This window comes from Enterococcus avium (assembly GCF_002891025.1).
Taxonomy (GTDB): Bacteria; Bacillota; Bacilli; order Lactobacillales; family Enterococcaceae; genus Enterococcus_A; species Enterococcus_A avium.
The window spans coordinates 288358-346028 of record NZ_NBSL01000002.1 but is presented as its reverse complement, the minus strand read 5'-3'; the positions used below and the strand labels follow the sequence as shown (position 1 = coordinate 346028).

The 57671-nt window shown below is 39.2% G+C and carries 56 protein-coding genes, 2 tRNA genes and 1 other annotated feature (2 of these 59 only partly in view); of the genes, 13 read left to right on the top strand and 45 right to left on the bottom strand.

Going from position 1 to position 57671, the window contains the following annotated elements:
• The 4 genes from walK to AUF14_RS01770 all read right to left on the bottom strand — a co-directional run.
• Nucleotides 1-578 carry the start of a cell wall metabolism sensor histidine kinase WalK gene (gene walK, locus AUF14_RS01785; RefSeq protein ID WP_016180436.1) on the bottom strand. It extends 1252 nt beyond the left edge of the window, so the window shows 578 of its 1830 coding nt (coding positions 1-578); its start codon is at nt 576-578; its stop codon lies off the left edge, out of view.
• A gap of 2 nt (nt 579-580) precedes the next feature.
• Nucleotides 581-1285 (bottom strand): response regulator YycF, encoded by a 705-nt coding sequence (gene yycF / locus AUF14_RS01780; protein WP_010740621.1) that lies wholly within the window; start codon nt 1283-1285, stop codon nt 581-583.
• Nucleotides 1286-1503: 218 nt separating this feature from the next.
• The gene (locus tag AUF14_RS01775; RefSeq protein WP_016180435.1) at nt 1504-2361 is read right to left on the bottom strand and encodes a DegV family protein; all 858 of its coding nucleotides are present in this window, start codon (nt 2359-2361) and stop codon (nt 1504-1506) included.
• Complete coding sequence (locus AUF14_RS01770; protein ID WP_016180434.1) at nt 2351-2899, bottom strand: DUF1836 domain-containing protein; 549 nt, start codon at nt 2897-2899, stop codon at nt 2351-2353. Before AUF14_RS01770 ends, AUF14_RS01775 begins: the two co-directional genes overlap by 11 nt.
• Before the next feature lie 155 nt (nt 2900-3054).
• Between AUF14_RS01770 and AUF14_RS01765 the strand changes: the two genes are divergently transcribed.
• Nucleotides 3055-3127 (top strand) — tRNA-Lys (locus tag AUF14_RS01765).
• A 423-nt stretch (nt 3128-3550) separates the two neighbouring features.
• On the opposite strand, the gene AUF14_RS01760 is transcribed toward AUF14_RS01765, so the two are convergent.
• From AUF14_RS01760 to opp3b, 4 genes are read right to left on the bottom strand one after another with little or no spacing between them, the layout of a single operon-like run.
• Entirely contained in the window at nt 3551-4504 is a 954-nt protein-coding gene (locus AUF14_RS01760; RefSeq protein ID WP_016180433.1) for an ABC transporter ATP-binding protein, read from the bottom strand.
• Between the two features lie 27 nt (nt 4505-4531).
• A complete protein-coding gene (locus tag AUF14_RS01755; protein ID WP_016180432.1) occupies nt 4532-5578 on the bottom strand; it encodes an ABC transporter ATP-binding protein in 1047 nt (348 codons plus the stop codon).
• A gap of 7 nt (nt 5579-5585) precedes the next feature.
• The gene (opp3C, locus tag AUF14_RS01750) at nt 5586-6620 is read right to left on the bottom strand and encodes an oligopeptide ABC transporter permease (protein ID WP_016180431.1); all 1035 of its coding nucleotides are present in this window, start codon (nt 6618-6620) and stop codon (nt 5586-5588) included.
• On the bottom strand, nt 6620-7561 hold the full coding sequence (gene opp3b, locus AUF14_RS01745; RefSeq protein WP_016180430.1) for an oligopeptide ABC transporter permease: 942 nt from the start codon (nt 7559-7561) through the stop codon (nt 6620-6622). The genes opp3C and opp3b overlap by 1 nt, the downstream gene beginning before the upstream one ends.
• Nucleotides 7562-7696: 135 nt before the next feature.
• On the opposite strand from opp3b, the gene AUF14_RS01740 reads away from it, so the two are divergent.
• Nucleotides 7697-8041, top strand: coding sequence for a DUF3899 domain-containing protein (locus tag AUF14_RS01740; protein WP_016180429.1), 345 nt, complete (start codon nt 7697-7699; stop codon nt 8039-8041).
• Nucleotides 8042-8142: 101 nt separating this feature from the next.
• Here AUF14_RS01740 and AUF14_RS01735 read toward each other — a convergent pair whose 3' ends face one another.
• Nucleotides 8143-9804, bottom strand: coding sequence for a peptide ABC transporter substrate-binding protein (locus AUF14_RS01735; RefSeq protein WP_016180428.1), 1662 nt, complete (start codon nt 9802-9804; stop codon nt 8143-8145).
• Nucleotides 9805-10415: 611 nt separating this feature from the next.
• Here AUF14_RS01735 and AUF14_RS01730 point away from each other — a divergent pair.
• The 4 genes from AUF14_RS01730 to leuD all read left to right on the top strand — a co-directional run bounded on the left by AUF14_RS01730 (nt 10416) and on the right by leuD (nt 15025).
• Nucleotides 10416-11930, top strand: coding sequence for a 2-isopropylmalate synthase (locus AUF14_RS01730; protein ID WP_016180427.1), 1515 nt, complete (start codon nt 10416-10418; stop codon nt 11928-11930).
• Nucleotides 11931-12015: 85 nt separating this feature from the next.
• Nucleotides 12016-13065 carry a 3-isopropylmalate dehydrogenase gene (gene leuB, locus AUF14_RS01725; protein WP_016180426.1) on the top strand — a complete coding sequence of 350 codons (1050 nt, stop codon included), beginning with the start codon at nt 12016-12018 and terminating at the stop codon, nt 13063-13065.
• Between the two features lie 2 nt (nt 13066-13067).
• Nucleotides 13068-14441: a 3-isopropylmalate dehydratase large subunit gene (gene leuC / locus AUF14_RS01720; RefSeq protein WP_016180425.1), complete on the top strand. Its 1374-nt coding sequence runs from the start codon at nt 13068-13070 to the stop codon at nt 14439-14441.
• Nucleotides 14441-15025, top strand: a complete 585-nt coding sequence (gene leuD / locus AUF14_RS01715; protein ID WP_016180424.1) for a 3-isopropylmalate dehydratase small subunit — start codon at nt 14441-14443, stop codon at nt 15023-15025. Before leuC ends, leuD begins: the two co-directional genes overlap by 1 nt.
• Nucleotides 15026-15076: 51 nt before the next feature.
• Here leuD and AUF14_RS01710 read toward each other — a convergent pair whose 3' ends face one another.
• The 5 genes from AUF14_RS01710 to AUF14_RS01690 all read right to left on the bottom strand — a co-directional run bounded on the left by AUF14_RS01710 (nt 15077) and on the right by AUF14_RS01690 (nt 20788).
• Nucleotides 15077-16852, bottom strand: coding sequence for an ABC transporter ATP-binding protein (locus tag AUF14_RS01710; RefSeq protein ID WP_016180423.1), 1776 nt, complete (start codon nt 16850-16852; stop codon nt 15077-15079).
• Nucleotides 16853-17051: 199 nt separating this feature from the next.
• Nucleotides 17052-17753 carry a MarR family winged helix-turn-helix transcriptional regulator gene (locus AUF14_RS01705; protein WP_016180422.1) on the bottom strand — a complete coding sequence of 234 codons (702 nt, stop codon included), beginning with the start codon at nt 17751-17753 and terminating at the stop codon, nt 17052-17054.
• Nucleotides 17754-18032: 279 nt separating this feature from the next.
• Nucleotides 18033-18167, bottom strand: coding sequence for a FeoB-associated Cys-rich membrane protein (locus tag AUF14_RS01700; protein WP_016180421.1), 135 nt, complete (start codon nt 18165-18167; stop codon nt 18033-18035).
• Complete coding sequence (gene feoB / locus AUF14_RS01695) at nt 18155-20317, bottom strand: ferrous iron transport protein B (RefSeq protein ID WP_016180420.1); 2163 nt, start codon at nt 20315-20317, stop codon at nt 18155-18157. Before feoB ends, AUF14_RS01700 begins: the two co-directional genes overlap by 13 nt.
• Nucleotides 20318-20788, bottom strand: coding sequence for a FeoA family protein (locus AUF14_RS01690; protein ID WP_016180419.1), 471 nt, complete (start codon nt 20786-20788; stop codon nt 20318-20320).
• 393 nt (nt 20789-21181) lie between these two features.
• On the opposite strand from AUF14_RS01690, the gene nrdH reads away from it, so the two are divergent.
• The 3 genes from nrdH (at nt 21182) to nrdF (ending at nt 25075) form a co-directional block, all read left to right on the top strand.
• Nucleotides 21182-21400, top strand: a complete 219-nt coding sequence (gene nrdH, locus AUF14_RS01685; RefSeq protein ID WP_016180418.1) for a glutaredoxin-like protein NrdH — start codon at nt 21182-21184, stop codon at nt 21398-21400.
• A gap of 322 nt (nt 21401-21722) precedes the next feature.
• The gene (gene nrdE / locus AUF14_RS01680) at nt 21723-23882 is read left to right on the top strand and encodes a class 1b ribonucleoside-diphosphate reductase subunit alpha (RefSeq protein WP_016180417.1); all 2160 of its coding nucleotides are present in this window, start codon (nt 21723-21725) and stop codon (nt 23880-23882) included.
• A gap of 227 nt (nt 23883-24109) precedes the next feature.
• The gene (gene nrdF, locus AUF14_RS01675; protein WP_016180416.1) at nt 24110-25075 is read left to right on the top strand and encodes a class 1b ribonucleoside-diphosphate reductase subunit beta; all 966 of its coding nucleotides are present in this window, start codon (nt 24110-24112) and stop codon (nt 25073-25075) included.
• 40 nt (nt 25076-25115) lie between these two features.
• Here nrdF and AUF14_RS22735 read toward each other — a convergent pair whose 3' ends face one another.
• The 28 genes from AUF14_RS22735 to rplU form a co-directional block, all read right to left on the bottom strand.
• Nucleotides 25116-26138 (bottom strand): ABC transporter permease, encoded by a 1023-nt coding sequence (locus AUF14_RS22735; protein ID WP_227656320.1) that lies wholly within the window; start codon nt 26136-26138, stop codon nt 25116-25118.
• Nucleotides 26111-27580 (bottom strand): ABC transporter permease, encoded by a 1470-nt coding sequence (locus tag AUF14_RS22730; RefSeq protein WP_227656319.1) that lies wholly within the window; start codon nt 27578-27580, stop codon nt 26111-26113. The genes AUF14_RS22735 and AUF14_RS22730 overlap by 28 nt, the downstream gene beginning before the upstream one ends.
• The gene (locus AUF14_RS01665) at nt 27581-28240 is read right to left on the bottom strand and encodes an ABC transporter ATP-binding protein (RefSeq protein WP_016180414.1); all 660 of its coding nucleotides are present in this window, start codon (nt 28238-28240) and stop codon (nt 27581-27583) included.
• A gap of 102 nt (nt 28241-28342) precedes the next feature.
• Entirely contained in the window at nt 28343-29470 is a 1128-nt protein-coding gene (locus AUF14_RS01660) for a sensor histidine kinase (protein WP_016180413.1), read from the bottom strand.
• Nucleotides 29443-30117 carry a response regulator transcription factor gene (locus AUF14_RS01655; RefSeq protein WP_016180412.1) on the bottom strand — a complete coding sequence of 225 codons (675 nt, stop codon included), beginning with the start codon at nt 30115-30117 and terminating at the stop codon, nt 29443-29445. Before AUF14_RS01655 ends, AUF14_RS01660 begins: the two co-directional genes overlap by 28 nt.
• Nucleotides 30118-30255: 138 nt before the next feature.
• A complete protein-coding gene (locus AUF14_RS01650; protein WP_016180411.1) occupies nt 30256-30960 on the bottom strand; it encodes an MgtC/SapB family protein in 705 nt (234 codons plus the stop codon).
• Between the two features lie 83 nt (nt 30961-31043).
• Nucleotides 31044-31751: a pseudouridine synthase gene (locus tag AUF14_RS01645; protein ID WP_049218430.1), complete on the bottom strand. Its 708-nt coding sequence runs from the start codon at nt 31749-31751 to the stop codon at nt 31044-31046.
• Between the two features lie 98 nt (nt 31752-31849).
• Nucleotides 31850-32476, bottom strand: coding sequence for a CatB-related O-acetyltransferase (locus AUF14_RS01640; protein WP_034876180.1), 627 nt, complete (start codon nt 32474-32476; stop codon nt 31850-31852).
• A 276-nt stretch (nt 32477-32752) separates the two neighbouring features.
• Entirely contained in the window at nt 32753-33454 is a 702-nt protein-coding gene (gene nagB, locus AUF14_RS01635) for a glucosamine-6-phosphate deaminase (RefSeq protein ID WP_016180408.1), read from the bottom strand.
• Between the two features lie 198 nt (nt 33455-33652).
• Nucleotides 33653-34141 (bottom strand): hypothetical protein, encoded by a 489-nt coding sequence (locus tag AUF14_RS01630; protein ID WP_016180407.1) that lies wholly within the window; start codon nt 34139-34141, stop codon nt 33653-33655.
• A complete protein-coding gene (locus AUF14_RS01625; RefSeq protein ID WP_016180406.1) occupies nt 34122-34928 on the bottom strand; it encodes a DUF3100 domain-containing protein in 807 nt (268 codons plus the stop codon). The genes AUF14_RS01630 and AUF14_RS01625 overlap by 20 nt, the downstream gene beginning before the upstream one ends.
• Nucleotides 34925-36193: a M20/M25/M40 family metallo-hydrolase gene (locus AUF14_RS01620; protein ID WP_016180405.1), complete on the bottom strand. Its 1269-nt coding sequence runs from the start codon at nt 36191-36193 to the stop codon at nt 34925-34927. The genes AUF14_RS01625 and AUF14_RS01620 overlap by 4 nt, the downstream gene beginning before the upstream one ends.
• A gap of 379 nt (nt 36194-36572) precedes the next feature.
• A complete protein-coding gene (locus tag AUF14_RS01615; RefSeq protein ID WP_016180404.1) occupies nt 36573-37712 on the bottom strand; it encodes a mannitol-1-phosphate 5-dehydrogenase in 1140 nt (379 codons plus the stop codon).
• A 1-nt stretch (nt 37713) separates the two neighbouring features.
• Complete coding sequence (locus AUF14_RS01610) at nt 37714-38151, bottom strand: PTS sugar transporter subunit IIA (protein WP_016180403.1); 438 nt, start codon at nt 38149-38151, stop codon at nt 37714-37716.
• Between the two features lie 33 nt (nt 38152-38184).
• Nucleotides 38185-40236, bottom strand: coding sequence for a BglG family transcription antiterminator (locus tag AUF14_RS01605; protein ID WP_016180402.1), 2052 nt, complete (start codon nt 40234-40236; stop codon nt 38185-38187).
• 87 nt (nt 40237-40323) lie between these two features.
• Nucleotides 40324-42090: a PTS mannitol transporter subunit IICBA gene (locus AUF14_RS01600; protein WP_016180401.1), complete on the bottom strand. Its 1767-nt coding sequence runs from the start codon at nt 42088-42090 to the stop codon at nt 40324-40326.
• A 158-nt stretch (nt 42091-42248) separates the two neighbouring features.
• Nucleotides 42249-42620: a DUF956 family protein gene (locus tag AUF14_RS01595; protein WP_016180400.1), complete on the bottom strand. Its 372-nt coding sequence runs from the start codon at nt 42618-42620 to the stop codon at nt 42249-42251.
• 115 nt (nt 42621-42735) lie between these two features.
• Entirely contained in the window at nt 42736-43647 is a 912-nt protein-coding gene (locus tag AUF14_RS01590) for a PTS system mannose/fructose/sorbose family transporter subunit IID (protein WP_016180399.1), read from the bottom strand.
• Nucleotides 43648-43668: 21 nt separating this feature from the next.
• Nucleotides 43669-44472 carry a PTS mannose/fructose/sorbose transporter subunit IIC gene (locus AUF14_RS01585; RefSeq protein ID WP_016180398.1) on the bottom strand — a complete coding sequence of 268 codons (804 nt, stop codon included), beginning with the start codon at nt 44470-44472 and terminating at the stop codon, nt 43669-43671.
• 33 nt (nt 44473-44505) lie between these two features.
• A complete protein-coding gene (locus AUF14_RS01580) occupies nt 44506-45495 on the bottom strand; it encodes a mannose/fructose/sorbose PTS transporter subunit IIA (RefSeq protein ID WP_016180397.1) in 990 nt (329 codons plus the stop codon).
• Nucleotides 45496-45570: 75 nt separating this feature from the next.
• A complete protein-coding gene (locus AUF14_RS01575; protein WP_016180396.1) occupies nt 45571-46071 on the bottom strand; it encodes a PTS system mannose/fructose/N-acetylgalactosamine-transporter subunit IIB in 501 nt (166 codons plus the stop codon).
• 201 nt (nt 46072-46272) lie between these two features.
• Nucleotides 46273-49047, bottom strand: coding sequence for a sigma-54-dependent transcriptional regulator (locus tag AUF14_RS01570; RefSeq protein ID WP_016180395.1), 2775 nt, complete (start codon nt 49045-49047; stop codon nt 46273-46275).
• Nucleotides 49048-49484: 437 nt separating this feature from the next.
• Nucleotides 49485-50924 carry a TrkH family potassium uptake protein gene (locus tag AUF14_RS01565; protein ID WP_016180394.1) on the bottom strand — a complete coding sequence of 480 codons (1440 nt, stop codon included), beginning with the start codon at nt 50922-50924 and terminating at the stop codon, nt 49485-49487.
• A 12-nt stretch (nt 50925-50936) separates the two neighbouring features.
• Nucleotides 50937-52304: a Trk system potassium transporter TrkA gene (gene trkA, locus AUF14_RS01560; protein ID WP_016180393.1), complete on the bottom strand. Its 1368-nt coding sequence runs from the start codon at nt 52302-52304 to the stop codon at nt 50937-50939.
• A 298-nt stretch (nt 52305-52602) separates the two neighbouring features.
• Nucleotides 52603-52869: a SemiSWEET family transporter gene (locus tag AUF14_RS01555; RefSeq protein WP_016180392.1), complete on the bottom strand. Its 267-nt coding sequence runs from the start codon at nt 52867-52869 to the stop codon at nt 52603-52605.
• A gap of 108 nt (nt 52870-52977) precedes the next feature.
• Complete coding sequence (gene rpmA / locus AUF14_RS01550) at nt 52978-53271, bottom strand: 50S ribosomal protein L27 (protein ID WP_010745708.1); 294 nt, start codon at nt 53269-53271, stop codon at nt 52978-52980.
• Between the two features lie 12 nt (nt 53272-53283).
• A complete protein-coding gene (locus AUF14_RS01545; protein ID WP_016180391.1) occupies nt 53284-53634 on the bottom strand; it encodes a ribosomal-processing cysteine protease Prp in 351 nt (116 codons plus the stop codon).
• Nucleotides 53635-53651: 17 nt separating this feature from the next.
• A complete protein-coding gene (rplU, locus tag AUF14_RS01540) occupies nt 53652-53960 on the bottom strand; it encodes a 50S ribosomal protein L21 (RefSeq protein ID WP_010740661.1) in 309 nt (102 codons plus the stop codon).
• 20 nt (nt 53961-53980) lie between these two features.
• Nucleotides 53981-54052, bottom strand: a sequence feature (ribosomal protein L21 leader region).
• A 119-nt stretch (nt 54053-54171) separates the two neighbouring features.
• On the opposite strand from rplU, the gene AUF14_RS01535 reads away from it, so the two are divergent.
• The 4 genes from AUF14_RS01535 to AUF14_RS01520 all read left to right on the top strand — a co-directional run bounded on the left by AUF14_RS01535 (nt 54172) and on the right by AUF14_RS01520 (nt 56561).
• A complete protein-coding gene (locus AUF14_RS01535; RefSeq protein WP_016180390.1) occupies nt 54172-54819 on the top strand; it encodes a uracil-DNA glycosylase in 648 nt (215 codons plus the stop codon).
• On the top strand, nt 54819-55487 hold the full coding sequence (locus AUF14_RS01530; RefSeq protein WP_016180389.1) for an O-methyltransferase: 669 nt from the start codon (nt 54819-54821) through the stop codon (nt 55485-55487). The genes AUF14_RS01535 and AUF14_RS01530 overlap by 1 nt, the downstream gene beginning before the upstream one ends.
• Nucleotides 55488-55588: 101 nt before the next feature.
• Entirely contained in the window at nt 55589-56428 is an 840-nt protein-coding gene (locus AUF14_RS01525; protein WP_048719123.1) for an alpha/beta hydrolase, read from the top strand.
• Nucleotides 56429-56487: 59 nt separating this feature from the next.
• A tRNA-Arg gene (locus AUF14_RS01520) sits at nt 56488-56561 on the top strand.
• A 45-nt stretch (nt 56562-56606) separates the two neighbouring features.
• Here AUF14_RS01520 and AUF14_RS01515 read toward each other — a convergent pair.
• The 3 genes from AUF14_RS01515 to AUF14_RS01505 all read right to left on the bottom strand — a co-directional run.
• On the bottom strand, nt 56607-56882 hold the full coding sequence (locus AUF14_RS01515; protein ID WP_016180862.1) for a hypothetical protein: 276 nt from the start codon (nt 56880-56882) through the stop codon (nt 56607-56609).
• Between the two features lie 84 nt (nt 56883-56966).
• The gene (locus AUF14_RS01510; protein WP_016180863.1) at nt 56967-57596 is read right to left on the bottom strand and encodes a GyrI-like domain-containing protein; all 630 of its coding nucleotides are present in this window, start codon (nt 57594-57596) and stop codon (nt 56967-56969) included.
• Between the two features lie 65 nt (nt 57597-57661).
• On the bottom strand, nt 57662-57671 hold the 3' portion of the coding sequence (locus tag AUF14_RS01505) for a helix-turn-helix transcriptional regulator (protein WP_016180864.1). Its footprint extends 878 nt past the window's final position; 10 of the gene's 888 nt are visible here — the last part of the coding sequence; its start codon lies off the right edge, out of view; it ends in the stop codon at nt 57662-57664.

The following is a 57671-nucleotide window of genomic DNA, read 5'->3' as shown; positions in this document are numbered from 1 at the left end:
ACGATTGAAATTAACCCTGCAATCAAAGAAGCAGTGAAGAAAATCAATGCAGTATTACCGATTTCCGAGTATTTCTGTTCGATATCGCTCTTAACATAAAGAGCCCCGATCACAGCCGAATCGCCGGTCGGGGACTGAATTGGTTGAACATTGATATATACCCGTTTATTATTGTCATCCAAAGTGACGTATTGTTTCATTGAAAAGTCATCAATATCACTATATTCGTTTCGTTTCCCAACGATAGAATCTTTTTGGCCTACGTCATTGGTTGCTAGAACGATTCCTTTATCATCTACAACCCACATTTCCTTAATATCAGCAGCGGAGTTGTTTTCTAAGAGACGTTGCAGCTGATCAGCTTCGTTCTCGCTATCCTCTGCCATCGTTGAACCAAGTGTTGTACTCAACAATGCTACTCGTTGATTCATTTCTTTGGTAAAATTCTCAATCGTTGATTTTTCAAGCCCTCGAATAAAGTACGCTCCGATAATCTCGATGGATATCAGTAAGATTAAAATAAATGAAAAGGCGATCTTAAAGTTGACTGATCGATAAAAACGGACTTTCTTTTCCATACTTACTCCTGTTCAGGGTTGCGTAAATAATAACCTACGCCACGTCTTGTTACTAAATAGGTTGGATGGCTTGGATTATCCTCGATTTTTTCTCGCAAACGACGCACAGTCACATCCACGGTACGTACATCCCCGAAGTAATCGTAACCCCAAACAGTTTGCAATAAATGCTCCCGAGTCATCACTTGACCAATATGTTTTGCTAAGTAATGCAGCAATTCAAACTCACGATGAGTTAATTCAATCGTATCTCCGTGCTTAGTTACCATGTAAGCATCTGGATGAATCGTTAAATCACCTATAGTCAAATCACTTTGTGTTGTTTGCTCTTCTTCTTTTGGCGCTTGTCCGCCCCGACGTAAATTTGCTTTTACACGAGCCACTAATTCACGATTAGAAAACGGTTTAGTTACATAATCGTCTGCTCCTAATTCTAACCCTAAAACCTTGTCGATTTCAGAATCCTTTGCCGTAACCATAATGATCGGCATTTCATGGGTCTTGCGCACTTCACGAGCCACTTCCAAACCGTCCTTTTTAGGTAACATCAAATCTAATAAAATCAAATCTGGATTGACCTCTTCGACTTTTTCCAAGGCTTCTTCACCATCGTAAGCGGTAAAGACTTCATAGCCTTCTTTGGTTAAATTGAATTTCACGATGTCCGAAATCGGCTTTTCATCGTCAACTACTAGAATTTTTTTCACTAAGAGTCACCTCATACCTTTGTAAGATTGTATGTACGCCATACCATTATACAATAATTTCAGAGCTGTTTCATCTTTTCAAACAGACGACGAATCTTTTACAACTATTACTTAAGAAAAACTAGATAAAATATTCATTTATTGAAGCCATAATAAAAAAGATGAGCACACGCCCATCTTTTATTCCAGAATCTCCAATAGAGACTTACGCCTTTATATTAGTCCAATACTTGGCATACCACACCCAGCGAACCAGGACCTGTATGGACTGACAATGCTGGTGAGACTTTACCGAAATAAATATTCTCAGCTGTAGGAAATAGTTCTTGTAATCGTTGCTTAATTTTTTCTGCTGTTTCCAATGCATCAGCTTGTGTGACTGCTAAATTGAACCGTTTATGATTTCCAATGTGCTCTTTCACCAATTGAAGTGTTTTGTCGATACTCTTATTCAACCCTCTTACTTTTGCAACAGTATAGTAAATGCCATCTGAATTACATGAAATGATCGGCTTCAATTTCAAGGCACTGCCCAATAAAGAAGAAACTAAGCCAATTCTTCCGCCTTTTTGCAAGTATTCCAATGTATCAACATTGAAAAAAATTTTCGTTTTCGGAATTTTGCTCTCAACTTCTGTGATAATCTCTGTAAAAGATTTTCCTTCCTTAACCAAGTCACCAGCATAGATTGCTAAAATCCCCGCACCAATCCCAACATTTTTCGTATCAATTGATTGAAAGACTAAGCCTTCATAATGTTCGCCCAGCACACGCAAAGCATTGTACGTTCCACTCAAGCCACTGGAAATCGTTACGATGATTACATGTGTGAACCCTTGTGCTTTGATATCATCAAATACTTGATGAATCAATTCACCATCGGGCAAAGAAGTCGTCGGTAGTTCTTTTTTGATCAATGGAAAAATAGTATCAGAACTGATATCAATCCCATCGCGGTATTCTCGATCACTAAAAATGATCCGTAATGGTACCATAAAAAAAGGACCATTATCTATAACTTTTCTTGGAACATCCGTCCCAGAGTCAACTAGGATCGCAATTTTTTCATTCATCATTTTCGCCTTCTTTCTGCTGATCCAATTGAATGATTTTTTCAGCTAACATTTTTTGTGTGAATGAAGCAACAGCGCTTTCCATCGCTAAATAATAAAAGTCATCGCTCCTGCGAGTCAAATGAACGTCCTCACCTAAAACGATTTTAGAAACTTGCCTCAATGCTTCTTCTTGTACCTCACAAAAACTATTGTAAGCATCCATCGGTTCGTTAATTGCCAGTTGCATACGAATCAACTCGTTAATATCTGGGATTGCAAAAACTTGTTTTAATAAGGTAATCGCGATCAGATATGCCAAATGATTCCGATTGTATCTCTTTTTTACTGGTGGTGGTACTAATTTATGCTTAACGTAATTGTTGACCATCGCACTAGATAAAAGTTGATGTTTTTCATCTTCAATCAGCGGCGATAAATACCGATCAACTAGAGTAATCACTTGATCCATATATAATTCTAATTCGGGTAGCTCTTCCCAACGAGGCAATCGTAATTCCTTTAGTCCTTCTGCCCAGGATCTGAGCTTAGTCTCTTCCATTTTTACACCCCTTTCAGTGTCATTTTATCAAAATTATGGAAATTATACAATATAGTTTCTAAAACTAGGTAATTGAAGAGATTTTTAATGAAATTTTTTTAGTTTATCCTTGCATTCTTTTTTTCTCAGTGCTAATATATGAAAGTACTTTGTTTGGGCCGTTAGCTCAGTTGGTAGAGCAGCTGACTCTTAATCAGCGGGTCGCGGGTTCGAGCCCCTCACGGCCCATTGGGTGCCAAACCCACGTCATCGGTACATTCTTGGCGTCTTCGGACGTTTCGAAAAGAATGTGCGCGGTGGCATTTTTTGTTTTTTTGGATAAATTTTTAGATAGTAATTTATTTTTCATTAAGATAAACGTCAAAAGAGTGTTTCATCACTCTAAGCTTAAACCGTCTTTAAAAGTTAGGCAAAAGCTAACTTTTTAGAGATGGTTATTTCATGTTTTAAAAACTCCCACTATCATAATCTCAGGCTTGATACTTTTAAAAAAACACATTGCTTCTTAAAGGATTTCATACATTAAAAAGAGCTGTAACGAACTTTTGGTTATTTCTCAAATTTGGATATGAGTAGAAAAAAATGGAGCACATTTAATCTTGTTTTTAGCAAGAATCCAATGTGTCTCCATTTTTTTACTTTCTATTTTATTTAAACTGCTATGGCTTTTTCATTTTTTAAATGCTGCAATTTCTTCTTATAATAGGCGACTTCATCTTCAGAAGAATAGATAAAGTGACCCGGTGCGATTTCTCGCAATGAACGTGCTTTTCCATCATTTGGCTCTGTCTGATACTTGATTCGGCGACGCTGGCGCTCGTGGTCGGGATCAGGCATTGGAATCGCCGACAGTAAGCTTTCTGTATACGGATGCACACCGTAATGGTAAATTTCATTGCTAGTTCCGACTTCTAACAGATGGCCATTATTCATGACACCGATACGATCACTGATATGCTTTACCATTGACAAATCATGAGCGATAAATAAGTAGGTCAGATTATGTTCTTTCTGCAAATCTTGTAATAAATTTACTACTTGTGCTTGAATTGAAACGTCCAACGCCGAGATTGGTTCGTCACAAATAATAAAACGAGGACGAACTGCTAATGCACGGGCAATCCCAATCCGTTGCCGTTGACCACCGGAAAACTCATGTGGATATCGAGTGCCATGACTTGGGTTCAATCCGACTGTTTCCAGCAAATCATTCACAAGTTTGTCCCGTTCTTTTGGTGTTTTAGCTATTCCATTAACATCAATGCCTTCAGCAATAATATCTTTGACTTTCATTCGCGGATTTAAAGAGGCATAAGGATCTTGAAAAATCATTTGCACATCACGACGAAACTCCGTCAATGCAGATTTTCCGTGAATTTTAGTCACATCTTTGCCATCGAAAAGTATTTCTCCATCTGTTTTTTGGTTTAAACGGATAATTGTTCGGCCGGTAGTGGACTTTCCGCTACCGGATTCTCCTACTAAACCAAATGTTTCTCCTTCGTTAATATGGAAGCTAACATCGTTAACGGCACGGACTTCGTTTTTACTGCCAGTATTGAAATATTGTTTTAAATTTTTTACTTCTAATAATCGTTTTTCCATCATAGTCCTCCGTTTTCTATACGCGATTTAAGCAGAATACTGATTTTGTTTTTTACGAAAAATATCCCAACGTCGTTGAATTTCGGCTGGTGGTGCAATTACTGTTGCCTGTGGTGCTAACAACCAAGTCGCAGCCTTGTGGGTGTCAGATAATTCAAAAAATGGCGGTTCCAGCTCTGCATCGATTTTCAAAGCAAACTCATTTCGCGGATAAAAGGCATCGCCCTTTGGCGGATCTAATAGGTCTGGAGGCGAGCCGGGAATTGCGTACAGACGATCGTTCTCGCTTTCTAGCGTCGGCATAGATCCAAGCAATCCCCAGGTATATGGATGTTGCGGATTATAAAAGATTTCTTCGGCGGTTCCAACTTCTACAATTTTCCCCGCATACATTACAGCTACGCGATCTGCAACATTCGCCACGACACCAAGATCATGGGTAATAAAAATAATCGACGTTTCAATTTTTTCTTGAATTTCTTTTAATAATTCTAAAATTTGCGCTTGAATCGTTACATCTAAAGCAGTCGTTGGCTCGTCAGCAATCAAAATTTCTGGATTACAGATTAACGCAATCGCAATTACAATCCGTTGACGTTGCCCACCTGAAAATTGATGAGGATAGTTTTTCAAGCGTTTTTCCGCATCTGGTATCCCTACTAGATTCAACAAATCTAACGCCGCTTTTAAGCTTTCCTTCTTCGATACATTTTTGTGTTTTCGCAACGATTCTGCTACTTGCTTGCCAATTGTCATCGTAGGATCAAGGGAGGTCATGGGGTCTTGAAAGATCATTGCAATCTCACGGCCACGGATCTTTTGCATTTCCTTTTCTGATTTATTAACGATGTCTTGACCTTTGAAAAGAATCTGTCCTTCATCAATATTGGCATTGCTGGAAAGCAGGCGCATGATCGTACGAGTTGTAACAGATTTCCCGCTGCCTGATTCCCCTACAATTGCCAGAGTTTCTCCTTTGTTCAAATCAAAATCCACACCGCGAATCGCTCGAACCTTTCCGGCATAGGTGTCGAACGAAATGTTCAAATTATTTACTTCTAAAATTTTCTCCATAATATCGTCACTCTTTCATTTTCGGATCGAATGCGTCACGTAGACCATCGGCTAATAAATTGAAACAAATCATGATCAGCGAGATAGTTACCGCTGGAATCCATAGTAAGTATGGCAAGTACAAGAATGTTTTGTATCCATCGTTCAATAGAGTACCTAATGAAGCTGCTGGCGGTGTCAATCCTAACCCAATAAAACTTAGAAAGGCTTCGAAGAAAATCGCAGTCGGAATACTGAACATCATTTGAATAATAATCACACTGGAGATGTTCGGAATAATATGCTTGAAGGCGATCTTCCATTTTGATTCACCTAAAGTCATTCCCGCTAAAACATATTCCTGATCTTTCAGCTTAAGGGTTTGGGCTCGGACAATCCGTGCCATCGGTATCCAGTTGGTGATCGCCATTGCAGCCACGATCGAGAATATTCCTGGTTCAAAAACAACCAGCATCAAGATCATAACCACCAAGTTTGGGATTCCCGAAAGAATCTCTAAAAAACGTTGCATCGCGTTATCGACTTTGCCGCCTAGCATTCCGGAAATTAATCCGTAAGCGACGCCGATTGTTATATCAAAAAGGGCTGCGATAAAGGCGATCAACAATGAAATCCGTGTCCCCATGAACAAACGGCTTAGCACATCACGACCCAACCCGTCTGTTCCTAATAGATAATTTACGTTATCTGGAATATCTGCTTGCGCGTATTTATCGACTAATTCACCAGCAACCATGGTTTTCCCATTTAGACCATTGATATTTATTCCAGGTACTCGTGGCGGCAAATTAATAAAATCCACATTCTGCTTGCTTGGATTGTGAGGCGAGACAAAAATTGTTAGGATCGAAATCGCGATGATTACGATCAAAAGCACCATTGAAATGACTGCCGCTTTATTTTTCTTCAAACGACGCCAAGAATCTTGTAAGAAATTCAACGAAGGGGCCGCAATCTCCTCGCGCTCCTCTTCCGTATTTTTTTGTAAGGGTTGAAATTCATCAGCAGGAATATCAACGATTGAAGGATATTTCATTTCCATTAGCTTTTGCTCCCTTCTGATAGACGAATTCGAGGATCAACCAACCCATAAAGTAGATCAACGACTAAAATGACGAAGACCAGCATGAATGAGTAAAGGATTGTTACGGCCATGATCGTTGGATAATCATTGGTCATGATTGATTTTACGAATTGCTCTCCTATTCCTGGAATGGCGAAAATGTTTTCAACCACGAGTGATCCAGTCATCAATGCGACCGCTAAGGGGCCTAATAAGGTCATTAAGGGAATCAGGCTATTTCGTAATCCATGCCTGAAAGCAATTTCCCATCGGCTCAATCCTTTCGCCCGTGCCAGTTCAACGTAATCGCTGTGAAGCACCTCCACCATCTCGGTTCGGATGAAACGAGCCGAATCGGCCAGTGGCGACATAGCTAACGCCAGAGTTGGCAAGATCGTATAAGCAAATCCTTCCCATTTGGCAATCGGTAAAACTTGCAATTTCATAGCGAAAATATATTGAAGTAAAACAGCGAATACAAAGTTAGGGATCGAACGTCCTAAGATCGCCACTAAAGTTGAAGCAGTATCGGCCCATGAATTTTGCTTCATTGCTGAGATTGTGCCTAAGATAATTCCAACAAAGGTACCAAATACGATTGCCTGCAAACCTAATTGCAATGATGGACCGATTCGACCAGCTAACAATGCAGCAACGGCTTGATTTTTAAATTGGAAGGAAATTCCAAAGTTTCCTTGTACAAGGTTTGATAGGTAAATCCCGTATTGAACGATCACTGGTTTATCTAAACCAACTTGCTTATTCAGCATTGCAATCGTTTCAGGACTTAAGCGTTCTTGATTGGTATAAGGTGTCCCTGGTAATAATTGCATCAAGAAGAATGTGATGGTAGCAATCAACCATAGAGTAATCAACATAAAAAAGACACGCTTTAAAAAATATTTCAAATAACTGCCCATGAGGTGCCTCCTAAAATAAGTCTGATGTTCCGTTCTTATATTTTGACTTCTACTTTTATTATGGTTTAGAGTAGAAAGACATTGTGAATAACTGTTTTCTGATTCACATTTGCTATTAACTATTGGAGTGTATGTATGAAAAATAAATTATTTCCCATTGGAATCGGCGGAGGTCTGTTGGTGATCATCACGATCTACTCGATCTTGAAAGGATCACTTACTTTTTTAACCTTATCTAACCGATTTTTCTTAATTGGACTACCATTTCTAATTATTGGTACCTTGTTTTGGATTTTTTCTTCAGGCTTCTTTGACCACTTTCAGCATTCGATGCATCAAGCCTTCAGTAGAAAACAAAAGAAAAAATCAGAATTCCAAGCCCTTTCGCAAGTTGGACAGGGGCGTTATTCTTTTTGGTTGATCATTGCAGCTATTTTAATTTTAGCTTCGATCATCTGCGCATTATTGACATTGACTTAAAAGGAAGTTGGAACGTTGCTCGTTCCAACTTCTCTTTATTTATCATCAACGCTTCAGAATTATTATTAAAACAAGCTTGAAACGCCTCTTTTACGCTAAGACTATTCTTCAACATACGTCCATTTATAGTCCCATGAAGCACCGGCAGGATGATGAACGATCCCTTTGACTTTCTCGTTAACTAAATGAGCTTCAGATAGTTGGTACAGTGGTGCGACACCTGATTCTTTCGAAATGATCTCATTGGCTTTTTGCAGATCTTCCCATCGAGCTTCTTCGTCACTAGCATCCTTATTGCCAGAAGCATCAACTAATTTGTCATACTCTTCATTGCTCCAACGTCCGCGGTTATATGAGTTTCCTGTTACAAACAAATCAGTGAAACTTGATGGATCAGCATAGTCAGCTCCCCAACCACCAAGTAGGACATCAAAGTCTCCAGCATTTGATCGATCTAATCGAACAGAAAATGGCACTGGGGTTGGTTTCACGGTCATTCCTGGCAACGTGTCTTCCAGAACACCTTGAATATACTCAATAACTTTTTTAGATGAATCTGTATCAGAAGCCATCAGCTCGAAGGACAATTCATCGATGCCTAACTCTTTTTTCGCTTTATCCCAATATTCTTTGGCTTTTTCTTTATCATAAGGTGCTAATTTCCCGGCTTCCTTAGCAAAATCTTCGTCAGTCTTAGGATTTTTTGACATACCTGATGGCACTAACCCAGTCGATACGACTGAGCCGTCACCTAATACTTGATTCACTAAAGATTTACGATTGATGGCATACGAAACAGCTTTACGTAAGTTTTCGTTTTTCCATGGTGAATCTGCTTTTCGTTGATTGTATTCAAGATAGCTTGTTCGTGCTTCTTTAAACGATTTATAGGCGGAGTCATTGGCATTTTGTTGTGCCAATTCGCCAGATAAGATGACATCATCCGCCTCGCCATCTTTAAATAGATTCAATGAAGTAGAGGATTCTTTTACAACATTAACTTTTACACTAGATAATTTGACTTCGTCTTTATCCCAGTAAGTATCATTTTTCTTGTATTCCCATTCTGTATCAGTACCAGGTCCGTCAAATCCTTCTAACGTGAATGGACCATTGTAAACAGATTTGTCACTCTTAGTCGCGTATTCTTTCCCATTTTCTTCCACGACCTTCTGGTTTTGTGGGAAGAATGATGGAAAGGCTAACAAGTAATCAAAATATGGTGTTGGTTTTGCTAATTTGATTTCTAATTCATAATCACCAACTGCTTTAATCCCTAATTCCTCTGGAGCTTTTTTACCAGCAGAGATATCGGCTGCATTTTCAACAGGTTCAAAAAGATACGCATATTCTGAAGCGGTTTCTGGCTTAACGGTACGCTGCCAGCCAAAAACATAATCTTTAGCTGTAACTGGGTCGCCATTAGACCATTGGGCATCTTCTCTTAATTTGACAGTATAGGTCTTGCCGTCATCACTGACTTTCACTTTCTCACTTGCGCCAGCTGGTTGTGGCTTGTTGTCTTTATCTAAACGGTAGATTCCTTCATAAACATTATTTAGTGCAGCAAAACTGATTGTATCTGTTGCGACTGACAGATCGGCTGTCGGCATTTCCTGTTGGACCACTAAGTTAAATGTTCCGTTTCCCTTAGCTTTCGCACTCGAACTGCTCTCATCAGTCGTTGCGCTATTGCCTCCATAACAACCCGCCAATGCGAGCCCGCAAATCGCGATAATACCATATGCAAATTTGTTCCTCATATCTTTTTCCCCTTTTGATTCAATTTTCAGAATAATTATGAAGTTCTGAATATGAAGAGTAGTTTAATCATTTGTTTTTAATAAATCAAACCATATGCTCCGAATGTTCTAATATTTTTTGCTTTTTCGCAAATTATTCCTAATAAATCTTGTAAAATCGGCAATTCTCCTAAAGATTTTTTTTCAAACTAAAATTATTTTGCTATTTTCTGTTCTACTCTTGCATAGTGACATAAGCATGATAGATAATTAAATATTCATTTACAGAAAAAATTCTTTCTAATTATCCAAGGAATTTATTTTCATCCAACAACGTTTCATCAGCGTATAATTTTATTAGAAAGTATTCTAATCTTTTTTTCATAATCGTATTGACAATTCTTTTCTTTTTTTATACGATGAATACAACAATTTTTAAAAAATTCTGACAATAACGGGTGGTTGCCATGATAAAATCAATTAAGTCTTTCAACGCAACTTTATTATTATAGCTGGGACTTTCTGAAAATCATTTCATAAAGTCCCTATTCGCATTGCATCGGAAAAGAAAGTGGTTCTTTTCCGATGGAGTGCTTTTTTTATACCCGTTTTTGATTTAAGGAGGAGTAAAAATGAGAAAAATTCAATTTTTTGACACCACATTAAGAGATGGTGAACAGACACCGGGAGTAAATTTTAATACGAAAGAAAAAGTTCAGATCGCCCTTCAATTAGAAAAATGGGGCGTTGATGTTATTGAGGCTGGGTTCCCGATCGCTTCGCCTGGTGATTTTGAAGCAGTGCAAAGTATTGCGCGTCAGGTAAAGAATATGACGGTAACAGGATTAGCGCGTTGTCAGAAAAAAGACATTGATCGTGCCTACGAAGCCTTAAAGGACGCCGTTGATCCGCAGATTCACGTGTTCTTGGCAACAAGCGATGTCCATATGCAGTACAAATTAAAAATGACTCGAGAGGAAGTTCTTGCTTCTATTAAAAAGCATGTCAGTTATGCACGTAGTTTATTTGAAAAAGTTCAGTTTTCGCCTGAAGATGCCTCTCGAACAGAAAAAGATTTCCTATTAGAAGCAGTACAAACGGCCATTGATGCTGGAGCTACTATTATTAATGTCCCTGACACAGTCGGATATTCAAACCCGACGGAATATGGTGCGATTTTTAAATCACTGATCGAAAATATTCAAAGTGAACAAGAAATCTCCTTTTCTTCCCATTGTCACGACGATCTAGGAATGGCTACCGCAAACGCACTAGCTGCCATCGAAAATGGCGCGAACCGCGTTGAAGGTGCGATTAACGGAATCGGCGAACGTGCGGGCAACACCGCGTTGGAAGAAGTTGCCTTGGCACTATCAATTCGCAAAGACTTTTATCAATGCGAATCAAATATTGTATTAAATGAAACAAAAAGAACCAGTGAACTGGTTTCACGCCTTTCTGGTATTCCGGTTCCCAAAAATAAAGCGATCGTCGGCGATAATGCCTATGCGCATGAATCTGGCATTCACCAAGATGGTGTATTGAAGAATCCAGAGACTTACGAGATCATTACCCCGACTTTAGTAGGCGTCAATCAAAATTCTCTTCCACTTGGAAAATTATCGGGGCGTCATGCTTTTAACGCTAAATTGGAAGAGCTGGGCTATCAATTAAACGACACTGATAGCAAAGAAGCTTTCAAACGCTTTAAAGCATTAGCAGATAAAAAGAAACAAATTACTGATAAGGATTTAATCGCCCTGCTCGCAGATCAATATCGAGAAGAAACCGAAAAATACAAGCTAACGGATGTTCAAGTTCAATACAGCTCAAATGGCTATCAAGGAGCGATTGTCTCTATTATTAATGAAGAAAACGAAACGCAAGTAGCTTCTCAGATTGGTTCCGGAAGTATTCAAGCGATCTACAATACTATCGATGAATTACTCCAGCAAGATCCTGAACTAACTGAATATGAAATTCAAGCATTGACTGGCGGAGAAGACGCTCAAGCTGAAGTCCGTGTGACTCTGCGAGATAAGAAAAGCAACGATGAATTTCGCGGAATCGGCGTCGATTTCGATGTCCTTCATGCATCAGCCAAAGCTTACGTTCAAGCCAGTAATCACTTAAAACAAAATGGGTAGTTAAATAAACTGAAACCTAAGAATGGATTACTTAGATACACATTTTCGAAAAATGAATACTTTTATATGAGATAGGAGCAGATACATGAATAGTAAAATTGTTGTTTTAGCCGGAGACGGTATTGGACCAGAAATTATGGACAGTGGGCTGCAGGTACTAGCAGCTGTCGAAAAGAAATGCGCGCATACATTTGAACTTGAAGAACTTCCTTTTGGGGGTGCAGGAATTGATGAAGCTGGTGCTTCTCTTCCAGAAAAAACACTCACTACTTGTCAGGCGGCTGACGCGATTCTTTTGGGAGCAATCGGCGGTCCGAAATGGGAAAAAATGCAGGATACTCCAGAAAAAGGTTTACTCGCATTGAGAAAGTCTTTGAACTTATTCGCGAACATTCGGCCAGTTTCAGTTTCCTCAGCCCTGCTCCATCTGTCGCCTTTAAAACCAGAGATTCTTGAAGGCACTGATTTGATTATTGTACGAGAATTGAGTAGCGGTATTTATTTTGGTGAACCTCGAGAATTGACCGATACGATGGCTTACGATACAGCTCGTTACCACAAAGTGGAAATCGAACGTATTCTTCATTCAGCCTTTAAAATTGCTCAAGGACGAGATAAAAAAGTGACCTCAGTCGATAAAGCAAATGTTCTCGCTTCTAGCAAATTATGGCGATCGACTGCGGAAGAAGTCGCAAAAGAATATCCAGATTGTCAACTAGAGCATCAATATGTTGATTCGGCAACAATGAAACTGATTCAAAATCCTAAAGCATTTGATGTAATCGTAACGGAAAATCTTTTCGGCGACATTTTGAGCGATGAAGCTTCTGTACTACCAGGCTCATTGGGTGTGCTGCCAAGTGCAAGTCACAGCGATAGCGGACCTTCTCTGTACGAACCGATCCACGGTTCGGCTCCAGATATCGCGGGAAAAGGAATCGCAAATCCAATCTCAATGATTTTGTCAGTGGCGATGATGCTACGACAATCATTCCAAGAAGAACAAGCGGCCAAAGCAATTGAAAAGTCCTGTGATACAGTTCTATCTAAAGGGCTCTTTACTCATGACTTGGGTGGACAAGCAACGACAGCCGAATTTACCGACGCGGTGATTCAAGAATTGGAGGAAGCATAATTATGGGAAAAACACTATTTGATAAACTGTGGGATCGTCACGTCGTTCATGGCGAAGAAGGCTCCCCGCAATTGCTTTACATTGATTTGCATTTGATTCATGAAGTCACCTCCCCTCAAGCTTTTGCGGGAATTCGTGAAGCAGGTCGAACATTGCGTCATCCTGAGCGGACGTTTGCGACGATGGATCATAATACACCGACTGTCGATATTTTTAATTTCACTGACCTAGTGGCAAAAAAACAAATTGATACCTTGAGAGAAAATTGCCAAGAATTTGGTGTCCAGCTTTGTGACAACGGTAGTGATCGCCAGGGGATCGTTCACATGGTCGGACCGGAAACCGGTCTGACGCAACCGGGTAAAACAATTGTTTGTGGGGATTCACACACCGCAACTCACGGTGCTTTCGGTGCACTTGCCTTCGGGATCGGCACCAGCGAGGTGGAACATGTTTTTGCAACTCAGAGTCTTTGGCAAAACAAACCGAAGAATATGGGAATTAAAATTACTGGGAAATTACCAAAAGGTGTCTATGCAAAAGATATCATCTTGGCGCTAATCGCTAAATATGGAACGGATTTCGGCGTAGGATACGGTGCGGAATTTTGTGGCGAAACGATTGAAAACCTTTCGATGGAAGAACGCATGACAATTTGCAACATGGCAATCGAAGGCGGCGCGAAAATCGGTTTGATCGCTCCAGATGAAAAGACTTTTGAGTATGTGGCTGGCCGCGAATACGCTCCGAAGAATATGGAAGCCGCGATCAATGATTGGAAAGAACTTTATACAGACGAAGATGCTCATTATGATAAAGTTCTAACGCTTGATGTCAACGAATTAGTTCCTTTCGTGACTTGGGGTACGAATCCTGAGATGGGCGTGCCGTTTGATGGCACGTTTCCGGCAGCCACATCACCGGATCTGCAAAAAGCTTATGATTACATGGATCTAAAACCTGGTCAAACACCGACTGATATTCCAATCGGCTATGTCTTTATTGGTTCTTGTACGAATGGTCGACTGTCTGACTTGCAGGAAGCGGCAAAAATCGTGGAAGGTAAGAAAGTTCATGACAATGTTACCGCCATCGTCGTTCCCGGTTCAAGACCCGTCCGTAAAGCAGCTGAAAAAATTGGATTGGACAAAGTTTTTATCGAGGCTGGTTTTGAATGGCGCGAACCTGGCTGCTCCATGTGTCTAGGGATGAACCCTGACCGAGTACCAGCTGGTGTTCATTGTGCTTCAACATCTAATCGAAATTTCCAAGGACGCCAAGGTAAAGATGCTCGCACACACCTTTGTAGTCCAGCGATGGCCGCATTGGCAGCCATTCATGGAAACTTTGTCGATAGCCGCAAGGAGGTCATCTAATGGAAAAATTTACGACTTATACAGGAAAAACTGTTCCACTAATGAATGATAACATCGATACTGACCAAATCATCCCTAAAGGCTTTTTGAAACAAGTCGATAAAGCTGGTTTTGGTAAACATCTTTTTGATGAATGGCGCTTCTTAGAAGATGGATCACCAAATCCTGCATTTATCTTAAACGCTCCTGAACGAAAAGACGCAACTATCTTAATCTCTGGAGAAAACTTTGGTTCTGGCTCTTCTCGGGAACACGCAGCTTGGGCCATTCAAGACTACGGCTTCAAAGCAGTCATTGCCGGCAGCTATAGCGATATCTTCTATATGAATGCTTTGAAAAATGGCCTGCTGCCAATTCGTATGGATCAAAGTGTCCGTGAAATTCTTAGTCAAATCCCGGCAGATCAGACAATCACGATTGATCTGCCTAAACAAGAGATTCAGACTGCTGAAGCCACCTACGCCTTTCAAATTGATCCGACCTGGAAAGAGAAATTGGCAAATGGGTTAGATGATATTAGCATTACCCTGCAGTATGAAGATGAAATCACTGCATACGAAGAAAAAATACCTACTTACGAATAAACGAAAAGAGCGTATCAAAACTTTATAATAAAAAGTTTTGATACGCTCTTTTTAATTTACCACTTGTTCCTGCACATATTGCGCATAAAGCGGATGACTGGCGATTAACTCACTATGAGTTCCATGACCGGTCACTTCGCCTTTTTCAATAAAGTAAATATGATCAGCATCCACAATCGTTGATAAACGATGAGCGATTACCAATGTTGTCCGCCCTTCCATCAATTGATCCAACGCTCGCTGAACCTTTTCCTCAGATTGTGAATCCAAGCTAGCAGTTGCTTCATCCAGCATTAGAATTTTTGGATCACGTAAAAATGCACGAGCAATAGCAATCCGTTGCTTTTGTCCTCCAGATAATTTCACTCCGCGTTCCCCTAGCTCCGTTTCTAATTGATCGGGAAATTCACGGACAAATTGATCGGCATAGGCTAATTCTAATCCATGCCACAATTCTTTCTCTGTTAATGTTCGATCTAACCCATACTGCAAATTCTCACGAATGCTCCCAGCAAAAACAGCACTATCTTGTGATACATAGCCAATTTGTGAACGCCAATTCGTTAGACTAAGATCATCGATTCTTTCATCACCAATTTTAACTGTACCGCCTGTTGGTTGATAAAAGCGTTCCAATAAAGCAAAAATAGTAGATTTTCCGCCTCCACTTGGACCTGCGAAAGCAATCACGGTATTTGGTTTCGCTTCAAAGGAAACATTTTTCAGAATCGGACGATGCGCTACATAATGGAAGGAAAGATTTTCTGCTTTGATCGTCTTACCTGCTACATCAACTGCTTTTCCTATTTCAATGGGTTCTAATTCTGTTTTCAGAATTTGTTCGATTCGTTCAGTCGCGCCCATGGTCTTTTGTACTTGTGAGAAAAACATCGCAAAACTAGCTGCTGGCATCATGATATTAAATAGATACAACAAGAAAGCTACTAATTGCCCACTCGTCAATGTACCCGCTTGGACCCGGACTGCGCCATAACCTAAAATGCCGACAAACAATCCTAACATAACCGTCGTGATGATTGGCTGCAACATCGCTTCAACTTTTGCATCTTTAATTCCTAAGTTAAAAATCTTATTGATAAATGAACCGCCGCTGTTCTTTTCAAATTCTTCACCATTGCTTGATTTAATCAGACGAATCTCAGATAACTTTTCACTGGCTTCCGCATTGAAGTCAGCGGTTGCCGCCTGCAATTGCCGACCCAAGCGTGACATAATTCGTCCAATCGGCATCATAATCAATGCCATGATCGGCACTGCTAAGAACATCATCGCCGCCATTTTCCAATCCATTACAAATAGAATAATCATAGATCCAACTAATTGGATCGCACCAGTAATAAAATTAGGAAACTGCGTTGCGACTAAATCTTTAATAACTGTCGTGTCATTCACCAGCCGTGAGCTGCTCTCACCTGATTTATGATCATCATAGTAACCCACGGGCATTTGTAATAAATGGCTCCATAATTTTTCTCGTAACGTTTTAACAGCACTTTCACCAACATATCGCAATAAAAAGCTGCCAATCGCACCAAATGCTAGTTGTGCTACGAAAGCCAAAACTAAAACAATCAGCATCCTTTTGTCGATTTGTGCCAATTTACTTGTATCAATTAATCCTTTCGTCAATTGCGGAACGATCAAGCTTGCCCCACTTGTTAATAGACTCAAAAACAAACCGATAGCAAACAGTGATTTCTTAGGATTGACACTCATAATCAAACGTAAAAAATCTTTTAATTTATAGTTACTCTTCTTTTCTTCTTTAATTGTTTCTTCAGGCGCTATACTCATATCCCGATCCATAATTGGTACCTCCTTATTCGCGTAAATCTACTAATTTTTTTTAGAAAAAATTAGTTTGATTCGAATGCCGTATACCATTCAACTAATGCGCTCAATCAATTAATTCACTTTTTTACTGAGTACCTTTTCGCCTATACTTTCTGCGAAAAGTTGAACTGACATCCTCATTTATTTATACGAAACCAATTTCCCTTCTATGTTAAAAATCGTCCCATTCTGTATTTTCTGGACCTTTCGTTTTGTCTGGTCCGTTATAGCAGTCAGGATTGCCGCAAAAGTTTCGACGAAAATCATGATTGAAATTCCGAGAAAACTCTCGTGACGCATTGCGCATCTCCCGTTGCATTTGATGCCGTATAAGATGCTGCTCTTCTCGCGAAAGATTTTGCCAATCCTCTTGCCAATTTTCAGCGAAATGTTCACGCATTGCTTGCATCTGACGCAAACGATCCATTGGATCAACAAATCGTCCTGCTTGTTTTTGAAACTCTTCCTGCCAGCCAGCGGAAATCTTTTGCAGATACTCGCTGAAATTTTCCTGTTCTTCTTCCGTCAATCCGGCAAAGAAGGCTTCACTCATATCCTCACCGACATGACTTATTTTTTTCGCCTTTTGTCTTCCTTTTTCAGTTAGGAAAACACGTTTGATTCGTTTGTCATGCTTTTCTTCTTTTCGCAGAACATCGTTACTTTTCTCCATTTTCTTCATTAACTCTGCTAAGGAACTTGGGCGAATATCAAGAATTTCAGCTAATTGGCTTTGGATTAGTCCGTCTTCTTTTACCAAAATTGCTAAAACTCGTTGCTGACCAGTTAACTTCTGTCTTGTACTCATAAATGCATTACTAGCTGAACTAATAAAACGCAGCTGACGCATCAAATCTTTTGTAAACTCACTCATAAAAAGGATCTCCTTACTATTATTGATATTCGTACCGTAACTTCTTCTTCGTTTGTTGGAAACGAGCTCATCGTTATTGGCTAATCTTTTCTAATACTGTCAAAATTTAGAGAAATAACGATAAAGTTCGGTACCTAACTTTATTACGTTTGCCATTATAGTTCGGTACCGAACAGTTGTCAACAACTTTGTAATATTTTTTTATTTATTCAATTAAATGGTTAAGAGCATGAATGACAAAAAAGAACCTAGTGAGATTCACTAGGCTCTTACTTCAGATTAATGTTTATGCTGTTCCTCTTTTACTGGACAACCACTGTCACAGTCTTCGCATGAGCTGCCATTTTTGATTCTTCGATAAACAACCACTCCAGCACCACCAAAGATTAAGATACTCAATATTATAGTTGCCATTCTTTCACCTCTTTGATTTCTTCGATTGTAATCGTCGGTGCTTGTTTAACAGGGCGTCTTACGATGAAGTAAATCATCGCAGCAAGTACGAAAGCCGCTAAGATTAAACCAATACCGAACTTCCCGTTTTCAAACATCACATGACCGAATTGATAGACAACAAAACTTACAGCATAAGCCAAACTACATTGGTAACCGATCGCACGCCACGTCCACTTGATATCACCCATTTCACGATGGATTGCACCAATTGCGGCAAAACAAGGTGCACATAGCAAGTTAAAGACTAAGAACGAATAACCAGCAATCGGTGTATAGGCTGCCTGTAACGACTTCCAGATTTCTACGCCATTTTCAGCAACTTCGGCATGACGATACAAAATTCCGAAGGTCCCAATCACATTCTCTTTTGCTACCAGACCAGTAATCGCTGCAACCGCTCCACGCCAGTCGCCCCAACCCAATGGAGCAAATAATGGTGCAATCAAGCCACCCAAAGCAGCTAAAATGCTGTCATTTTCATTTACCGCTTGTAACGAGAAGTTGTAGCTGGAAATAAACCAGATCACGATACTAGATACAAAAATGATTGTTCCAGCACGTTTAACGAAAGCTTTACTATGATCATAGGTATACCGTACTGTATTGCCGATTCGAGGCATATGGTATAAGGGAAGCTCCATAATAAATGGTGTTGGGTCACCAGCAAACAGTTTGGTTTTCTTTAAAGCGATTCCCGATAAAACGATGGCACCCATTCCAACAAAGTATGCTGATGGTGCTACCCAGCTACTATTGGGGAAGAATGCTCCAGCAATTAGAGCAATGATCGGCAGTTTTGCCGAACAAGGCATAAATGTCGTCAACATTGCCGTCATTCGTCGATCTTTTTCATTTTCAATCGTACGACTGGCCATTACTCCAGGTACACCACAGCCTGTCGCAATCAACATAGGAATGAATGACTTCCCGGATAAACCGAACTTACGGAAGATTCGATCCATAACAAATGCAATTCGAGACATATAGCCGCAATCTTCCAAAAGCGCCAAACATAAGAAAAGCACCATTAATTGTGGAAGGAAGCCTAAAACAGCTCCCACTCCAGCAATGATTCCATCTAATATCAAGCTTTGCATCCATTCAGCAACATTCCACGACTGCAAAGTCGAGCTGACAAAATTTGGCACGATATCGCCAAATAAATTATCATTCACCCAATCCGTTCCCATCGCCCCAACTGTTTGGATTGCAATATAATAGATTAACCACATGACTAACGCAAAAATCGGCAATGCTAAAAAACGATTGGTTACAATTCGATCTATTTTGTCTGAGATCGATAGCTTAAACTGATCCTCATCAATGACACATAACGTTTTCAAATCGGTTATGAAATTATAACGCTCATTAATAACTAAGCTTTCCGCATCCTCACCGAAGATTTTCTCTGTGATCTTTATAATCTCTTGCAACTCTTTTTCCTGAATCGGACTCAGATTTAAGCCCTTTTGTGCGCGTTCATCCCGTTCAAATAATTTCAAACTGTACCAGCGGCTATACTTAGCAACAACCGTACTGCCTAAAACATCTTCGATTTCACTTAAGGCCGCCTCTAAACGTTTATCATAGTGAGGAAAATTGACTTCCTCTACTCCTTTTTTAACTAGATGAAGGGCTTCGCTGACTGCTTTATCCAGTCCCCAATTCCTTAATGCACTGATTCCTACTACTGGAACACCTAAAGCATAAGCAAGCTTCTCTAGATTAATCTGCTTACCACTTTTTTTGATGATGTCCATCATATTCACAGCAACGACTACTGGAATTCCTGTTTCGATCAGTTGTGTCGTTAAGTAAAGATTACGCTCGAGGTTCGTCCCATCAATAATATTAATGATGGCATCCGGCGTGCCTGAGAGTAAATAATCCCGAGCCACTACTTCTTCTGGAGAGTAAGGCGATAGTGAATAAATTCCTGGCAGGTCATCAATACTTACTTCAGAATCCTTCTTATAGATCCCCTCTTTACGTTCAACCGTTACGCCTGGCCAATTTCCCACAAATTGGTTGGTTCCGGTTAAAACATTAAAAGTGCTCGTTTTTCCGCTGTTGGGATTTCCTGCTAAAGCAATATGTATCTTAGCCATTTATTCTACCTCCTTCGATACAACCACCATCTCTGATTCGCTTTTTCGTAAACTCAGCTCATATCCACGAACACGAAGTTCAATTGGATCACCTAAAGGAGCCAGTTTGACAACTTTTACTGCTGTGCCTTTTGTTAAACCCATATCCATTAAGCGACGTTTGATCGACCCGCTGCCGTGAACATTCACTACAACGCCTTCTTCGCCTGCATTTAATTGGTCAAGCGAAACCCAAGTTTCTTGATCTTCCGTTAGTTCCTTCACAAGTATCTGCTTAAGTAAAGACTGGGATAAAGCCAGTCGTGTATTATGTAGTAGAATAATGCCATTATCGCCAGAATGATTTACGACGGCAACTTTTGAACCGACAATCATTCCCAAGTCCTGTAACCGGTGCTTTAAATCATTTTCTAAAGGCATTTCGCTAATCTGAACGACATAGTTCAATGAAATATCTGCCAAAGTTGTCATATTTTCCTCCACCTTACTGTTCGACTTTTGCATCTAATTAATAATGAGAATCTTTCTCACTAAGAATAGCTTCATTTGAGTGCAAAGTCAATAAATGGTCGAAGATTTTCTCTTTTTTCTGAGCAAGTTGTTTGACAATCATTGATTTATTTGGTTCGATCCTGTTTTTCTCGTTATTAAAAAAACTTTTTCCTTGTAAAAAAACATCTTATAGCAGTTTTTCTAATTCTGTAAAGGGATTTTTCTTTGCAGCTATCCGTTTTCAACCTTTTTGCAAAAAACACAAAGAGTAGTATACCAATAATCTACCAACACAATATATGGTGTTTAACGATTGACTTTTTCCCTACATCTTTTATACTAGTAATTGTAGAAATCAAGGGAGGTAGTCTTATGGTAAAAGTCTATTCAAAAAATAATTGTATGCAGTGCAAAATGACAAAGCGTTATTTAACCGAAAATCAAATTTCATTCGAAGAAATCAACATCGACAATGAACCCGAAGCTCTAGGTTTTCTAAAAGATCAAGGTTTCCAAAGTGTCCCAGTTATTTTCGGCGGACAACAAGCCATCATCGGTTTTCGTCCAGATCAATTGAAAGCATTAGCGTAAATTTGAAAGGTTGCGGCAGAAGCGTTTTGCTTCAAGTACCAATTAGGTACTGTTCCAGATTAGTTCAGATGAACAATCGCTGTGTCTCACAGCAATAAGAAGAATTATTTCCGAATAAGCTACTTCTAGAGCACCTTTTTTCGAAAACTTTGCGATCCACGATTGCAAAGTTTTCTTTATTCCCAGTTCCACCTTTTTACAGTTTGCTTAGTGAAAGAGTAAATATTGATTCACAATTGATCACTGGTGAAGAAACTTATTTGAACGATTAGTCAGCCAAAACAAAAACATACAGACACTATATATAGAAAGATGTGACGAAATGAGCCTGAAAGACCTAGGTGAAGTATCTTACTTCAAGCTGAATAACGAAATTAATCGTCCAGTGAATGGACAGATTCCACTAAATAAAGATAAAGAAGCATTAGCCGCTTTTTTCAAAGAAAATGTTGAACCAAATACCCATGCATTTTCTTCAGTGCAAGAGAAAATCAACTATTTAATAGAAGAAGAATTTTTAGAGGCCGAGTTTCTTGCAAAATATACGACTGCTTTTATCGAAAAACTTTATACCTATTTAGAGGAACAAAATTTTACCTTTAAATCATTTATGGCGGCATATAAGTTTTATTCTCAGTATGCGTTGAAAAGCAATGATGGAACGGAATATTTAGAAAGCTATGAGGATCGGGTTGCTTTCAATGCCTTATACTTTGCAGACGGCGATGAAAAATTAGCTTTATCCTTAGCAGATGAAATGATCCATCAACGTTACCAGCCTGCTACCCCATCCTTCTTGAATGCGGGCCGCAAACGTCGTGGAGAATTGGTTTCTTGTTTCTTAATTCAAGTAACGGACGATATGAATAGTATTGGGCGGTCAATCAACTCCGCTTTGCAATTATCACGCATCGGCGGCGGTGTCGGAATCAATCTATCGAACTTGCGTGAAGCCGGTTCACCGATTAAAGGTTATGATGGCGCTGCTAGTGGTGTCGTTCCTGTTATGAAATTATTTGAAGACAGCTTTTCTTATTCGAACCAATTAGGCCAACGTCAAGGTGCTGGTGTCGTTTACTTAGACGTCTTCCATCCGGATATTGAAATGTTCCTATCTGCCAAAAAGGAAAACGCCGACGAAAAAATCCGTGTGAAGACTCTTTCTCTTGGTGTGACTGTGCCAGATAAATTTTACGAATTGGCTCGTAAAAATGAAGATATGTATTTGTTTAGTCCTTACGGCATTGAACGTGAATACGGTGTTCCTTATTCTTATGTAGATATTACGAAGGAATACGATAATTTAGTCGCAAATCCAAATATTCGCAAGAAAAAAATTCGTGCCCGCGATTTAGAAAATGAAATCTCAAAATTGCAGCAAGAATCTGGTTATCCTTATATCATCAACATTGATACAGCAAACCGTGCAAATCCAGTGGATGGAAAAATTGTCATGAGTAATTTATGTTCTGAGATTCTGCAAGTACAAACACCTTCTACGATCAATGGTCGGCAAGAATATGATGTATTAGGAACAGATATTTCATGTAATCTTGGTTCAACCAATATCGTGAACTTGATGGAAAGTCCCGATTTTGGTCAATCTGTTCGGACAATGGTTCGTGCTCTAACTTTTGTAACAGATGAATCCGATATTGACGTCGTTCCTTCGATTCAAAATGGGAATAAACTAAATCATACGATCGGTTTAGGTGCGATGGGCCTGCACAGCTTCTTTGCGAAACACTTGATGGAATATGGTTCAGAAGAATCAATTGACTTCACAAATATTTATTTCACACTGCTTAACTACTGGACTTTGATGGAAAGCAATGAATTAGCAAAAGAACGCCAGACAACCTTCCATAACTTTGAAAAATCAGCCTATGCTGATGGCTCATATTTTGATAAATACACGACTGGCGAATTTGTTCCTAAAACAGATAAAGTCAAAGAAATCTTCAAGGATATCTTTGTCCCAACTGCCGAAGATTGGCAAGCACTAAAAGAAGCTGTTCAAAAAGATGGCCTATACCACCAAAATCGGTTAGCTGTTGCACCAAATGGTTCGATTTCTTATATTAACGATACAAGTGCCAGCTTACACCCAATCACTCGTTTAATTGAAGAGCGTCAAGAAAAGAAAATCGGTAAGATCTATTATCCAGCGCCTTACTTGAATAATGAAACCTTGCCTTATTATACTTCTGCCTATGATATGGATATGCGCAAAGTCATTGACGTTTATGCGACTGCTCAGCAACATATCGACCAAGGAATGAGCTTGACCTTGTTTATGCGTTCGGAAATTCCTGAAGGACTATATGAATGGAAAACTGAAAGCAAACAAACAACACGTGATTTGAACATCCTGCGTAACTACGCTTTTTATAAGGGCTGTAAATCCATTTATTACGTTCGAACATTTACTGATGATGCCGAAGAAATTGGCTCAAACCAATGTGAAAGCTGTGTAATCTAAATCATTGTTCCCTCTCGCACTTCTGTTCGAGAGGGAATGCTCTGCGTAAATAACTACTTTAGGATGTCAGGCCAACTTTTCACAGTTTTCATTCACTTAAAACAGGACAAATTGATTTATATTAGATATGAACATGTATAGTTGGATGATATACGTGGAGAGCATTAAATTTATTTTTTTGGACTTTAAAAAAATAAATTTATTAATACGAAATAGGGGGAATATCCATGGCAGAAACTTATTATGAAGCCATTAACTGGAATGAAATCGAAGACGTCATCGATAAATCGACGTGGGAAAAATTGACTGAACAATTTTGGTTGGATACACGGATTCCGTTGTCTAACGACTTAGACGATTGGCGTAAACTATCTGACCTAGAAAAACAAACTGTGGGTTATGTATTCGGCGGTCTGACCTTATTGGATACCGTCCAATCAGAAAGCGGAATGGATCAGCTGCGTAAAGATGTTCGGACGCCCCACGAAGAAGCTGTCTTGAACAATATTCAATTTATGGAATCTGTTCACGCGAAAAGCTATTCATCAATTTTCAGTACCTTGAATACCAAAACGGAAATCAATGAAATCTTTGAATGGACCAATACCAATCAATACCTGCAAAAAAAGGCCGAACGGATCAACGAGATCTATAAAAACGGCACACCATTAGAAAAGAAAATCGCCAGTGTCTTTCTTGAGACTTTCCTTTTCTATTCTGGTTTTTACACACCTCTATATTATTTAGGAAATAATAAGTTGGCCAATGTAGCGGAGATCATCAAATTGATCATTCGTGATGAATCGGTTCATGGCACCTACATTGGTTACAAATTCCAACGCGGATTCAACGAACAAACCGAAGAAGAACAAGAACGTTTGAAGGAATGGATGTACGATTTATTGTATGAATTGTACGAAAATGAAGAACGTTATACCGAAGAATTATACGATGAAATCGGCTGGACCGAAGAAGTCAAAACGTTCTTGCGCTACAATGCCAATAAAGCTTTGATGAATCTAGGCATGGATCCACTTTTCCCAGATACCGCAGATGATGTGAACCCGATCGTTATGAACGGGATTTCCACCGGAACTAGTAACCATGATTTCTTCTCACAAGTCGGCAATGGCTACTTGCTTGGTCAAGTGGAAGCCATGAATGATGATGATTATTTGATTGGTTTAGAATAAAGCAAAATGCAGCCCGCAGTTTCTTGCGGGCTGCATTTTTTTATTCTGACGCCTGAATTCGTTTGATGACTGTTTCTTTATTGACGATCGTGGTCGTTGCATAAGTCAGAATCAATTGTACGATAACAACTAAGAAAATCATCAGCAAAACTTGGATTAATGGGTATTGATACACTTTAATTTGCATCAACGAATGACTTTCCGCATACAAGTAAACCAGATATCCGAGAATACTGCCTAGGCCTCCCGCTAGTAAAATAATACCACCTGCATAGACGAAACCCTCTGTTCGAAGCATTTTCTTCATTTGTTGATTAGACATGCCGATTGCCTGCATAACGCCTAATTCTTTTTTTCGACTTAAAATACTATCGATTGTCGTATTGATTAGGTTCATGATCCCAACGATTGCCAAAACTAGCATAATCGCATACCCAGCCCCAGCTGTCAGTTGCAACGTGTCTTCCCACTGTTTCAAAACTTCTTCATAACTTTCTAAACGAAACAGCTCATTTCCTTCTTCAATATTTTCAATGGCTGATTGAACGGTTTTAGTTTTTCCTTTAGCAGCTTTAATATTCACATAGTAGGTTAAATTATTTTTCGATAGTTTTTTTATCGCCTCGTTGCTCATTAAGAAATTATCAAAGTTCGTAACCGATTGTGCAAAGCTTCCTCCACCAATGATTGTCATGTCTTTTTCAAACGTACGATTCCCATCAAAGAATTTGAAGGTCAATGTATCGCCGATCTTGATTTCTGGATAATTTGCTAATATATAACCTGTCGCAATAACTTTATCTCCTGAGTTTAATTCCTCATAAGTCGCATGTCCTTTCTCAATATCTCTATTGATCAGAGCCATTTGATCCTTAGAAATACCGCCAATTGATAAGCTCATTGGCTTGTCTGTCCCAGGATCCTTAACACTCGGAACTTCTCCTGTAATAGATTGAAATGCATCTACTTTTTCAACACCATCGATTGCTTTAATTTTATTAATTACCTTATTGTTTAAGGGATTATTTTGTTGAATCACAGTCCATTTAAGTTCTGGTCGCATCTTATCATACTCATACAATAATCTTCAGCGATCGTATCACGGGCGGCCTGTTTGGGATTCATACAACTAAAAACAGTTGAAATGACGACAAACAAAATTCCAATCATCCCCAATGAAAAAATCGTGACCATTGTTCGCTTTTTATTTCTAGAAAGGTTTGCATTGGCTAAGCGTCGCAGATTAAGATCAATAAATCCCTTACGTTGTTTTTTATTGCCTTGCATTTGCCCAGTATAGCGCATTGCCTCAATCGGCATGATTTTACTAGCTTGACGCATAGGTTTCAAAGAAGCCAAAATAACTGTTAGTAAAGTGACCCCAATTGTCATCGCGATAATCCAGGGAAGGATCAAGGATACCTCGCCATTATCAAGTACCTGACGCATCTCCTTTGTCATAGCTTGTTCACTTGAAATTGATGAGATCAACTGAAAGAAAACAAATTTTACTGCAGCAATCCCGATTAGTAGTCCAGCAGGAATCGAAAGCCCTGCAACGATCAAGTTCTCTCGTAAAATGATTTGACGTATCTGTCTTTTAGTCGCTCCTAAAGCTGCCAATTTTCCAAACTCTTGGACCTTATTGATCAAAGATACATAATAAATACTGTAAATCGTTAACGCTCCGGCAATCAAAATAATTCCTACAATAATCGCCATCCCTGAATAAAAAGCAGGATCGATATAATTAGCAAAAAGATAGTCGCTATTTTCAACGATATTATCTTCAGTAACATCGAAATTTTTTCCAATTTCCTTGATTTGCTCCTTAATAGCATCGGTTGAAGTCGCAGCAGTTTCGTTCAGACGAATCATCATGCGATAGCTTCGCTGTTTTTTGGGAATGACTTCCTCCATAAAATCTTTTGAAACGAGCATTGAAAAAATTTTTTCATCATTTTGGTTTTTTATATCAGGAGAAAAACCAGTTAAGCGAAATGTTTTTTCCTGCTGTAAACCCATGCCGTCCGCTTCATAGATCTGAATCGGAATTTTAATTGTATCCCCAATTTTCGCATTCGGATAACCCAACGTCTTCAATGCATCCCTTGAAAGCACCGCGTCGTTCCCTTTTTTCGGAGCGTGTCCTTTCGTAAAGGTTTGTTTAGCTAATTTTTGTGCACCGTTATCCAAATAGCTAATGAGGATAAAGTCATCTTTATTTAGTACGGATTCACCGACATCCTGACGCAGACCGTATTCCCCAATCAAATCATGCTGAGCAATTTTTCCCATATTTTCTTCAGAGACTTGGCGATACATCGCATGCCATGTTGGATAAACCTTGTTGACTGCCGCATTCTGAACATTTACCACCCCTAATCCAATCGAAGTGATCAAGAAAACTAACACACTGGTCAAAATAATTGCAATCCCGGAAAGTAGATTTTTCCCTTTATGATACTTCGTGTTGGCTAACGCTACCCGGTTGATCATCTTCATTTAGATCACCCGCCCATCTTCAAGGTGGACAATGTGATCAGCCGTTTGCGCGATTCCTTCATCGTGAGTAATCATAATTAGTGTTTGGCCAAATTTTTCAACTGATTTTTTTAAAAGTGACATTACTTCTAATTCTGTCTTGGTATCTAAGTTTCCTGTCGGCTCATCGGCCAAGATAATTGCTGGTTCTGCTGCAATCGCTCGTGCGATCGCCACACGTTGCTGCTGACCACCAGAAAGCATGCTTGGCAAGGCTTTTTTACGGTCACTTAATCCAATTGTCTTCAACAAGTCTTCGATAAATGCTGTATTGACTCTTCGATTATCTAAACCGATCGGTAAAACGACATTTTCCCAAACATTCAACGATGGGATTAAATTGTAATTCTGAAAAATAAAACCGATCTTTTGACGACGAAAGACAGCCAATTGCTCATCCTTCATTCGAAAAACATTCTTCCCATCAATGATGACTTGCCCTGAATCTGGTCGATCTAAACTACCGATTAAGTTCAACAGCGTACTTTTACCAGAGCCCGATTTACCAACTATCGCAACAAAATCACCCTTTTGTACTTCCAAATCAATATGGTCAACTGCCTTTACGACGGAACCCCCATCATTATAATGCTTTACTAGATCTCTAATTGTTAAAATCATTTTCGTCTCCTTCTTTCCTCATCTCATTTCTATACTCTTAGTATAAAAAAGAACCCTTGCAGGATTCTTTCACCGAACATAACAAATTTGTAAGAAAAGAAATTACGTTGCTGGCAAGGTCAATTGAAAATTCGATCCCCGAGGATGCCGTTGCTTCACCATAACTGTCCCGCCTTGTTCTTCAATGATTTTCCGAGTCAGATATAGTCCTACTCCAGAACCTTCTGCCGTCGTGCTAGAACTGCCGCGGTAAAAACGCTGATAAATCTTATTTTGCTCATCAGTAGGAATTCCAGGTCCTTCATCTTTAATTTCAACCAACACATAAGTCACCAATGAAGAAGCCCGAAGAATCACTGTGGTTTGCTTTGGCGAATATTTCACCGCATTTTCCAACACATTTCCTAAAGCTTCTAGCGTCCATTTTTTATCAACCATAACAAAAGTATCCTCTGACAATTCAACTTCCAACTCAATGTCCTTTTCGACTGCTTTCATGATTACACCATTGACTGCTTCATTAATCAATTGTTGTAAGGAAAGCTTTTGTGGCTTCAGTTGAATCAGATCCGTTTCTAGCTGTGAGATTTTTGCTAAACCATCCAGCATCAAGTTCAACTTGTTGATCTGAACTTCTGCTTGGTCGGCAAAATTTCTTCGCTCCTGCTCCTCATATTGATCTGAAAGTGCGATATCCAAGCTTAGTTTCAATGATGCCACTGGAGTTTTTAGCTGATGCGTGATATCCGTAATACTGGATTTCAAATTTCCTTCTTCACGCTGACTTCGCTGCAATAACAATTCATTTTGAATTGAACTCTCGTGATACTCTTTGGTTTCCTTTTCTAAGCTTTTTTGAAGTTTTATTTTTTCCTTCATCTGCCAGAAAAATAGTAACGAAATCAGCAGCCAGCAAAGTGTAAATATTTGCAGGTTTCTAATAAGAAGTGTCCGTAGCAGGCGTGGATGATCCATTTTATCAATCAAATTATATTTTGCTTCTAAGGAAGCCCCCTCGTTAGCCAAGTCAGAGGTCTTATTTACTTTAAAAGTCTTGATTAACGCAGCTTCTGAAAATTTTTCTTCCTTTACTAACAGTGCTAAAGTCGCTTGGCGATCTTGTTCAATTTCCGAATACATTTTAAAATTTTGAGTGATAAACAACGCAAAACAGGCTACAGATATCAACACGTAAATCAAAACTATTTTTTTTGAACGTCGTTGATCCATAAATACCCCACTCCTCGAACAGTTTTAATTCGTTCCTTACCGATTTTCTGCCGCAGGCGGCTAATATTCACTGAAACAGTATTCGTGTCAACGTACTCGCCTTTAGTATCCCAGATTTGATCAAGTAACTGATCTGTTGAGAGAATTTGCTTCGGATTTTCCATGAAAAGCACCAGCAATTGGATCTCCGTCTTACTCAACGGCAAAAGTTCTCCTTGCAGCTTAACCTTCATTTCGTTTAACGAGACTGATAATTCTCCAGAAATCAATTCTTGTCCTTGATTACGCACTACTCGCTTCATCAGTGCCTGTACCTTTGAGACTAAAACCATTAAACTAAAGGGCTTGGTCATATAATCATCAGCGCCATGAACATAACCCGACACAATGTCGTGTTCCTGATTATAAGAAGTCAGCATTAATATCAAGACATTCGATCGTTCACGAACTTTCTGACAAAAATCCAAGCCGCTGCCATCTGGCAAAGAAAGATCGCTGATGATTAAATCAATCTCCTGTTGTTCAAATGCCCGTTCAGCCGAAGTAATATCTAAACAAGCCGTGACCTCGTATCCTTCTCTGGTCAAACATAATTGAATCCCATTATTTAAATTTTGATCGTCCTCTAATAAAAGAATTTTCCCCATTTTTCCTCCTATATATACCAAATAATCCCATTTTACTAACTCTTACTTCTAACTCTATCAATGAACAGAAGCTCTGACAATACTACTTTATTCAAAAAAAGAGGACAAAATCATCGTTAAATGATTTTATCCTCTGTTTCACACGTTAATCATGCGTAGTTTTGTGATATTTTTATACATGGATAGATCCTCAATCACATCCGTATAATTCATTCCACGTGGTAAATCAATCGTATAGACATTCGTATAAATCCGATAATCATCCATGAAATCCACGTCGAAATCAACATCTTCGACTTCGATTTTTTTACTCTCAAAATAATTCATAATAAATTCCTTGGTTGCTTCGCGGTGGATATAACGAATCTCCAGCTTTTTGATGGCATTAATTTTGATGACCCTTTTTACCACTGTCAAAGCCAAAATAATACCAACAAAACTGCAAATAGCGATCGTGTAATAGCCCATACCGATGGCAATCCCCAAACCAGCACCTGCCCAAATCGAAGCAGCTGTTGTCAGCCCTTTAACCGAACGGTTGCTGACCATGATTGTACCGGCGCCAAGAAAACCGATTCCGCTGACGACCTGTGCAATTAGACGCGCTTCATCTGCTCGTACCACACCGACGAATTCTGGCTTCGCCGCTGCATAACGCAAGGCCTGATCAGCAATCTCCACTTGGATCAATGCGATGATCGTCGCACCCATACAAACTAAAATATGCGTACGAATTCCAGCAGGTCGGTTTTTATATTCCCGTTCAATCCCGATGGCACCACCCATGATCATAGCTAAAAATAGCCGCAGCATAATTTCATAAACGGATAATTTCAAATCCATCTGTGCACCACCCCTTCAGTTCTGCTTTTATTCTGAAAAGCTTTCTCCTTTAGTATAGCACGGTAGTAAAAAAAGAACGCCAATTAACCTTTTAGTCCCTTTAATTCATCTTCAGTTAATGAGCGGTAGGCTCCTTTGACTAACTCTTTAGTCAACAGCAGCTTCCCCATACGAATTCTCTTTAGATAAGTCACTTCTTTGCCGCAGGCCTTAACCATTCGTTTGACTTGATGGAATTTCCCCTCATGTAGAATAATTCGTACCTTTGATTTATTTTCCGTTACTTCATCAATCAATAATTCTGCTGGCAGCGTCCGTTCTCCATCTAATAAAAACCCGTCAACAAAACGCTGTTGATCTTCAGCCGTCATTACTCCTTGAACCTCAGCGAAATACTCCTTTTCTACATGTTTCTTTGGAGACAGCAAATCATGCGCTAATTTCCCATCATTGGTAATTAACAATAACCCTTCAGTATTCTTATCCAAACGACCCACTGGAAAAAGATCACTGTGGTAATCAGAGGGTGAAAATATATCCATCACGGTCTGATCGTGCTTGTCCTCTGTTGCACTCACGACACCAGCCGGCTTATGTAATAAATAGTAGTAAAACTCTTGATAATGCAAGATTTCGCCTTGATAGTCAACCTGATCCTTCTCTGGATCAATCTGTTTTTTATCTGATTTTTCGATTTTCTGGTTCACGCTGATTTGACCTTTTTTGATCAGCTGTTTCACCTCTTTACGACTGCCTAAGCCGACCTCCGCTAAAAATTTGTCTAAACGCATATTCTTTAAATCCTCCACCTTACTTTTCTAGTGTTCACTATAGTCAAAAGAAGAAAAAGAAGCAAGCTCAGCCGTATAATCGACTGAGCTTGTACTGCTTATTCAAATAATTGATCGATCTCACCATTTTTTAAATAGGGGATTGCTTGTCGAATTTTTTCATCCGGCCAATCCCACCATTTGAGCTGCTGCAATTTTTGAATCGTTTCCGCATCAAATCGTTGTTTGATTTTCTTTGCTGGAACACCGCCGACTACGCTATAGGGTGGAACATCTTTCGTCACCACTGCCTTTGCTCCGATGATCGCGCCATCTCCGATCGTTACACCGGATAAAATCGTTGCTTCATAGCCGATCCAGACATCATTTCCTATCACGATATCGCCTTTATTGTCCCATGCTGAAGCCACGTCTTCCTTCTTCAGCTGCCATTCCTCATAAAATAAAGGAAAGGTGTAGGTCGAAAGGGCTGACTGCTTATGATTTGCGCTATTAAAAATAAACGTTGCACCACAAGCAATCGAACAAAATTTGCCAATAACCAAACGATCATGATTGATTGGATACTGATACAAGACATTGTTCTTTTCAAAGTCACAGGGATCGCTGCGAAAATCATTATAAATCGTGTAGTCTCCAACTGAAATAGCCGGTCGGGTAATCGCTTGCTGCAAATAAATCGTTTCATGATCATTACTTCTAGGGTAAAGCTTTTCTACTGGAATAGTTCTCTCCTCCTTTTTTTCGTTAGCTAACCATTCCAGTTAAAACAATGCACCGCTTCATACGTTCACGCTCCTTGAAATAAGTATATCACTTGAGAGCTTTAACCTTAACCTTAATTAATATAGTAGCTAGCTATTAATACGTTCACTAAGCAAACAGCGAAAAATGAGTTTTATTATCTCCGCATACACGATTCCACTAACGTACTTGAAGTACGAAGAGGAACTCACAAAAAAAGTACCGAGGAATTTTCCTCGGCACTTCATTGAATACGATTATAATTTGCTTGCTGCGTCTTCGTCAATGATCACTGTTACGTCAGCATGGTTTTGTAAAACACTTGCAGGTAGATCAACAGTTACTTCACCATCAATCATGCCTTTGATTGCGTCAGCTTTATCCGTACCGAAAGCCATCAACAAGATTTTTTTACTTTGCATAATTGAACCGATTCCCATTGACAATGCATGAGTCGGAACATCTTCAACTTTATCGAAGTAACGTTTATTAGCTTCGATTGTTGATTCTGTTAATTCAACCACATGCGTAGTGACATCAAATGGTGTTCCTGGTTCGTTAAAACCGATATGTCCATTACGGCCAATTCCTAATACTTGCAAGTCAAGTGGATGTTCAGCAATCACTTCATCGTAACGTTTGCATTCAGCTTCCAAGTCTTCTGCTTTTCCATTTGGCACGAATGTTTCTTTAAATGGTTTTTTGTTGAATAAATGATCATTCATGAAATAACGATAGCTTTGATCGTCTGATCCATCTAATCCTACATATTCATCTAAGTTTACAGAAGTCATATCTGAAAAATCTAAATCGCTAGTTGTCATTTCTTTATATAAGGTTTCAGGAGTGCTGCCTGTTGCTAGACCTAATACTTTTACGCCGTTTTCCATTCCATCTTTGATGATTTCAAATGCTTTTTTTCCGCCTTCATTGGCATCTTTCACACGAATTACTTTCATGGGTAAACGCTCCTTTATCAATTTGGTATACACCAATTTTAACACCGATCAACGAATTTTTCAATAAGAAAGTCTAGACCAAAATATTAAGTTTTTCTACTGTTCATGCTTAAGATCATTATTATCAATTTCATTAAGAAGGTAAAGCTTTTCCAAAAAAATCTCCAGAACAGAATTTTCTCTGCTCTGGAGATTTTTTTATTTCCCTGTTAAAAGCAATCCGATCTGTGCAATGATCGCACTTCCAAGATACGTTCCAATAAAAACAAAGATAGCAACAATCGCAACGCGCCAAGAAGTCTTCCGTAAATCCATCAAACTATCTGCCACTGACAGACCCGCAAACGCTAAAATCGGCGTGGTGATCGATAAAAAGTCAACACCGGCAATCGCTTGAACAAAAAAGTCAGAAAGTAGACAGAAAAACAAGGATGTTAAGGACACCCAGCCTAAAATTGGAAAATCAGCTAGAATTTTGATGTTGGTTTTCTTCACTAACGTTGAGATAAATACGCCAATCATAGAAAAAGCCCACAATACCACTAATCCTTGAATCGTGTTAAAGGTAATCGGAGTAGAGGCTGGATTTTTAAGTAATTTAATTCCCTGTGTAAATAAAATCAAGCAGATACTTAATAATAATACAAGTGAAATCTTAATATATTCATTAGACTGTTTCTTTTCCACGGCGTGATCCTCCTGTCAGTAAGTTGTACATGAAACGCTGCAATGGCACTGCAATAAATACCATCGTATAGGTTCCTAAAAAACTGGTCAACAATTGACTCGCAGCGGCATAGGCTGCGATCGTCGTTTCATTTTCAGGCATTAAAGCAATTAAAGAAGATGAAGCTGCCGTCATCATGCTGGCAGAGCCGACTCCTGAACTCATGGCTAACGCGCGATAATCAAAACCAAGCCCAGCCATGATCGGCGCAAAAATACTAAAGAAAATCGACCCGAATAATGTACCAATCAAATAAAGCGATAATACCCCGCGTCCTTCGGCAGAATCTAGTGTATACTTTTCAGAAATATACGCTAGCTCGCCTTCCCGACCTAGACCCAGAGTTGCACCGATAGCCTCCCGACGCAAGCCTAACATAAGCGCTACTGGCAAACCAATAAGAACCGTTCCCACGTTTCCCAATTCTTGGAATAAGAACACCCAGCCAACACTCAATATTTCCTTCAATCTTGGGGCTACATCCGCGCCATAACGTGCCATTAACGGCAGCATAATATACAATAAATACTTCGCTGAAAATTGAATATTGCCCTTTGAATAAATTTTAGCAACTAACCCTTTGCGAAGCACTGGTAATCCAAACAGCATCGCCAATAAAACAGAAAATACTAACGGTAAAACGGTAACAGTCGTATTTCCTAACGTAATGAATTGCATCCCGATCAATTCTGCGATCGTTACCACCGCCACCACAAAACCAACTAACCACACTAATTGCTTCTTCATACATTCCCTCCAATTGAATCAATTAATTCTTTATATTCTTTAAATGAACGACGATAGATTTTTTCCTCATCCAAGTTGCCAGACATTTCCATTAGCACCTCTGATAAAAATTCTGGGAAGGTCTCTAAAACAAATTCTGGATCGATCATTTTAAAATCATCTCCATGAATTGTTCCTTCAAATCCACCATAACTGATTTGGATACAAGGCATCATAAATGCTAAATCACCAATATCACCAGCTGCTGCAATCCCGCCACGATCATCAATAATGTCCGGAATCTTATCGAACTTCGCAAAGGTCCGCTCCACAAAACTATTTAGATAACGATCTTGAACAAATGGCAGGTAGCCCAGCTCCGTTTCAATCGTTACTTCGCCCTCCAAAGCATACGCACTTCCTTGTGCGGCACGATCTAGCTTTCGCGCTACTTCTGGCATGTATTCTAGTGTCTTACAGCGCAGGTCAGTTCCTACCGTAATGTGATTCGGAACAACATTTGTCGACATATCGCTCTCCATTACAATGGGGTTCACTCGAATCGATTCTGTATCCTTAAACTGTTGGCGACTTAACCCGATCGCTGTATTGAATAACGTCGATATACTGTAGGCATTAATACCTGAAAAAGGATCAAAGCCCGCATGAGCCGCTTTTCCAGAAAAATGATAACGCTTATACAGGAAGCCGGCTAAATCACAATTCACTTCGATCGTCGGCCGTTCGAAGACTTCCCCGATAGCATGGACACAAACACCAAAATCAACATCATCAAAAATCCCTAATGACATTGCTTCCGGTTTTCCCCCTAAGAACTGGATTTTACCAGCAGCTCGAAGCTCTTTACGATAATCCAAATCTAAATATTCTTCCGCCGGTACAAAGATAAAGCATAAATTAAAGTCTAATTTCTTATAGTTTCCAGTTTTAATGTAATGATCATACAAGGACAATGCGATTGCCACCTGAGTAAAATGCCCACAATTGTGAGCAGCCCCCGTCTGAGGATCTGCTTGAAAATGTGTCGGTGCATAAACCGCGTCTAACTCTGCAATAAATGCCATCGTTCGTTTTTTATCTGTTGATAAAAATGTTTTAATCCCTGTTTCTGAAAATTTAGACAATTCTATCGATGGATGAATTCGGGTCAACTCTTCGATTACTTTTTCAGATGTGCGATGTTCTTTATAGCCCAGTTCTGGATGTAAAAATAAATCTTCCGTAAATTCCTTCAATTGTTGATAATACTTAGCAAACGTCGTCATTTAACTCCCCCTTATTGTCATTCAAAAATGAATAGTTAAGAAACTAGTATAAATTGTCACTCTTTAAGCATAGAACGCCTATTTCATTCGAGTGCTTCATGAAACGAAATTTCTCGACTTGTTTATAATATCTTTTTAAAAAGAAAGAATCAAGAGCATTTTGCCAAAAACACGAACTATTTCGGCAATCACAACTCATAATGTTTATTTATTTGCCAAATAGATAATGTTTAAAATGATGTAATTTTCAAAACTCGTCCAAAAAACTTATTTATAAATTTGAAAACAGATAATTTTCAGCCGGTTTTTGAAACGAAATTTCTTTATAAATAAAAAAATTCCCCACCGCAATTATTTATCGCGGTGGAGAAAGGAAGAGCTATTTGTGATATGTTGCTGAAATTTCAGCGATTAACTCATTATCTTTTAAATCAGTAACCTGCTGGATCACTTCGGCTGCTGATTTCTCTTTTAGCAACCCTTGCAATTCAACACTTTGTTCATCGTTCGGATCATCGTATTTCAAAACCATTGCTACGACATCTACTAAATTATCGTATTCAAGTCCGCGCTCCTTCAATTCCCGAATCGGACGAATGAATCGTTCATCAAAGCCCAACTTACGAATCGGTGTCCGCGCCACACGACTGATACTATCTGAAATGTATTTATTTTCGAAACGACTAACGATCTTATCAATGTAAGCAAAATGCTTCTCTTTATCAAAATTCCATTTATTAATCAATAACTCTCCCGTTTCGCCAAGAACTGCACGTAATTTCTCTAGCACACGTTCATCGGCAATCGCTTCATCGATTGTTTGATACCCTGCATATGCTCCAGTATAAGCAACCGTCGCATGTCCAGTATTGACGGAGAATAACTTCCGTTCAATATAAGGTTCCAAATCCTCTACATATTCCACACCTTCTAGACGCAGCTCTTTGTTTTTACTTTGTGTCGCATCAATTACCCATTCACTGAAAGGTTCCACTGATACGAACAATGGATCATCGTGATGTTGGATTGGCACAATTCGATCGACTGCCGCATTGGGAAATCCGATGCATTGGTCTACAAAAGCCAGATCTTCTGCGGATAAAAAAGTTTGGACCTTTTCAAATAAAAATTGACTACCGCCAATCATATTTTCGCAGGCTACTACATCTAGAGCAGCTGTATTGCCTTCACTGCGACGTTTTTGAATCCCTTTAGCAATTAATTCTGCGATAAAGGGTAAGATATTGGGTCCAATCGCTGTCGTTACAATATCTGCTTTACTAACGGAATCAATCACAGCCTCTGGATTGGTTTGATTGTTCAAGCCGTCCACATTTGCGACATGAATTTCTTTTTGACTTTCATCTGCTAATTGAATCGTGTATTCGTTGCGTTCATTCAATGCATTGATAATTGTTTCATTGATATCAACAAAATCAATTGAAAAACCATTTTTTGCTAAAATTTCTCCAATAAATCCACGTCCAATATTTCCTGCGCCAAAGTGTGTTGCTTGCATCCTATTCTACCTCCTGAAGATAGCTAATGACTTCTTCTTTTGTTTTTGCATCTGCTAATTTAACGACATTTTCAACATCAGAACAAAAGATTGCGATCTTTTGCAAGATATCTAAATGCTCGTTTTCGATCCCAGCAATTCCAAATAGCACCATCGCTACGTCTTCTGTATCATCTTTCCCAAAGTGAACCCCCGTAGGAACCTGGATCACCGAAATACCGCTTTTCTTTACATAGCGCTTCGCTTCATCGGTTCCATGAGGGATCGCGATAAAGTTTCCCATATAAACAGAGACCAGCTTATTTCTTTCGATCATGGCATCAACATAGCCTTCTTCCACACAACCAGCATCCACTAACAACTGTCCGCTTGCACGGATCGCCTCTTCCTTGTTGGCAAATTCTTGGTCTAATAAAATCATTTCTGGCTGTAATTCCATTTTAAATTCCTCCCCGATTTTTAAAAGCTTGCGCTAGTTTTCTCGAATTTCTTTGACAAACAAAGAACTCAATAATTGATAGATAATCTCTTTATTGCCGAATTTGTAGATTTCAGTATTCAGATCACTTTCGATGACCGAACTGCTGATTTTTCCTAACAAACTTTGTTGGCTTTCTGGCATTGGATCGGGTGCTAACAGTAATAGTACCCGGGTTAAATCAATACTTTTTTTATCCATTCCTTGAATCAAGAACTTCCGATCTAAGTCATAAATGGTAAATAATGGTTCCTTGACATGTGCATCCGCACAATGAAATAAGGCAAAATTGGTTTTCGGCACACCAATCGGCGCCACCAAATATCGTTGAATCACTTTGTTCGTCACGATTTTGGCATCTGATACGATCGTACCTTGCATCTGATCAATAATCTCTTCTAAGGTCAGCTCAATTGTTTCTTTTGTGTTTATCTGTTTAACATCAAAGTTTTGTAATAGACTATTGGCGATTCGCATGGTCTCATAAATCTCATCAAAGGCTTCGCTAGGCTCTTGTTCCGGTTCATCTACATGTACATACGCCTTATCTGGGTGCAGCGTTTGGATATAGTCTTTGATTTCTTTAATTTCGTCATCCAATAATAAAGGTGAAATCACTTTGTACGGCAAATTAAATCCTGGTAAAAAGACCGTCGCTAGAATCAGATCATAGCTTTTATAATCCAATTGATTCATTTCAGAAATTTTTGCCACTTGCACTTTTTCAATCTCGTTTAAATACTTGTGAATTCGACTCTCTAATATTCGTGCTGTCCCAATCCCACTGGAACATAATACTAATGCAGATAGTGCTCGCCCACTAGGATGACGCTCCAGAGAAGTTGCGAAATGGATCACGACGTAACCTAATTCATCAGCAGTAAATTGATGATCCGGAAAAACAACCGCCAATTCTTTGATGATCGCTGCTGTCAATTCTTGATACTTATCACGAATTTTTTGTAATAACGGGTTGTTTGCTCCCTGAAGAACGGTCAAATTTCGTTTTAAAGCGGCCGACATATGGGCCGATAAATCATTGAAAAGCTGTTCATCTTTTCGAAAATCAATACCAGACGTTTCAGAAACCAAACGAATCAATTCTTTAATCTTATAGGAAAGCTCTACATCAAAACTGTCAATGAAAATATTTTGCGGCTTCTTATAATTTACCCCTTCTAATTGAAAGGCAAAGAAACGAACCTCCTGTGGCGGTATCGATTTTTTCAGCGTCGTTGCAACTTTAATCATGATTTGACTAGCAATCTGCATACTTTCAGGCTTTGCTTTTGTCTCCTGCTCAACTTCTACAAAACGCTCTTGAGACATACGATCAATCGATAGAGCCAATAAAATCAATACACGCTGTAGTTGATTGTCTGTAACCTGCTCAAACGACTGCTGAGAAATCTGCTCAAAAATTCTTCGAGCTAACAATAGACTTGATTGACTCAACAAATTCAAAAAGAAGTTATCCGTCGTTTTTTTCTTTTCATCTAGGGAATCAATGAATTGGAAAAAATCAAACTCACTAACACCGTTATAGATCAAATTACTTAATAACTGACGACGTTGCTTTTCACGACCGACAATTCGTATGCCGCGACCCTTGAGACGCTGCAGCTCTAATCGGTAATCAATCAAGCTTTTTTCTATTGTAGCTAAATCAGAAGTAATCGTCGCTGAACTTACTTTAAAATCAATCGCTAAGCCCTCAATCGTCGCTTCTTCATCCATTAACAATAAAGAACAAACAATTGCACTTTGCCGCTGAACGTTATCTGTAAATAGTTCTGCTTGTTTTTCGCCTAATTGCTGCTGCAAACGTTCTAAGTTTAAAGTTTCTCCCACAATTCGATAGCCTTCGCCACGAGGCTTGATAATCTGAATATCCTGTGACTTAATCGTCTTTTCTATACTTGAGATCTCTCGGTAAACCGTTCGTTTGCTAACCTGTAAAATATCTTGCAATTCTTCTGAAGTAATGCCATTTGGATAATCTAATAAAAGGGAAAGTATCTTTTTTTCGCGAATCGAAAAATACACAATATCTCCTCCAATAATGTCAAAAGGGTAAAAGCAGTGAGAATCCTCACTGCTTTAAGAGTAATACGATTCTGGATAAAAGACCACTTATTTCCTTAAATTTTGAATGACCTTGTCATATTTTTCAGAAGCAACTAGATCGTTTAATGGCACATGTGTAGCACTTGGTGCCTGTTGCTCTGCTTTAACTGTCTCTTCACTGTTTGTAATGATTAAAGCACTCGGCTTATCTTGTAAAACATTGATTAGTTCAACTGTTACAGGATAATCCATTCCGTTGTCTTTCAATAATTTTTTCAAAATCGTTGCACCCATATTGGCAGATCCTTTCACTTGATCATAACCAAAGACAATGTGATCGACTTTCGAGTAGTCTGCTAAACCTTGTACCACATCATCTGTCAGAGGCTTTTTTTCGCTGTCACCTGCTGCTGGTTCTGCGGATAAGCGTTCCACGATTTCATCATAGCGTGGAGAGTTCATGAAGTTTTCCACTTGAACGAAGGTTGCACTTGGTGCTTTTTGGCTTGCACGATCATGCAGTTCTTCTTGTGTCACGATCAAAGCATTCGGATCATCACTCAAGTTATTGATTGCCGAGTTAGAAACTGGTAATGATAATCCAGCTTTTTTCACTTTATCACGCAATACTGATGCACCCATTGCACTTGATCCCATACCAGCATCGCAAGCAAAGATGATTTTGTTAATGTTGCCAAACATTTCTTGATTGTCAGCTTTCATTGCACTTTGACCTTTGCTTTGTGCTTTTGCATCGGCAACTGCTGCTTGAGTCGCCGCTAAGTCTTCTTCTTCATTATGATCCGATTTAATAATAACCATAGCCACTAAGAACGAAACAACGCATCCTACAACAATCCCTGCTAAGTTAGCAAAAATCGCATCTGGCGGTGTCATAGCCATAACAGCAATGATCGAACCTGGTGATGCTGCTGCTCGTAAACCGGCACCTAATAATTGGAAAGTAAATGTTCCAGCAACCCCGCCTGCCATAACAGCTAGGAATAAAAGTGGTTTCATCATTACGTATGGGAAATAAATCTCATGAATCCCACCTAAAAATTGAATAATGATCGCGCCCGGTGCAGAAGATTTCGCCGCACCTTTTCCAAACAATGTGAAGGCTAATAAGATTCCTAAACCTGGTCCAGGATTTGCTTCTAATAAGAATAGGACTGATTTTCCAGCTTCTGCTGCTTGTTCAATACCTAGCGGAGTCAAAATTCCGTGGTTAATCGCATTGTTCAAGAATAAAATTTTTGCAGGTTCAATAAAAATATTTGCCAATGGTAACAAATGCATGTTGATAATTGACTCAACACCGGCTGCCATCAAATTGGTTAACGAGCCAACAACTGGGCCAATCGCATAATACCCAACAATTGCTAAAGCAAATCCAATCAAACCAGAAGAAAAGTTATTGACTAACATTTCAAATCCAGCCTTAATCTTTTCTTGGAAAGCGTCATCAAACTTCTTGATGCACCATCCACCCAAAGGTCCCATCATCATTGCACCGATAAACATCGGTACATCCGATCCTACGATAACCCCCATAGCTGCGATTGCCCCAACAACTGCACCACGTTGTCCATGTACCATGCTGCCGCCTGTATAAGCGATTAATAATGGCAATAAAAATTTCAGCATTGGATCAACCAGTGAAGCTAGCTGTTCATTTGGAATATACCCATCTGGAATAAATAAAGCAGTGATAACACCCCAAGCAATAAATCCGCCAATATTGGGCATAACCATTCCCGACAAATGACTTCCGAGACGCTGGACTTTTGCTTTTAGTCCACCCTTTTGTCCAGTAGCTTGCATTTCCATCTTCTTTTCCTCCTTAGAAATAATTATGAAATGATTTCGTTTACATATTTATCATATATCCATGAGTATCCGCTTTCAATCAAATGTAGATAGAGCTTTGGCACAGAAGTTTGTGCCAAAATTAAAAGCCGCTTATCTAATAGATAAACGACTTTGTCTTACTTATTAAATTTGTTTCGTACCCCACGTTTGATAACATCAAAAAATCCTAGTGATCGAACCATATGATCTGGATCTACGTATTCACGTATTGCTCTTAACACTTTTTTGGGTTCCTTTGATGCAAAAGAATAAGTGCCATTCTTTTTCGTTTGTATCGCGTAACGTGGAATCCATTTTCCCTTAAAAACAACAGAAGCAATAACGTAATCTACTTCTTCCCAAGGAATTTGAACAAACTTTCTTGCATCTCGATTATTGAAAAATTCAAATCCCTTATCACCAATCATAATCTTCCCATAATCTGCGACACCTAAGTACGAGGTAGCATCGATTGTCAAATCGACCTTTGTATTGATTGACTGAACCATAAGACCTACTCCATTTCCTTATATGTATCTATTGAATCATTATACTTTATTTTACTCTTATTAAGCAAAAAATGCTCGGGCAAGCCCGAGCATTTTTCATTAATGAGTGACTTTTTTACATAATACCTAATACGTGCAAGCCAACGCCTACTACGAACAAGCCAAGAATGATAACGATTGGAGAAACTTTTTTCTTCAATAACCACATGCAAAGCAATGTCAATAGTAATGCAGCAAGACCTGGAATTAATGAATCTAAGTTATCTTGTAAAGTAGTTACTTTAGAACTATCTAAAGCAAGACCAGAAGCTTGTTGAGAAAGAGCTTCTTTAATTCCTTGAGCACCAGCAGGTAATTTGTCCCATTCGATATAAGCACCTTTGTCTAACTTAACAGTAGAAACAACCGGTGTAAATTTCACGTTTACCCACCGTTGCACTAAAGCTCCTAAAACAAACATACCTAGAATGGATGCACCTTTAGTAACCTTTTGTAATAGACCACCTGAAAGGTCATCAGTGATTTTAGAACCAGCACGATAGCCAAATTCTTGTGTATACCACATGAATGCCCAACGAATAATATTCCAAGCAAGGAAGAAAATGATTGGTCCTAAAATGTTTCCAGCTAACGCTAATGAAGCACCTAGAGCACCTAACATCGGACGTACAGTAAACCAGAACACTGGGTCACCAACACCGGCTAAAGGTCCCATCATACCAACCTTAACCCCTTGGATTGCTACATCATCAACTGGAGCGCCATTTGCGCGTTCTTCTTCAAGCGCAAGAGTTACTCCGATGATTGGTGAAGCGATATATGGGTGTGTATTAAAGAATTCCAAGTGACGTTGCATTGCTAACGTACGGTCTTCTTTTGTTTTGTATAATTTTTTGATCGCTGGTAGCATTGCAAAACACCAACCACCATTTTGCATACGTTCGTAGTTCCAAGAACCTTGAATGAAGGTAGAACGCCATGCAACGGCTAAACGATCTCTTTTACTTAATTCGATTTTTTCTGCCATTTTATTTCTCCTCCTTCAAGATTAATAATCATTCAAAATATCGCCAAGCGGATCGCCAGTATTGCCTCCGCCACCATTAGAAGATCCACCAGAACTTTCTTGTAGGTTCAAGTAAATCAAAGCGAATGCAACTGCGATAACACCTAGTGCGATCAACGTTAATTCAGAAAGTGCTGCGATAGCAAAACCAATCGCGAAGAATGGCCATACTTCTTTTGTAGCCATCATGTTGATAACCATAGCGTAACCAACGGCAACGACCATACCACCACCGATAGCCATACCATCAGTTAACCAAGCAGGCATTGATTCTAAGAATCCACGTACAGTGTCAGCAGGAATTACTAATAATGCAGCTGAAGGAATCGCAATACGAACACCTTGCATACATACAGCGATAATATGCCACATTTCAACTTGACGCATATTTCCTTTTTCAGCTGCAGCATCCATAAAGTGAACGATTGGCACAGCTAATGTACGAACGATCATTGTTAAGAACAAACCAGCTACAGCTAAAGGAACAGCGATTGCGATAGCTGAAGAAACACCTTTAACTCCTTGACCACCTAAAACTAAAATAATTGCAGATGCAACAGATGCTAACGCAGCATCCGGTGCCACAGCAGCCCCGATGTTTGCCCAACCTAAGGCGATCATTTGAAGTGAGCCGCCTAACACGATCCCAGCTTCTAAATTACCGGTTACTAAACCAATTAATGTACATGCTACTAGCGGTTGATGGAATTGGAATTCATCCAAAATCCCTTCCATACCTGCTAGAAAGGCAACGATTACTACTAATACCATTGAAATACCAGACATTATAAGCCCTCCTATTTAAGTTAATTATCTTGCTTAAGCGTTTTTCAATTCATTTTTTGCTTTGTTAAGGATTTCATCCATGTTGTCTTTAGAATCATTAGGTACTTTACGTACATCAAACTTGATTCCTTTTGCTTTCAACTTCTCAAAAGTATCAACATCATCTTGTCCCATTGACAATACTTTGCTTACTACGACTTTCCCAACTGAGTGAGCCATTGATCCAACGTTGACTTCTTTGATATCAACGCCGCCTTCAACAGCACGCAATACATCTTGAGGATTTTCAAATAGTAACAACGCTTTTGTATTTCCGAAACGAGGGTCCTTTGAGATTTCAATCATTTTATCAACGGGTATAACGTTTGCCTTAACACCTGGAGGAGCAGCTTGTTCGATTAATCTCTTGCGAAGATCATCTTTAGCTACCGCATCTGAAACAACAATAATCCGGCTAGGACCTGTCGTTTTTGTCCACGCAGTTGCAACTTGACCATGAAGTAAACGAGAGTCTACACGAGCTAATACAAACTTGATATGACCATCACCTAATACAGTTCCTTCAGGGATAGCACCTGTTGGCTGTCCGCCTTCAGCCGCTACTGGAGCTGCTTCAACTGGTTCTAACTCCTCTGGACGAATTCTTACGCCTTCTTTTGCCGTTCCTGAAATATGAGCAGCAATTTCATGCGCCGTTTCCATTGAGAAACGTGAAGCGTATGCTTCAATAACCATCGGTAAGTTCATACCAGCAACGATTGCCCACGAATCTTTGTGTTCTTCAAACAGACTGTTAGCTTGATTGAAAGGCGTTCCACCCCAAAGATCAACTAAGAACAATACTTCATCTTGGTTTTCGAAAGAGGCGATTGCTTCTTCCATTTTTGCCTTGACGTCATCAGGTCCTTCACTCGGCATCAAAGTTACTGCTTTGACATTTTCTTGTTCTCCAAAGATCATCGCTCCGGATTGCAAGATACCATTAGCGAATTCACCATGACTGGCAATGATAATTCCTACCATCTTTATACCTCCTACTATTATTGTTACAGCTCAAAAATATAAATAAGTTCTTACAAAACCTGTAACCAAAATTAATTATTGCAGCATCTTCTCTTTTTTGATTAATTGCATCAGATCTGTTTTTCGATCTGTCGGCACTTGACGAATTTCTAATTCGATTCCTGCATTCATTAAATCAAGAAAAGACTCGACATCTTTACTATCCACAGAAATAAAATTAGTAATCATTTTCTTTCCTTCGCCAAATCGCATACCGCCAATATTGACTGATTTCAAATCAACACCTGCCTCAACGACCTCTACTACATCTTGCGGAGAAGCAAACAACAGCATGACCTTCATTCCATCAAACAATTGATCTTGATACACTTCAACCAGTTTTCTTTTTGTGACGACATTGGACTTGATTCCTGGTGGCGCGGCTTGTTTTAGGAGAAACTTACGCAACTCATCGTTCGCAACCTCATCACTAACTACTAAGATTCGCTCGATCCCTGTTGCTTTGGACCAAACTGTCGCTACCTGACCATGAATCAAACGATCATCGATCCGAGTGAGTCGAATATCCATTACCATCCCACCACCTCCTGCAAATTACAAGGCTCAGATGCTAAAAGACTTGCGCTACATTCTTTGAGTACAGTATTACATAGGCACTCACCTATAATAAAGCAAGTACCGTGCCAAAATACACTAATTAAAATTTCTTTATTTAACGCCTTTTCAACGATACACAAAAAAGGGATACAGTATACTGTATCCCTTTTTGTGTATTATTTATACGCTAATTTCTTCATTGTTCTTAAGCAATTGATAAATATAGTATCGTTCTGATGTTGGAATTGTGATACGTAATTGACTTTCTAACTCATTCAATCCACGATTCATTACTACATTATCTGTAACGTTCTGATAAATCCGTTTTGATTCCTCATCAATTTTCAATGGCTGCTGCAAGATTCCTCGTTCGATCGTTCCGGCCATGTGCATTACGAAATTTACCATTAATGCATATTCAGAAGAAACCCCATCATTAGTAATGATGGTTTTTGCTAAACGCCAAAGCGGATCGATCAGTTTATTCGGATTAATAAAAGTAAAGCTTTCCTCCATAAACTTGATACACAATTCCCGTGCTTTGTTTGCATCTAACACAACTTCTTCTTGTTCAGACAAATCATTTTCCAGCAATAGCTCATCTAAAATCTGATCAGCTTTTTGATTGATAAATTTCTCCATTGGAATATATGGAGCACCAACTTTCGGATCCATGATCCCTGTCGTGGCTAAAATCTTGTATTCTTCTTTAAAGATAGGCACCTTTGTTTTAATGTCTGCAACCGCTAAAGTCAATACGTCAATATGCTTCAAATTTCGTTGCTGCAACGGTCGTTCAATAATTTCCTTTAAGCGTTGAGCTGTTCCTTCGCCAGAAGCACAAATAGCTAAAATCGCTTGTTTTTCCTGCGGTTCTGCTTTTTCATTCATTACGTGACCATATCCTCGAAAGCCTTGTAAGGACTCATACAATTCATCTACTCCTGAACCTAATACGCTTGATTTCCGAGCAGCTTCGATAAGTAAAGGAGTTGTGACCATATCTAGCGTACAAACTTCGATTCCAGTATCTTTTTGAATTTCTTCATTAAATGTAGCTAATGATCCCATATCTACCATGATTAATACTCCGCTGCCCTCATCGATCTGAGTCACAGCTTCACGCATCTTTTCGTAAGCAACTCTTGGATGCATATCTAAGGGCATATCAACAGCAATAATATTCGTTACATCTAATAACTCACGAACGACTTGAGCCATTGAAGTAGCTGTACTATTCCCGTGAGCTGCCACGACTACACCGATTTTTCCTGAAGACTGATCTTCTCGTAAGGAAACAAGCAGAACAGTCAAATAGTATTCTTCACTGTCGGGAATATCCACTTGAAATTCTTTTTCAACTAAGCGACGAATTTCACGTGCTACTGCAAACTCTGTTGGATAATCCTTCGCCATTTCCCGAATATTGGCATTCGTCTCTCGCGTTTCTCCAACATGAATTTTTTTCAAGAAGGAAGAAATGTGAAGACTCATAGCATAAATAAAGTTTTGTTGGAAATGTGTATCTAAACGTTCACTAACTAAAGCGGCAATTTTGTTGCTGACATCGATCACATGCTTGTCAACAAACTCTGTCAGTCGAGTCTCCGTATCAAAAGTAAAGCCATGATCCTTATAAAATGATTTCAAATGAACATTAATATCCGTAGAAATAAAATGATTGATCGTTTCTTGATCCAAACCCTCTGTCTTTAGTAAAGCCGCTTTATCACCGATGATATCATATAAGTTATATGGCAATTCATAAGTGTCTGTTTTGATTAACTCATCGATCTCATTGGGGGTGACCACCATCTCTGGCTCAAGATATGGCGATACATCTGTTGATTTGATTCGATCAGCGGAAAGCTGTACCAATCCTGCTTTGATCCCTTCAGTCAGGTCATTTAGAGTAATATGAATCTCTTCTTGCATCATATGATTCATGAACCCGCGGGCGCAAATTAATTGTACATTGGACTTCAGCTGTCCGACATTCCCGTAAGAAACGCTGCCTAATAAAGCTTTCACAACATCTTCTGTCAAGGTGATTTTCCTTTGAATTCGATTAGCCTCCATTGCCACCATTACACGAACTAAGTCCAATTGTTCAGCCGCTGGCCGACTGCCAAATGCCGGCATTTGAATATTGATCGGAATACGTCGAACAAAGGTGTCTAATAATGCTGAATGGGGGTCTTCTGTTGTTGCTCCAACGATTCGAACATTCGCAAAACGATTTTTGCCTGTTTCACCAAGCCGGCTATAGGTTCCATGATCCATAAAATAGAAAATCATTTCTTGTCCTTCTGGCGGTAAACGGTGAATCTCATCTAAGAACAGCATGCCGCCATCGGCTTGCTGGATTAAACCATCTTTTTCTGTGTCTGCACCAGTGAAGGCGCCCTTTTCGTAACCAAATAAGTGACTCATCAACAATTCAGGATTATTTGCATAGTCGGCACAGTTGAAAACGACCAATTCGCGATCCGCTTCTACTACTCCTTCTGTCTGAGCAAACTGAAACATAGCATGGGCAAAAAAGGTTTTCCCCGAACCAGTTGGACCGGTAATCAAGCAATTCAATCCACGAGGTGGATACAATATTGCTGCTTTGGCTTGCTCTACTGCATTACGCATACTTCCAGTAGAGCCGATAATTTGAGTAAATACATTGCCGGTATTTTTATTTAGAATTTTCTTCTCCGGCGGCTCCACAACACGGGCGTGCGTCTGAGGGACTTCTGCGTCAAACGACGTTGCTGCTGATTGGTTCGAAACAAAATAGCGAACAGGTCTTCCTTCACTTTTGCTTAAATGACCATCCTTAACAAGAAGATTTAAATCTTTACTAGCATTTGTCCGTTGAATATCCAATGAATCCGCTACATCTTTCGTCGTTACATTTGCATTCTCTGAAACAAAGCGATAAATGCGGTCAATCCGTCGTTCCATTCAGTCACCTTCTTTATTAGTGTATTCTATATTATCAATCATCTATAGTTTTTATTAAAATGTCAAATATTTCGCTACAAAATAATACACTATATTTTTTGAAAATGAAAGTTTTTGGGATTTTCTCCCAATTAACCTTAAATATACTTAAGCTTTTTTACCTTTTTCTTTGGTATTATGTTTTCCGTGTCGTGTTTCTTCTATTATAATAGAAGATAACTTCGGTTCTTTTTCAAAACAAAAAAGAAAATTTATTTTTTACCAAAGCGTCTATTCGGGGAACTATTTTTCCATTTGCCAAGAAAGAGCCAAATTTTTATTGGATTTTGCCAGTCACTAAAAATCCGACTCGGTTAGTTTACTACTTCAATGTCACATGAATAATAAAAAATCTTACCTCAAAACGAGATAAGATTTTAACATACGCTCTTTGACCATTAACTCTTCCAAAGTGATTTTGAAAAAAGTAAAAGAATCGGGAAAATTTCCAGTCTGCCTGCCAGCATCGCAAAGGAAAGCGTCCACTTAGAAAAATCTGATAAAAAGCCAAAGTTTCCCGTTGGACCTACTGCCTTAAATCCAGGACCAACATTATTGATACAGGTTGCAACAGCAGAAAAGGTTGTTTGAAAATCAAGATTTTCCAAAGACAAAATAAGCAATGACGCTGCAAACACCAATAGATAGAGAACTAAATAAGAATAAACATTACTAATCGTTTTAGGCGCGATCGCCTCTCCTTCAAAATTCAAAGTCGTTACACTACGAGAATGGATCATTTTTTTCAACTCTTGGATAGCCTGTTTTGATAGCATAATGATCCGAGAAACCTTGATTCCACCACCGGTTGAGCCCGCACAAGCACCAATAAACATTAATAACAGCAAGATCGTTTGAGAAAACATTGGCCACTTGTCATAATTGGTTGTGGTAAAGCCTGTTGTGGTGATGATTGAAGCCACTTGAAACACCGCATAACGAAATGCTTTCAAATAAGACGGATACTGTGAAGCAATGTTGAGCGTAATCAAAAGAGTCGAACCTGCAATAATCGCTAAATAGCCTCGCAATTCTTCACTCTTCAGAACCGGAGCAATTTTTCCGATCAAAAAGAAATAAATCAGATTAAAATTGATTCCAAATAGAATCATGAAGACCGTAATAACGCCATCAATATACGCACTATTGTAAACTGCGATCCCTTCGTTAGACATGGAGAAGCCACCTGTTCCAGCAGTCGCAAACGAATTTAAAATACTGTCAAAAACTGGCATACCTCCCAGAATCAGCAAAATAATCTGCACTAAGGTCAACGCAGCATAGATCACATAAAGAATTCGTGCAGTCACTCGAACCTTAGAAACCAATTTACCAATAACAGGACCAGGCATCTCAGCTTTTAAGATGTGCATTGTGCGTCCAGAGGCCAGCGGAATGAAGGCGACAGTGAACACTAATATTCCCATACCACCAACCCAATGAGTAAAGCTTCGCCAGAATAGACTTGCATGGCTTAAGCCATCTAAATTAGATAAAATGGATGAGCCTGTCGTGGTAAAACCAGAAACAGTTTCAAAAAAAGCATCCGTAAAAGAAGGGATCTCTCCAGTAAGCATAAAAGGAAGGGCGCCAAAAACCGATAAAAGAACCCAGCTGACTCCAACAATGAAGAACCCTTCTCTAGCATAAATATTACGATTTTTCGGAAGCTTTCGACTCATTAATAACCCAACCAAGAAAACAAATACCGCTACGATCGCATAGGAAAGGCCGATGTGCTCTTGGTAGATGAAGGAGACTACTAACGGAAGAAGCAACAGAACCGCTTCGACCTTTAATAATTTTCCCAATGTGAATAGAACCATTTTTTTATTCATTATGATTCACCATTATTTCCTTACCAGATCATTTAAATTACAAATTTTCCGATTAGTTGTTATGACGACTAGATGATCCTTCAAGCGAATCTGGGTATCCCCCTTTGGAATCACAAAACCTCGTTCTCTTGAGATCGCCGCAATCAACGTATTATTTTTCAAATTAACCTCAGAAACTTTTTTATTTAAGAAGCAGGTTTGCGGTGTCACTACGAATTCCATCGCTTCCACCTCGTCATTGACTAAGCGATGAAGCGTTCTTACACCGCCGTCCTCGTCTTTATTGTTCTTTGCGCGTACAAAACGCAGAATATGTCCCGCGATAATATTCTTCGGCGAAATGATACTATCAATGTCTAATTGATCTAAGACGTCCATAAAATTCGTCCGAGTAACTTTTGCGACCGTTTTTTTGGCTTTCATTTGTTTGCCATATAAAGAAATCACGATGTTTTCTTCATCTAAACCAGTTAGAGCGACAAAAGCATCCACATTTTCGATTCCTTCTTCGATCAACACTTCCTCATCGCTGCCATCAGATTCGATGATCGTCACATCTGGGAGTTTTCTCGAAAGCTCTAAACAACGCTTCGGATTATTTTCAATAATTTTTACTTCGATTCCCTGCTCTACAAGTTGGCGCGACAAATAAAAGGCGATTCTTCCACCGCCGACGATAATCACTCGTTTTGTTTTTTGCTCAAATAAATTAATATCATGACAAAACCGAACTAAATCGCGATGTTGTCCCATCACATGGATGCGATCTCCTTGTTCAAGGACTGTATTGCCATCAGGAATGATCAGCACGTCTTTTCTGCGAACTGCGCAAATCAATACATTGGTTTTAGAAATCTTATACAAACGATTTAACGGCACATTGATCAATTTCGCATTTTCCCGCAAGCGGAACTCTGCCATCTCGATCTTACCGCCAACAAAGGTATCCACTTTAAACGCCGAAGGAAACAACAATATCCGACGAATTTCATTAGCAGCTTCCAGTTCTGGATTAATGATCATAGAAATCCCAAGCTGATCCCGCATAAAGGACCGCTGTTTTAAATAATCAGGGTTTCGAACACGAGCAATCGAATTTTTAGCCCCCATTTTTTTCGCCATTAAGCAAGCTAAAATGTTTAGCTCATCCGATTCTGTCACTGCAATAATGATGTCTGTATCATTAACGCCAGCCTCCAATAAAATATCATAAGAAGCTCCATTGCCTACAACGCCTAATACATCGTACTGATTGACGATTGCCTCGACCTTTTCAGCATGTAAATCAATGACAACTACATCATAATCATAGTCTTCATCAGATAAATGCTGAGTCAGCGCTTTGCCGACTTTTCCAGCACCCAAAACAATAATTTTCATTCTATCCTCCAGCTAAAAATTGATATTCTTATCCTCCATTCTAGCCTTTTCTACATAGGAAAACAACGGACTTTGCAAAAAGGATTTTTCCATAATTATTCAAAATAAAGCGATTTTTTGGTTTGTTCAAGAAAAAAACAAAACTATTATAAAATCCACACCATTTAAGGGAAAAAGTAAACAAAAATTTGCAAAAGGATACTTGTTTTTTCGACGAGCCTCTCCATCTGAATATAAAATAAAAAAGCACTCTAAGCAGAAATTACTACTTAAAATACTCTTTGCACATTAATCTACGCTATATTATCGCTGTGAGAAATGTAATGGCACCTAAAAAGATACCTGGTATATTCGCAACAATAATTGGATAATCTTTTTTCTTCTGCATCGTAGCATAGATGACCCAAAAGATACAGTTAATCATCGCTACTAAGGGTTGTATTGGATTACCTTTATTTCCATCTAAATTATTCATAATCTGTGGGGTATATGAAACATACATCATCACCGATAGAAACGAAGCGATCCTTCCAAAAATCAGTACTGTTCGATCCTTCTTATTCAATAAACACACCTCAAAACTTTTTTCATTAGTAAAATACTAACCCAAATAAAAAAAGAAGCGAAAAAAAAGCCCTAACCCTGTAATCAGGATTAGGACTTCAATACTCGATTAAGCTTCTTGAGCGACTGGGTATACAGACACTTGTTTTTTGTCGCGACCTTTACGTTCAAAACGTACCACGCCGTCAACTTTAGCAAACAATGTGTCATCGCCACCGATACCTACGTTTACACCAGGGAAAATTTTAGTACCACGTTGGCGATAAAGAATTGATCCACCAGTAACAGTTTGACCGTCAGCACGTTTAGCACCTAAACGTTTTGATTCTGAGTCACGTCCGTTAGAAGTTGACCCGCCACCTTTTTTGTGGGCGAATAATTGTAAGTTCATATTCAATAACATGAGCTGCACCTCCTATGATTTAGATTCTGTTTGGATCTCAATGAAATCCAAATATTCAGTTTCGATTGATTGCAAGCCTAATAATAAATGCTCCAGCAAAATTTGCGAGATATTCATCTGCTCTTGTGTCATGGAATCATCTTCCTTCAACGCTACATGAAGATAACCACCTTCAGCATCGTTGGTTTCGATATTCGGAGTGACACCTGCTAATGCATCCAAGCTATTTACTGTGCTGATGGCTAATGCGGAAACAGCGGAACAAACGATATCGCTACCGTAAGGACCGGCTTCAGCATGACCAGTCAAAGTAAATTCGCTGATTAGTCCTGCTTGATTTCGAGTGAATGTACCTTTGATCAACTTAGGCACCTTCTTTTTTATGCTTTGATTGAGTCAATGACAACTTTAGTGTAAGGTTGGCGATGACCTTGTTTACGGTGTGAATGTTTTTTAGGTTTGTATTTGAAAGTAACGACTTTCTTTTGTTTGCCGTGTTTTTCAACAGTTCCTTCAACAGTTGCACCTTCAACGATAGGAGCTCCTACTTTCGTAGATTCGCCGCCTACTAAAACTACTTGGTCGAAGACAACTTTTTCGCCAGCTTCAACGTCTAATTTTTCAATGTAGACTGCTTGACCTTCTTCAACTTTGATTTGTTTACCGCCAGTTTTGATGATTGCGTACATGCTTGTGGCACCTCCTTATAATAAATACTTAGACTCGCCATCCCAAGTGACCGAAGTTCTTAATAACTTGTTCTGTGCGGTTGTAGCTGTGAGTTCCACAATTACAACATTCATAGTTTACTAAAAAAGATAGGTCAAGTCAATGATTAATTATTGACGCATGCCTTGGTTTTTTCTACTATTAGGAGGATGACAAAGTGAGGCGAAGTAAATGGACTATCCAAATAGTTTGGTCACGTTCGTTGAAGAACGTTCAAAAGGATTTCAGCTTGAAGGCTTTATCGCCGGACAAGGACCGCTCCACCCGAAGTTGATGTTGGTTGGTGAAGCCCCCGGTCGTAAAGAAGTAGTAAATCACATTCCCTTTTCTGGTGCAGCGGGAAAAGAATTAATCCAAGTGATGGCGTCAATCGGGCTTACTCGAGAAAACACATATATCACCAGCGCAGTTAGAAGTCGTCCCTATAAAGTCGTGCAACGTTTAAACAAACGGACACAAGAAAACGAAATTGTTTATCCCAATCGAACACCAAATAAAAAAGAAATCCTAGCACATGCACCAATTCTGGATTATGAATTGGAAATAATTCAGCCAAAAATCATCGCGACTTTAGGCAATATTGGACTACAGCGCTTACTAGGACCAAAGTGGCAGATCAGCGAACGACACGGGGAAATTTACCATGGTCCTGTGTTAGAGCTGAACCGAGAACAGAATAACTATCAACCAACCAAAAAAGAATATACAGTCATCCCGCTTTTTCATCCGGCAGCGATTTTCTATAATCGTTCACTGAAAGAAAAAATAGCGACCGACTGGTTAAACATCGGAAAACTACTAGAGAAAGAGGAAATATAATGCGCAATGAAATGATGTACCGCCCAATTATTAATGAAGATATCCTGCACTATCTGCGAACAGAACAAAAACAACTGACTGGATCACTAGGCGAATTAGAAGAACTGGCTCATGAAAATGGCGTACCTGTAATCCCACATGAAACGGTAGTCTTCCTGCAATTTTTATTAAAACAAAAACAGCCAAAAAATGTCTTAGAGATTGGTACCGCTATTGGTTTTTCAGCTAGTTTGATGGCGGAAACCCTTGGCGAAGACGCAAAAATAACGACCATCGATCGTTTCCCTGTCATGATCGAAAAAGCAAAGAAAAATTTTGAAAAACTTGGTTTAACTGATCAAGTCACTCTATTAGAAGGAGATGCGGCAGATTTACTCAGCAGTCTAGAAGGTCCTTACGATTTTATTTTCATGGATAGCGCGAAATCAAAATACATCACCTTCTTGCCGGAATGTCTGCGTTTATTATCAGACGATGGGGTGTTGATGGTAGATGATGTTTTCCAAGCAGGCACGGTGCTGCAGCCGATCGAAGAGATTCCACGTAAAAATCGTTCGATCCATCGGCATTTAAATGAATTCTTAGAGGAAATTACTAAATCATCAGAGCTTACTTCCACCCTACTACCTTTAGGTGATGGCGTAGCACTGATTTCTAAAAATAAATAGATGTATGGCGGAAATTTGAATCTTTTTTGAATTTCCGTCTTTTTTACTTGTACCTGAGAAAAATCGGCGTACACTAGGAAACTGAAATGGAGGAATTGCCTATGAAAAACAAAAAAATCGGGAGCATCCTAGCAATTTTAGTCGTATGCATCCTCGGAATACTCCTTTTCGAAGCAAAAGATCATGTACACGCAATAAAGAATGGGGACACCTCTTTAGCGATTCCAGCACCAGTGATTATGGTTCCGGGAACCAATGGGGATGTTGATCGCTTCGATAGTTTGGTTGATTCATTAAAACAAACGGAAAAAGGTGTGGAGGAAGTAAAAATTACGGTAAATAAAGATGATTCTATCACCTCTTCAGGCCATTTTACGAAAGAGACAAAACGGCCCATTATCGCCGTCGCCTTTGAAGATGGTTCAGATCCCTCATTACCGAAACAATCTCGTTGGTTTCAACAGGCTTTAGCGTATGCCGAAAAAAAATATACGTTTAACACTTATGATTACTTAGGCTATTCAAACGGCGGATTGATCATTACCGGTTATTTGGAGAATGAACAAAAAAGCGATGATCCTGCCCTCTATCATTTGATTACACTAGGTACACCTTATAATGATACCTCTTGGGAATACAATGACAACAGCAACTCATTCACCAAACCAAAGGCCAAAAGTGAATTACTGAATTATTATTTGAAAAACAAAAAGAATATTCCTAAAAACATCACCGTTTATAATATTGCCGGTAACGTTGATCATCAGAACACGGACACCACTGTGCCGCTAACGAGCGTCTTGGCTGGCCGTCTGATTTATGGAAATAGTGAAAAATATAAGGAAATAATTGTCGAGGAACAAGCAGATCACGGATCACTCATCGAAAATCCTAAAACATTGAAACTGATCAAGGAATATCTTTTCGAATCAGTAAAATAACGAATTAGGTTGACAAGCAAAGGTAGTTTTTCTATAATAGTTCTTGTTGCAAAACTACTGTCACAGTAGCTCAGCTGGATAGAGCATCCGCCTTCTAAGCGGACGGTCGGGGGTTCGAATCCCTCCTGTGATGTCAAAGAAACCGATAGAGACTTGAGTCTCTATCGGTTTTTCTTTATTATTTTATTTTCGTTTTCACTGCTTTTGGTGCCACAAGTAAAACACACATTGCTAATCCCAATACGATGAAAAGTACTGCCCCCATGACATTCCCTTTCGTGAGCATCGCAAAGGCGATCGTACCGAAAAGACTGGCAACGGTTAAAACGATGCCTGATTTTTGGATTCCCGTCAGTTTGGCGAAAGTATTTCTAAAACCGATCGTCAATAATAATGAACCAACAAATGAAGCGAACCCAAAAACGATGTGACCAACTAAAATAAGATTTTCCATGTCTTCACCTCCCTCAGAACCACTATACTAGAAAGCCTGATGGAAGACTAAGAATGTGCCCACACAATCTCGAATTTTCCCTAATTATTCAACTTGATAACGCAAAATCGTTTGCCGTTTTTCTGGTGGAGTTTTTCTAGCATCATTTAAATAAATCTCGCGATGAAGGTAGCTTCTGCGTGTTAACCCTTGCTCCTTCACAAACTGATTCATCTTTTGAAAAGAAGCCGGTTCATCGTCGAAAGAACCTACATGTAACATCTGAACGCATTTTCCATCTTCGATTGTTTCAAAGCAAAGCTCCTGCAGCAACTCATTGGGTTCTTTCTCTGCCACAGCGGCAAGCGCCGTCTCGAACATCTCTTGCGTGATCCAATCCGGCTGTCGCAGCATAATTTTGTATTCAAAGCTGGCTTTATCAGTAATATCTGCCGTATTTTTAGTGGACCAAATACCTTCTAGTGGAAAGATCGCAAACTCACTATAATCAAACTCAGACTGATTTTCTTCGTGTGTTTGATAAAACTTCTTAAATCCCATCTTAATCTTCCAGGCTACTGGATAGAGTGTCCCGACTCTAGCTGAGAAATCTTGGTTGTTAGGATCACCTTCTCCCTTAATCGTAAGAAATTTTTGCGGTGGTACCGTCACAATTTCTGGCTTCTTTTTCTTTCCATATAGATGCTTCTCTTGTTTTTTCCAATCATACTTCATTTTTTTCCCTCGCTTTCAGCTTTGACTTCATTATAGCGAGTAAAACCTGCAACCTCGTGTCAGGTTTAATAAATA

Coding starts and splice junctions, on each gene's coding strand:
- AUF14_RS01775 (WP_016180435.1), bottom strand. CDS start 2,361: ATGATGAATGAAAAAATTGCGATCCTAGTTGACTCTGGGACGGATGTT.
- AUF14_RS01770 (WP_016180434.1), bottom strand. CDS start 2,899: ATGGAAGAGACTAAGCTCAGATCCTGGGCAGAAGGACTAAAGGAATTA.
- AUF14_RS01760 (WP_016180433.1), bottom strand. CDS start 4,504: ATGGAAAAACGATTATTAGAAGTAAAAAATTTAAAACAATATTTCAAT.
- AUF14_RS01755 (WP_016180432.1), bottom strand. CDS start 5,578: ATGGAGAAAATTTTAGAAGTAAATAATTTGAACATTTCGTTCGACACC.
- opp3C (WP_016180431.1), bottom strand. CDS start 6,620: ATGGAAATGAAATATCCTTCAATCGTTGATATTCCTGCTGATGAATTT.
- opp3b (WP_016180430.1), bottom strand. CDS start 7,561: ATGGGCAGTTATTTGAAATATTTTTTAAAGCGTGTCTTTTTTATGTTG.
- AUF14_RS01740 (WP_016180429.1), top strand. CDS start 7,697: ATGAAAAATAAATTATTTCCCATTGGAATCGGCGGAGGTCTGTTGGTG.
- AUF14_RS01735 (WP_016180428.1), bottom strand. CDS start 9,804: ATGAGGAACAAATTTGCATATGGTATTATCGCGATTTGCGGGCTCGCA.
- AUF14_RS01730 (WP_016180427.1), top strand. CDS start 10,416: ATGAGAAAAATTCAATTTTTTGACACCACATTAAGAGATGGTGAACAG.
- leuB (WP_016180426.1), top strand. CDS start 12,016: ATGAATAGTAAAATTGTTGTTTTAGCCGGAGACGGTATTGGACCAGAA.
- leuC (WP_016180425.1), top strand. CDS start 13,068: ATGGGAAAAACACTATTTGATAAACTGTGGGATCGTCACGTCGTTCAT.
- leuD (WP_016180424.1), top strand. CDS start 14,441: ATGGAAAAATTTACGACTTATACAGGAAAAACTGTTCCACTAATGAAT.
- AUF14_RS01710 (WP_016180423.1), bottom strand. CDS start 16,852: ATGGATCGGGATATGAGTATAGCGCCTGAAGAAACAATTAAAGAAGAA.
- AUF14_RS01705 (WP_016180422.1), bottom strand. CDS start 17,753: ATGAGTGAGTTTACAAAAGATTTGATGCGTCAGCTGCGTTTTATTAGT.
- AUF14_RS01700 (WP_016180421.1), bottom strand. CDS start 18,167: ATGGCAACTATAATATTGAGTATCTTAATCTTTGGTGGTGCTGGAGTG.
- feoB (WP_016180420.1), bottom strand. CDS start 20,317: ATGGCTAAGATACATATTGCTTTAGCAGGAAATCCCAACAGCGGAAAA.
- AUF14_RS01690 (WP_016180419.1), bottom strand. CDS start 20,788: ATGACAACTTTGGCAGATATTTCATTGAACTATGTCGTTCAGATTAGC.
- nrdH (WP_016180418.1), top strand. CDS start 21,182: ATGGTAAAAGTCTATTCAAAAAATAATTGTATGCAGTGCAAAATGACA.
- nrdE (WP_016180417.1), top strand. CDS start 21,723: ATGAGCCTGAAAGACCTAGGTGAAGTATCTTACTTCAAGCTGAATAAC.
- nrdF (WP_016180416.1), top strand. CDS start 24,110: ATGGCAGAAACTTATTATGAAGCCATTAACTGGAATGAAATCGAAGAC.
- AUF14_RS22735 (WP_227656320.1), bottom strand. CDS start 26,138: ATGCGACCAGAACTTAAATGGACTGTGATTCAACAAAATAATCCCTTA.
- AUF14_RS22730 (WP_227656319.1), bottom strand. CDS start 27,580: ATGAAGATGATCAACCGGGTAGCGTTAGCCAACACGAAGTATCATAAA.
- AUF14_RS01665 (WP_016180414.1), bottom strand. CDS start 28,240: ATGATTTTAACAATTAGAGATCTAGTAAAGCATTATAATGATGGGGGT.
- AUF14_RS01660 (WP_016180413.1), bottom strand. CDS start 29,470: ATGGATCAACGACGTTCAAAAAAAATAGTTTTGATTTACGTGTTGATA.
- AUF14_RS01655 (WP_016180412.1), bottom strand. CDS start 30,117: ATGGGGAAAATTCTTTTATTAGAGGACGATCAAAATTTAAATAATGGG.
- AUF14_RS01650 (WP_016180411.1), bottom strand. CDS start 30,960: ATGGATTTGAAATTATCCGTTTATGAAATTATGCTGCGGCTATTTTTA.
- AUF14_RS01645 (WP_049218430.1), bottom strand. CDS start 31,751: ATGCGTTTAGACAAATTTTTAGCGGAGGTCGGCTTAGGCAGTCGTAAA.
- nagB (WP_016180408.1), bottom strand. CDS start 33,454: ATGAAAGTAATTCGTGTGAAAGATGCCAATGAAGGCGGAAAAAAAGCA.
- AUF14_RS01625 (WP_016180406.1), bottom strand. CDS start 34,928: ATGAAGAAGCAATTAGTGTGGTTAGTTGGTTTTGTGGTGGCGGTGGTA.
- AUF14_RS01620 (WP_016180405.1), bottom strand. CDS start 36,193: ATGACGACGTTTGCTAAGTATTATCAACAATTGAAGGAATTTACGGAA.
- AUF14_RS01615 (WP_016180404.1), bottom strand. CDS start 37,712: ATGCAAGCAACACACTTTGGCGCAGGAAATATTGGACGTGGATTTATT.
- AUF14_RS01610 (WP_016180403.1), bottom strand. CDS start 38,151: ATGGAATTACAGCCAGAAATGATTTTATTAGACCAAGAATTTGCCAAC.
- AUF14_RS01600 (WP_016180401.1), bottom strand. CDS start 42,090: ATGGAAATGCAAGCTACTGGACAAAAGGGTGGACTAAAAGCAAAAGTC.
- AUF14_RS01595 (WP_016180400.1), bottom strand. CDS start 42,620: ATGGTTCAGTCAATCAATACAAAGGTCGATTTGACAATCGATGCTACC.
- AUF14_RS01590 (WP_016180399.1), bottom strand. CDS start 43,647: ATGGCAGAAAAAATCGAATTAAGTAAAAGAGATCGTTTAGCCGTTGCA.
- AUF14_RS01585 (WP_016180398.1), bottom strand. CDS start 44,472: ATGTCTGGTATTTCAATGGTATTAGTAGTAATCGTTGCCTTTCTAGCA.
- AUF14_RS01580 (WP_016180397.1), bottom strand. CDS start 45,495: ATGGTAGGAATTATCATTGCCAGTCATGGTGAATTCGCTAATGGTATC.
- AUF14_RS01575 (WP_016180396.1), bottom strand. CDS start 46,071: ATGGTAATGGATATTCGACTCACTCGGATCGATGATCGTTTGATTCAT.
- AUF14_RS01570 (WP_016180395.1), bottom strand. CDS start 49,047: ATGGAACGACGGATTGACCGCATTTATCGCTTTGTTTCAGAGAATGCA.
- AUF14_RS01565 (WP_016180394.1), bottom strand. CDS start 50,924: ATGAATAAAAAAATGGTTCTATTCACATTGGGAAAATTATTAAAGGTC.
- trkA (WP_016180393.1), bottom strand. CDS start 52,304: ATGAAAATTATTGTTTTGGGTGCTGGAAAAGTCGGCAAAGCGCTGACT.
- rpmA (WP_010745708.1), bottom strand. CDS start 53,271: ATGTTATTGAATATGAACTTACAATTATTCGCCCACAAAAAAGGTGGC.
- rplU (WP_010740661.1), bottom strand. CDS start 53,960: ATGTACGCAATCATCAAAACTGGCGGTAAACAAATCAAAGTTGAAGAA.
- AUF14_RS01535 (WP_016180390.1), top strand. CDS start 54,172: ATGGACTATCCAAATAGTTTGGTCACGTTCGTTGAAGAACGTTCAAAA.
- AUF14_RS01530 (WP_016180389.1), top strand. CDS start 54,819: ATGCGCAATGAAATGATGTACCGCCCAATTATTAATGAAGATATCCTG.
- AUF14_RS01525 (WP_048719123.1), top strand. CDS start 55,589: ATGAAAAACAAAAAAATCGGGAGCATCCTAGCAATTTTAGTCGTATGC.
- AUF14_RS01515 (WP_016180862.1), bottom strand. CDS start 56,882: ATGGAAAATCTTATTTTAGTTGGTCACATCGTTTTTGGGTTCGCTTCA.
- AUF14_RS01510 (WP_016180863.1), bottom strand. CDS start 57,596: ATGAAGTATGATTGGAAAAAACAAGAGAAGCATCTATATGGAAAGAAA.